Here is a 41,014-nt window from a genome sequence, read left to right as displayed (position 1 = left end):
GGCCTGAGCTGGCCCTGGGGGAAAGAAGCCCCCTCGCCCCCCAGCACCGGGGGCTGGGCCAGGCCCTTCTCCGGGGGGCGGAGGGGATTGCTAGCTCTGCCGGGGCTTCTTCCCTTTCCGTGCTGAGCGGGGTGGGGGCAAAGGAATATTACCGGGCGCTGGGCTACTCGCCTGGGGGGCCTTACCTGGTGAAGGAGCTGCCGTGCCCCGGAAGGCCTCCCCGCGGGGCACCTTGATATTGAAGTCCTCCTTGGATGCGAAGACGGAGAGCAGCTTCTCCCCCCTCCCACCGCACTGGGGACATATGGCAGGCTCCCCCGCCTGGCTGAAGGGCCTTATCAGCTCAAAGATATTCCCGCAACTGCTACACAGGTATTCGTAGATGGGCATGATGGAACCCCTCCTTTGATTGTGTCTCTTAACCAATTATAGCACGGCCAAAAGTCGCCAGACTACCGGGTAATCGTCTATAATTCATCCGGGGTTATACGCTCGGCTCAAGATGGCAAGATGGTAGAATAGGGGTATGTGAGAAACCCTTAGAAAAGGAGAAGAGGTATGCCAGATGCACAAGGTCATTTAAGTCCAGCCGAAATATCGTACATACTCCAGTGGGTAGCAAATCAACGTGCTGGCTCTCCCTACCCTTGCCCAGTGTCTGGTCACACGACTTGGCTAGTAGACGAATACGTCACTCAGGCCATCATTTTCCCCATACAAGCAAGTTTGGGCACACCGGTAGCACCGATTGCTTGGCCTGTTGTTCGGCTAATGTGCGCCGGTTGCGGTCATGTCCTGTCGTTCAGTGCATGGAGGATGGGGCTGTACCCAGCACCACCCACTCCGCCGTCGCCTGTGCCACGGAGGGAATAGGGCGATGGCCACGCACCCGGACAGGCTGGCAGGAATCCCTCAACAATTCTCAAGTCTCCCACATACACACACGGTGCGCCAGATGAAAGAGTTTGTGCTTACCGAGGCAGAACTTGACGACATCAGTTTACTAAACACTCTGGCATCTGGTTTTTTCGCAGCAGCGAGCGGAGCTTTCTTGTTTGCAGTCGGGTTATACACTAGTGCCATCATGCAGGGTACTTTGTCAGAGAAGGCAACTGCATTACTCCAATTTGGAGGAGTGACCGGATTGATACTGGCCGTGGCTTGCGTTGGTGTAGGTAGTTGGGCTTGGTGTAAAAGGCGGTCTAGACTAACTGAAATTAAGCGTCAGGCAGTGGCTATTGACCAAATGAGTGCGGTTAGCTCACAACCGCAACCCGACATATCTATCCAACCAATTTCTGATAACGAAGGTTCTCAGACCTGATGAGTTTTAGAAGCGTATCCCTGAACAGGTATGGATTCTCTCGGTTATTGAACCGCCACTCCAGTTCATCGAGGTAGGCGTCAAGATGCTTTTTGCTCACCTGATGGTAAGAGCCGACAATAGAGAATTCATGGAATGAGGCTTTTGGTCCTGGCTGATACCCATGCCCGCCGGCTGGAGGAGGTCTCGCCGGAGATAGTCCGTGCCGCGGATGAAGCCGACCTGGTGGTCCACTGCGGGGACTTCGTGGACCGGGAGGTGGTGGAGGCCCTCAAAAAGGCCTCCCCTCGGTTTGTCGGCGTCCACGGCAATCTGGACCCGGGGGATGTCCGCCAGGAACTGCCCGCCAGGGAAACCCTGGAGCTGGAGGGAAAAAGGATAGCCATCACCCACCCGGCCTACGGCGGGCCCCCCTGGGGCCTGGAGGAGAGGCTTTTCAGGGAGTTCCCCGGGGTGGACATCATCCTCTTCGGCCACACCCATGAGCCCCGGAACATCTACCGCGATGGGGTACTCTTTTTCAACCCCGGCCAGGGCTATGGCTCTTCGCGGGCACCGGGCTCCTACGGCCTCCTCACCCTGGAAGGGGGAAAGGTGGAGGCAGAGGTGGTCTTTCTGGGGAAGGAAAGGCCCTGAAGGTGGAAGCCAGGGAGCTGGACACCCTTCTCTCCGGTGTGGTCCGTCCCGGCCGGTATGCCGGTGGGGAGTGGAACGCCGTCGCCAGGGACTGGGACCGGGCCCGGGTCCGGGTGTGCCTGGTCTATCCCGACCTCTACGAAATCGGCATGTCTAACCTGGCCATCCCTATCCTATATGACATAATAAATACCTCCCCCCGCTGGCTCTGCGAAAGGGCCTATGCCCCATGGGGTGATATGGAGGGGGCCCTCCGGGAAAGGGGCATACCCCTCTTCAGCCTGGAGACGAAGAAGCCCCTCAGGGATTTTGACATCCTTGGCTTCTCCCTGGGATATGAGCTCACCTATACCAATCTCCTCAATATGCTGGACCTGGCCCGCATCCCGCTCCGTTCCGCGGAGAGGGAAGGCCGCTACCCCCTGGTCATCGCCGGGGGCAGCGCTGCCCTTAATCCCGAGCCCCTGGCCGACTTCATTGACCTCTTCATCCTGGGGGAGGCGGAGGAGGTCCTCTCCCACTTCCTGGAGGCCTACGAGGAGCTCAAGGGCCTGCCCCGGAGGGGGCTATTGAGGAAGCTGGCCGCCATACAGGGGGTCTATGTGCCCTCTCTCTACCGGGTGGAATACCATGCCGATGGCACCCTGAAGGGCATTGAGCCTCTGGCGGGGGAGGCCCGGCCCCGGGTGGAGAGGCGGCTGGTGGCCCCCCTCCCCCCTCCCCTCACCCGCCCGGTGGTGCCCAATATTGAGGTGGTCCATGACCGGGGGGCGGTGGAGGTCCAGAGGGGTTGCACCCGGGGCTGCCGCTTCTGCCAGGCCGGGGTCATCTACCGCCCCTTGAGGGAGCGCCCGCCGGGCGAGGTTGTCCAGGCGGTGGGGGGGCTCCTCCGTGACTGCGGCTATAGCGAGGTCTCGCTGGTCTCCCTGACCACCAGCGACTACAGCGGGATTGAAACGGTCGTCCGGGAGGTCGTGGACCGCTACGAGGACATCACGGTCTCCCTGCCCAGCCTCCGGATGGACGCCTTCTCCATCCGCCTTATGGAGGCCCTGCCCGGGGGAAAGAAGAGGGCCCTCACCTTCGCCCCCGAGGCCGGGAGTACCCGCCTGAGGCAGGCCATCAACAAGACTATAGGGGATGATGAGCTCTTCTCCGTCCTTTCCACCGCCCTGGAGAAGGGATGGAACTCCGTGAAGCTATACTTTATGGTGGGGCTGCCCACGGAGGCCCCCGAGGACATCCAGGCCATCCTGGACCTCTTGAAGAAGGCCTTCAAGCTGGGGAGGCTCCGGCTCCGGGTCGGCATCTCCCCCTTTGTCCCCAAGCCCCATACCCCCTTCCAGTGGGCACCCCAGCTCACTCTGGAGGAGATGGAAAAGAAGGCCGAGACGGTGAAGATGGGCCTGGGGAGGATGGGGGTGGCCCTCTCCTGGCAGGACCCCGGGATGAGTCTCCTGGAGGGCGTCCTCTCACGCGGGGACCGGAGGCTGGGGAAGGCACTGGAGCTGGCCTGGAAGAGCGGCCAGCGCTTTGATGCCTGGAACGAGGCCTTCAACCTCCGGGGCTGGCTTGAGGCCTTCCATGGGGCCTCCCTGGACCCCGCCTTCTACGCCCACCGGGAGCGGGGGAGGGACGAGGTTTTCCCCTGGGACACGGTGGATATCGGGGTCAGCCGGGCCTTCCTCTGGCGGGAATACCAGCGGGCCTTCCGCTCCAGGGAGACCCCCGACTGCCGCTCTGGTCCCTGTTCCACCTGCGGCCTCCAGGACCGCTACCCCCCCTGCCAGGAGAAGTTCCAGAGGCTGACCGAGCCCGGCTAGCCTCTCCCTGCCAGTGCTGGCCCGGAAGATGGCCCATCCCCCGTTCCCCCCAGTTTTGCTACCCCTGATTCTCGCCCCCTTTCCGGCACCATCTATACAGTTTTCAGCATCTTAGCTTCAGCCAGAGTTGTCCAAGCTTTTGCTACCCCCGATTCTCACCCCCTTTCTTGCAGGGTGCACTACGAAGCATTCCCTGCCCGGCCACAGGCCTTTTCATCTGAGGCGGAAGAGCTTGGCGTTCCCTATGCGGCGTGACTCCTCCAGCGCACCCTCGGCTACCAGGACCTTGATGTAGGTTGAGGCTGTGGCCAGGCTGACCCCCGCGCGTCTGGCAGCATCAGACATGCTCAAATCGACCGGTGCTGATTCTTGAAATGCCCTGAGCACTCTGGCTTTGGTGGCGGCTTCAGGCGTAATCGCTGCCATTATGCTCCGTCCCAGTGGCCATGCGGCCAATAAAGGCTGAAGGCCCCGGTGGTAAGACCGATGCACCGCGCCCGCCAATTGCCTGGCCTCTTCTCTGCCTGGTCCATGGTCGCTCCCCCCCGCGTTGATGCGAGGGGGCCTGGCCAGTCTCTGCTGTTAGGGCGTTGGGAAAGAGGCTATGGGAGGACCCTGGAAGGGCCCATGGGGATGCTGCAGGGACTCAGCAGGGGGGATAACCGTGGAGTTCAGGCCCGCCCTCTTCACAAACACCATCCGCCGCCTCCTTGTTCAGGGGCCGAACTGCTCCCGTCCGGTGAAGACGCCACCACTCTATTAGTCCCCCTGCCGAAAGTCCATAGGTCCTTAGGACTAGTGTTTGTCGGCAACCCTAGGCAGCAATCTTGGCTACTTCGTATCAGCTCCAGCCACACGGTCATGACACGAGTTCCACTGAGGGCGCCTTAAGTTATCTGTGGAGCGGGTGATGGGATTCGAACCCACGACAGCCTGCTTGGGAAGCAGGCACTCTACCCCTGAGTTACACCCGCCCTCTGAGCAATTATCCCCTCCCCCTCGCCACCCGTCAAGAGGAAATCCTAGAACAGAAGTGCTATACTATTGATTGGCAGAACTAATGTATTGGCCGTGTTCTAAGCATATGCTAATATTCTTCCAATACTACTCTAGAGTTTAGTTAATCTAATGTTAAACAAGGTCTTGACAAAATATTAGATTTATGCTAGCATATTGCGTTGAAAGGGGGGTGGAGCCATGGCGATGAGGAGGACAAAGCTGATGAGAGGGGTGGAGGAGCGGTACAACCAGCCGCTGGAGAAGCTTTTGCCCCGGATGTACAACGAGATGGGGTTGCCCCGGATGGCAGAGGCGCTGGGGGTGAGCCGCAGCACCGTCTGGTACTGGATGCTCCGCTACGGGGTGGACCTGAAGAAGGTGGCCCTGGCCCCGGGGGAGACTCTGGAGACCAGGACGGAGAAGCGATGATGGACCCCGAGCTTTCCAAGTTGGAGACGTGGCTCCGCATGGGCTATCCCCTTAAGGAGAACATGGTGCTGGGGGACTGGGTCTTCCGCGCCTCGGTGGAACCGGCTGAGGTGGAGGGCTTCTCCGCTGAGGTGAGGGATGGGGATAAGGTGTGGTGGCTGTGGGGGGTGAAGGTGACCCAGACAGGGCTGAAATGATGGAGCGTGCCAAGACCAGGAAGGACATCGGCCAGGTCTTGGTGGAGGGGGCTTTCCTCAAGCCCCAGGAGCTGGCCAAGGCCCAGGAGAAAGCCCGGGGCCAGGGCCGCAAGCTGGTGGAGGTCCTCCTCCAGGACAACATCATCAGCGCTGAGACACTGGCTACTGTCCTCTCCTTTCAGTTCAATGTCCCCGTAGTAGACCTGCGCCAGTATGAGGTTGAGGCCGAGGCTGTTGCCCTTGTCCCCGAGGAGGTGGCCAGGGAGCATCGGGTACTGCCCCTTAAGGTGGAGGGGGATGTCCTCACCGTGGCCATGGAAGACCCCTCCGATGTGGCCACCGTGGATACCCTGGCGGCCCTCTCAAGGAAGCGCCTCCGGGTGGTCATCCCCCTCCACGGGGGCCTGGAGGATGCCATCCGCACCCACTACCGGCTGGCCCAGAAGATTGAGCAGGAGATAAGCCAGGCGGTTGGCGCCCAGCCCCAGGCCCCGGCGGGCACCCGGGTGGCGGCGTCAGACCCGGGCCTGGTGGGGGAGGCCATTGCCCAGGCCCCCATCGTGCGGGCTGTGGACATGATATTGACCCAGGCGGTGAAGGACCGGGCCTCGGATGTGCATATCGAGCCCGAGGAGGACGGCATCCGGGTGCGCTACCGCATTGATGGTATCCTCCATCAGGTTGCCACCCTCCCAATGGGGATCCATTCTGCCCTCATCTCCCGGATAAAGGTCATGGCCAACATGAACATCGCTGAAAGGCGCCGTCCCCAGGACGGCCAGTTCTCCGCCGCCATCGCTGAGCGGCCCATTGACTTCCGGGTGGCCACGGCGGAGACGGCCCACGGGGAGATGGCGGTTCTCCGGGTGCTGGACAAGTCCCTGGGCCTCCTCCAGCTCTCCCAGGTCGGCATGGCGACTGGCGTGCAGGAGGGCCACCGGCGCATCCTGGACTCCCCTTTCGGCATGGTGCTGGTCAGCGGGCCCACGGGCTCAGGTAAGACCACCACCCTCTATGCCTCCATCGGGGAGCTAAATCCCCAGGAACGCAATGTCATGACGATTGAGGACCCCATTGAATACCATTTCAAACGTATCAACCAGATACAGGTGAACCGGCAGGCGGAGATAACCTTTGCCGCCGGCCTCAGGGCCATCATGCGCCTTGACCCCGATGTCATACTGGTGGGGGAGATAAGGGACAAGGAGACAGCCACTGTGGCCGTCCAGGCGGCCCTCACCGGCCACCTGGTGCTTACCTCCATCCACGCCAACGATGCCGTGGCGGCCATCATCCGCCTTATTGACCTGGGGGTGGAGCCCTTCCTCGTCACCTCGGCGGTCATCGGTTCCCTCTCCCAGCGGCTGGTGAGGAAGGTCTGTCCCTACTGTCGCAACATGGAGAAGGTGAGCCCCGCCGATGCGGCGGCCTACCAGCAGGAGATGCAGGAGGTGAGGACGGACTTCTACATGGGCCGGGGCTGCAACTTCTGCTCCCGGACGGGCTACCTGGGAAGGACGGGGGTCTTTGAGATGCTGCCCCTCACCGACCCCATCCGCCAGCTGGTGAACCGGCAGGCCCCGGCAATGGAGATAAAGGCTCAGGCGGTAAAGGAGGGGATGGTCACCCTGCGCCGGGATGGGATGCTCAAGGCCAGGGATGGCGTCACGACACCCAGCGAGGTCCTCCGCCACGTCTTCCTCATCGGATAGCCCGGACCCTCTCGGCCTTTTCCTTGGCTATGAGATATAAGTATCTGGCATCCACGCCCCAGGGGGAGATGAGGGCGGGGGAGCTGGAGGCGGAGACGGAAAAGGAGGCGGAGGAGGCCCTGTGGCAAGCGGGCCTCACCATACTACGCCTCAGCAGACTCAAGAAAGACGGCGGGGGCCTGCATCTGGAGTCCCTGTCCCCCACACTCTTTGGGGTGAGGAGGGGGGAGATTATCCACTTCACCCGGAGCCTGGCCAACCTCCTCGGCGCGGGCATAAGCGAGGTCCCCTCCCTGAAGATGCTCCAGGCCCAGACCTCTGGTCCCTTCGGCCGGGTGCTTAACCGGGTCATTGAGGATATTAGCCGGGGGGATTCCTTCTCCCAGGCCCTGGCCCGCCATCCCCAGGTATTCTCTACCCTCTACCTCCGTCTTATCCACGTGGGGGAGGAGATAGGTAGTCTCCCTCTGGTGCTGAGGCAACTGGAGGTCCACCTGGAAAGGGAGAGGGAGACTGCCATCAGGGTGAGGGGGGCCCTGGGCTATCCCGCCTTCATCGCCGTCCTGGCCGTGGGGGTGGTGGTCATCCTGGTTACCTTTGTTCTCCCTTCCATGAGGGCCCTGCTGCGGGAGTGGGGGGGCAGCCTGCCCCTCTCCACCCGGGCCCTCGTGGCGATAGCAGGCTTTCTCCGGGAGCGGGGGGGGCTGGTGATGGTGGCCCTGGCCCTGGGGGTGGTGGGGGGGACCTGGTATATCCGCAGCCCGCGGGGGAGGGCCCGCTGGGACCGTTTCCTACTCCGGGTCCCCCAGGTGCGCCGGGCCATTATCTTCTCCCAGGTAGCCCGCTTCTGCCGCACCCTTTCCCTCCTTCTCAAGGCGGGGGTCACGCTCACCGAGGGCCTGAACCTTCTGGTCCAGACCACGGAGAATGCCCCCTTCAGGGAGGTCCTGACAGGGGTGAGGGCGGATGTGGTGCAGGGGAAGCTCCTTTCCCAGGCCCTGGCCTCCCGGCCCCTCTTCCCGCCTCTGGTGGGCCAGCTGGTGAGCATCGGGGAGCACACCGGCCAGCTGGAGGCTAACCTGGATACCGTTGTCACAAGCTATGACGAGGAGGCAGGGCGGGCCATCGCCCGCCTGGTGGGGATGCTGGAGCCGGCCCTTATCATCCTGGTGGGGGGGGTGGTGGCCTTTATTGCCGTCTCTATCCTCAGCCCCCTCTACGGCCTTGTCCGCCAGATAAGATGAAAGCTGGGCCTTTGCTGGATATGAATCTTCTCCCGCCGGACTACCGCCCGCGGCCCCTCTTTTCCTGGGCGGGGCTGGTGGTGGCTCTGGCCGCCCTCCTCCTCCTGGCCCTCCTTTTCCCTCTCCTTGACGCCCGGGCCCGGAGTGCGGAAGCCCTTGCTTCCCGGCAGGCCAGGCTGGAGATCTTGGTGGGGGAGGAGAAGGGGCTCCTGGTCAATGAGCCCACCGCCTCGGAACTCCGCTCCCGGCTGGAAACGGAGGGGAAGAAGCTCAAGGAGCTGGAGGAGGACTACAAGACCCTCCAGCAAGAAAGGGTGGACTGGCCCCTGGTGCTTGAGGCCCTCGTCGCCAGGCTACCCTCCGGGATGGCCTTCCTTTCCTTCGTCCAGAAGGACCCTGACCTGGAGGCCACGGGCACGGCCACAGACGCCCAGCAGGTAGTTTTCCATGTGCGGCAGCTGTCGCTGGGGGGGCTCTTCTCCAACATCAGGTTCAACTATCGGGAGACCGACAAGGGGGTGGAGTTCACCCTGCTTCTCAAGCCCCGGGGAGGAGCGCAGTGAAAGCCCTGAAGAGGCTTTCCTGGCTGGAGAAGCTTTTCCTCCTGGCGGCGGTCCTTTTTCTTCTCTCCGACCTCTCCCTGGCCGTTTTCTGGAACCGGGCCCAGGCGCAGGAGAAGGCGGTGGAAGTGGCCATCGCCGAAAAGGCCCGCCTGGTGGAGAGGCTGCGGGTGGACATGGACGTGGTTGAGCTCAACCGGCGGCTGGGGGAGGTCCGGGCCGCTCTGGAGAAGGTCCCCTTCCCCGAAGAAGACCCTGGCCCCAGGCTGGAGGAGCTGATTCTGACCGCCGACCAGCTGACAGTGCGCGAAATTGCGCTGGGGGAGCAGGGGAAGGAGAAGGTGGGCGGCCGGGAGTACAGGGCTCTCATCTCCCATGCCGCCTTTAGCGGCCCCTTTTCCTCCCTGGTCTCCTATATGAAAGGGTTGGCGGCCGGGGCCTTTCCTACCCTCTTCCTGGACAACATCAGCCTCAGCCAGGGCGAAACGGGCTGGGAGGCCGAGTTTGACATCGTTCTCCTGCTCCAGGGGGAAGGGCCATGACGGCCCAGGAGAAGAGGCTGAAGGGGGCCCCTCGCCTTTTTCAGCGGCGCCTTCTGGCGGTGAGCCTGGAGGGGAACAGCCTGAGGCTCCTCAGCTTCTGGGGTGGCTCCCCTGAGTACTGGGGTTCCATACCTTTTGCCCCCCGTTTCCTGCGCAATGGATACGTGGCGGACGCCGAGGGGCTGAGGGAGATGGTGATATCCACCCTCCGCTCCCGTTCCCTTCTCCCCGCCCGCCTTTTCTGTTCCTTCCCAGGCCTGGCGGCCCTCACCCGCACCCTGAGCCTGCCTGCTTTTCGGGGGTTGGACGTGGAGGGGGTAGTGGTCAGGGAGACCCGCCGGCAGATGGCGGTCTCTCCGGAAAGCCATTACCTTTTCTGGCGGGTACTCCCCGGAAGGGGAGTCCGGCGGGTCTTTGTGGCGGCCTGTCCGCGGGAGCCCCTCCACGCCCTCCTGGCGGTGTTTGACAGGGGGGGGCTGAAGCTGGAGAGGCTGGACCTGAAGGCACTGGCCCTGGCCCGCTGTACGAGGCGCCGGGAGGCCATCCTGGCCCACGTGGAGAGCAACTCGGTGGAGATGGCGGTGGTCAGGGAGGGCTTTCCTGCCCTGACGAGGAGTGTTTTCCTGGGGGATGAGCCCCTTCCCTCGGAGCAAGTCTCGGCCAGGGTGATGGAGGAGGTGGGTAGGAGCATCAGCTTTTACACCGAGACCTACGGGGAGCCCCTTGCCGAGGATGTGCCCCTTTACCTCACGGGGGGGCTGGCGGGGCTACCGGGCCTGGCCGATGACCTGGCGGCGGCCACTGGCCACTCTCTGGCTCCCCTGGAGGCCCCTCTGCCTCTGCCCCCGGACCCCGAGTTCTCCCTGGCCCTGTTCATGGTGAACATCGGCCTTCTTCTCCGCCCCCTGGGCAAGGGATAATGCTGGCTCTCTTCCTGGGCCTGGTGGGCCTGGTGGTGGGCAGCTTCCTCAATGTGGTCATTGACCGCCTGCCCCGGGGGGAGTCCCTTCTCTTCCCCTCTTCCCGCTGCGAGGCCTGCGGGCGGGGGCTTTCCACGCGGGACCTGCTGCCGGTCCTGAGCTACGTTCTGCTTCGGGGGAAATGCCGGTTCTGCGGTGTGCCAATTTCCTGGCGTCTCCCTCTGGTGGAACTGCTGACGGGGGGGCTTTTCGCTTTCCTGGGGTGGAGGCTGGGGCCCGGCCTGGAGCTTTTCTCCTCCCTGGTATATGTGGCCCTCTTTGTCCCTATCTTCTTCATAGACCTGAGGGAGGGCATTATCCCCGATGTGATAGTCTTCCCGGGGATGGCCCTGGCCCTGGGCCTGGCCCTGCTTGAGGGCCGCGCCATTCCTGCCCTGGTGGGGGGTGGGGTGGGGTTTGGCCTCTTCCTGGCCATATATTTCCTGGCCCGGGGGGGGATGGGACTTGGGGATGTGAAACTGGCTGGCCTCCTGGGCCTGATTAACGGCTGGCCCCTGGTCCTTGTGGCTATTCTAGTGGCCGTTGTCAGCGGGGGGCTGCTGGCCTCCGTTCTCCTGGCCCTCAGGCTCAAAGGGAGAAAGGCCGCCATACCCTTCGGCCCCTTCCTGGTGGGGGGCTCCTTCGTGACCCTGCTCTGGGGCCAGGGCCTCCTTGACCTCTACCTGCGCCTTCTGGGGTGAGCCCGCCTTTTATCTTTACCATATCTTTACCATCTTGACTATATCTTTACTATGTTGACCATATCTTTACTATAGAGTTTCTCCCTGCTAATATGGGATTGGGATGCTGGCCAAGGTTCTCACCTGTGCTGTGGCGGGGCTGGAGGGGGTGCTGGTGGAGGCGGAGGTGGATATATCACCTGGCCTCCCCTCCTTCACCATCGTGGGCCTGCCGGATACCCCGGTCCAGGAGGCCAGGGAGAGGGTGCGGGCGGCTATCAGGAACTCCGGATGCATCTTCCCCAACCGGCGTATTACCATCAACCTGGCCCCCGCCGACCTCCGCAAGGAAGGCCCCGCCTATGACCTGCCTATGGCCCTGGGGGTCCTCCTGGCCTCGGAACAGCTAGAGGCCGATGTCTCCCAAGCCGTCTTTCTGGGGGAGCTTTCTCTGGACGGGGGCCTGAGGCATACCCCGGGCATCCTCCCCATGGTGGCCCTGGCCCTGGAGAAGGGCTTCAAGGCTGCCTATGTCCCCGCCGTCGATGCCGCCGAAGCCACCCTGGTGGAGGGGCTGGAGATAGTGCCGGTGGAAAGCCTTTCTGCCCTGGTGGCCCATCTGAGGGGGGAGAAACCTATCCCCCCCGCCCCACCGGCAGAGGAAGGGATGGTGCCCACCCCGGCGGCGGAGCTGGCCCATATCAAGGGGCAGGAGCACGCCAAGAGGGCCCTGGAGGTGGCGGCGGCGGGGGGGCACAACCTGGTCATGATGGGGCCACCCGGCTCAGGCAAGACCTTTCTGGCCCGAGCCCTCCCCTCCATCCTCCCATCTATGACAAAAGGGGAGGCCCTGGAGGTGACCAGGATATACAGCGTCAGCGGCCTCCTGCCTCCGGGCTCCCCCCTCCTGCGGCAGAGGCCCTTCCGCTCCCCCCACCACACCGTCTCCGAGGCCGGCCTGGTGGGCGGGGGGCGCTGGCCCCACCCGGGGGAGATAAGCCTGGCCCACCGGGGGGTCCTCTTCCTGGACGAGCTGCCCGAGTTCGGGCATTTATTGGAGGCCCTGCGACAGCCCCTGGAGGATAAAACAGTAACCGTAAGCCGGGTCCAGGGGACCTTCACCTTCCCCGCCAACTTCATGCTGGTGGCGGCCATGAACCCCTGCCCCTGCGGCTACTTCGGCGACCCCAAAAAGCCCTGCACCTGCCCCCCCTCCCTTGTCTCCCGGTACCAGAGGCGCATCTCTGGCCCCCTCCTGGACAGGATTGATATCTTCGTCCAGGTGCCGAGGGTGGAATACGAGAAGCTCATCGATGACCGGGCGGGGGAGATGTCGGAAAGGGTAAGAGAGCGGGTGAAAGCGGCCCGGGAGATAGAGAAGGGGCGCTTCCAGGGGAACAGCATCCTGACCAACGCCGAGATGCGCCCCGCCGAGGTCAGGCAGTTCTGCCCCCTGGAGCCCGGGGCCCAGGCCCTCCTCATCTCGGCCATGAAGCAGCTATCATTGTCCGCACGGGCCTTCCACCGGGTCCTGAAGCTGGCCCGTACCATCGCCGACCTCTGCGGCTCCGAGACCATCGGCCCCTCTCACCTGGCCGAAGCCCTCCAGTACCGCCCCCGCACCCCCGCCTGCTGAGCGGTCCAGGCCTTGCCTGAATTCCAGGGCAATGGTATATTGGGGAACAGGCTTTTGATGGACGCGGTTAAAGCTATTCACCTCTGGAAACCGGACTGAAGGGGGGCTGATGTCGTTTGCGCGGGCGTTGCGCTGCCGGGAGTGCCACCGGGAGTATCCCCTCCAGCCCCTCTATGTCTGCGAGTTTTGCTTCGGCTCCCTGGAGGTAGCCTATGACTACGAGGCCCTGGCCCGGGCCACCAGCCGGGAAAAGATAGCCCAGGGCCCCCTCTCCATGTGGCGCTACCGCGACTTTCTTCCCCTGGAGGGGGAGGTGGTGGACATGAATGCCGGGTTCACCCCCCTCCTCAAGGCGGATAACCTGGGAGCGGCCCTGGGCCTGAAAGGGCTCTACATCAAGAACGACTGCGTTAACCCGACATACTCATTTAAGGACCGGGTGGTCTCCCTGGCGGTAAGCAAGGCCAGGGAGTTCGGCTTTGACACGGTGGCCTGTGCCTCTACGGGGAACCTGGCTAACGCCGTGGCGGCCCATGCGGCCAAGGCCAGGATGAAGGCCTTCATCTTCATCCCCACCGACCTGGAGAAGGGGAAAATAGTGGGCACGGCAATATACCGGCCTACCCTGGTGGCGGTGGAGGGCAACTATGATGAGGTGAACCGCCTCTGCGGGGAGCTGGCAGAGCGCTACCCCTGGGCCTTTGTAAATATCAATATCCGCCCCTACTATTCCGAGGGCTCCAAGACCCTGGCATATGAGGTGGCGGAACAGTTGGGGTGGCGGGCCCCCGACCACTGCATCGTCCCGGCCGCATCCGGCTCCCTCTATACCAAGGTGTGGAAGGGGCTCCATGAGCTTTCCTCTCTTGGCCTCATCGGGGAGGTGAGGACCCGGATGCACCTGGCCCAGCCCCTGGGGTGCGCCCCCATTGTCCAGGCCTTTGAGAGGGGGGATAAGCGGGTCAAGCCTGTCAGGCCTCAGACCCTGGCCAAGTCCCTGGCTATGGGCAACCCCGCCGACGGGGTATATGCCCTGCGGGTTCTGCGGGAATCGGGGGGAGGGGTGGCCGCTACCCCCGATGAGGAGATTGTGGAGGGGATGAAGCTCCTGGCGGAGACCGAGGGCATCTTCGCCGAGACGGCGGGGGGTGTTGTGATTGCCGGGCTCAGGAGCCTGGTCCAAGCCGGGGCCATCGCCCCCGGGGAGACGGCCGTAGCCTATATCACCGGGGCCGGACCCAAGACAGTAGAGGCGGTGGAGGATAAGATCGTCCAGGCCATCATCATCAAGCCCACGCTGGCTTCCTTTGAGGAGTCCCTGGGGGCCAAGCTGAGAGAGGAAACCACTCACGGGTGAAGGGAGGAATAGATATGGCTAGACGCAGGGTGATGTTCACCTTCCCTACGGAGCTGGTAACCGAGCCCATCATCTACAATCTGGGGATGCAGTTCAAGGTAATCACCAATATCCGCCGGGCGGATGTAACCGAGGACCGGGGCTGGGTTATCCTGGAGCTGGAGGGGAAGGAGGCGGACATTGAAAAGGGCCTGGCATGGGTCACCTCCAAAGGGGTGAAGGTGGACCGGGTGACGGGCGATGTGGTGGAGGGCTAGATGGCAGTAAAGGTGCGCATCCCGTCCCCTCTAAGACGGTTCACCGCCAACCAGCCGGTGGTGGAGGTGGAGGCCAAGGACCTGGCCCACTGCCTGGAGGAGCTGGAGAAGCGCCACCCCGGGATAAAGGAAAGGCTCCTGGATGCCAAGGGGGAAGTCCAGCACTTTGTCAATGTCTATGTCAACGGTGAGGATGTCCGCTTCCTCCAGGACCTGAAGACCCCCCTCAAGCCGGGGGACGAGGTGAGCATTATCCCCGCCATCGCCGGGGGGTAAAGAGGTATTACAGCCTCTCTTTTAGCCAGCGCTGTTTCTGGGCCAGCCGGGCATCCTCGGGGGCGGGGCGGTAGCGGGCCAGGAACTCCTGCCGGAAGAGGGCGAAGTTCTCCTCCAGGATGGCCGTCCGCATATCAGCCATCAGCCTCATGTAGAAGGTCAGGTTATGCAGGGTTGCCAGGCGCAGGGCCAGCAGCTCCTGGGCCCGGAAGAGGTGGTGGAGGTAGGCGGCGGAGAAATTTCGGCAGGTATAGCAGGGGCAGCCCTCCTCTACGGGTCCCTCCTTCTCTCTGAATTCAGCCTTCTCAATGGCTATCCTCCCCGTTGAGGTATAGAGGCCGCCGTTTCTGGCCACCCGGGTGGGGAGGGCGGAATCAAACAGGTCCACTCCCCTTGCCACACCCTCCACCAGGTCCTCGGGGGAACCCATCCCCATCAGGTAGCGGGGCTTGTTGGGGGGCAGGTTTTCGGTACAGATATCCAGCATGGCCCAGGTAATCTCCTTGGGCTCCCCCAGGCTCAGCCCGCCGATGGCGTAGCCGGAGAAGTCCAGGGAGGCCAGGTGGCGGGCCGATTCCCGCCTCAGGTCGGGGAAACCTCCCCCCTGGACGATGCCGAAGAGGGCCCCCTGCCGGTGGACCGCCAGGCACCTTCCGGCCCAGAGGTGGGTGCGTCGGGTGGCCTCATCCACCTTCTCCCGGCCCACGCCGTGGGCTGGGGGCTCATCCAGGGCCATAGCTATATCCGCCCCCAGGGCCTCCTGGACGGAGACAGCCTTCTCGGGGGAAAGGGAATGCTCGCTGCCGTCTATATGGGAGCGGAAAAAAGCCCCCTCATCGGAGACCTTTCTTAACCGGGCCAGGCTGAAGACCTGGTAGCCGCCGCTATCGGTGATGAGGGGGCCGTCCCAGCCCATAAAGCGGTGGAGGCCCCCCATCTTCCGGATGACCTCCACCCCCGGACGCAGCATGAGGTGGTAGGCATTGCCCAGGAGGATGTGGGTCCCCAGCTCTCGCAGTTCATCAGGGGTGAGGGTCTTTACCGTGCCCTGGCTCCCCACGGGGGCAAAGATGGGGGTGGGGGCCGGGCCGTGGGGGGTGACTAGCTTCCCGGCCCGGGCCCGGGTGGTAGGGCAGACCTTCTCAATACGGAATTCAAACAAGGGAGGGTTGCTGGCTCTCTCCCTTCTTAAGGGTGACCACGGTGATATTGCGGTTGGTAAAGATACACAGGTCGGCGGCGATTTCCATGGCGGTGCTGGCTACCTCGTGGGCCGAAAGGGCAGTGTGGCGCAACAGGGCCGTGGCGGCGGCCTGGGCGTAGCCGCCGCCGGAGCCGATGCCTACCACATCCTCGTCGGGCTCGATTATATCGCCCTGGCCGGAGAGGACCAGGATCTGCTCCCCGTCAGCCGCCACCATCCAGGCATCAAGCCGTCTCAAGGCACGGTCGGTGCGCCACTCCTTGGCCAGCTCCACCGCAGCCCTCTTGAGCTGGCCGCTGTGCTTTTCCAGCTGGCCTTCAAAGCGGTCAAAGAGGGTCAGGGCATCGGCGGCGGAACCGGCGAAGCCCGCCATAACCCGTTCTCTGAAGAGGGTGCGGACCTTCTTGGCTGTATGCTTCATGACCATATCCTCCACAGTCACCTGTCCGTCGCCGGCGAGGGCAACCTCACCCCCCCTCTTCACTGCCAGAATGGTCGTGGACCTCGTCTTCATCTGCATCTCCTTCAATCTATAGCGCCGAGTCGAGCCCCAGGGTGAGGAAAAGGAGGCCCAGGTAGGGGAAAGCGGCCAGCTTGTAAAGCCGCCAGGCCCCCCTTCCCTGTGGGAGGGCCAGCATCCCGTAGGAGGCCAGGACCAGGAGCCAGCCCAGCCCGGTGGCCACGATGAAATATCCCCTGCCGAAACCGCCCACCAGATAGATAGCCTGGGAAAGACCATATATCAGGATGGCGAGGGCCAGGAGCACCCCCCTGGCCTGCCTTTCTCCCCAGGTGAGGGGGAAAGTCCCCACCCCCGCCCCCAGGTAGTCCTCTTTGCACGCCAGCATGAGGCTCCACACATGGAGGGGCACCCAGGCCAGGATGAGGAGGACCAGGAGCCCCAGGAGGGGGGTAAAGCTGGGGTTTACCCCCAGCCAGCCCACCAGGACCGGGGCAGAACCGGAGATGCCCCCCAGGAGGTGGGTGAAGGCCCGCTTTCTCCCCACCAGGGCGCTGGCAGTGCCCAGGAGGCCGGCCGCCATGGCCCAGGGGTGGAGATACCAGGCCAGGGCCAGGGCCAGGGCCACCAGCCCCCCGCAGAGGGGCAGGACCTTCTCCGGTGGATAGATGGCCAGGGAGGGCAAGGCCCGGCCGCGGGTCCTCTCCATCCTGGCGTCCACCTCCCGGTCAAGGTAGTTGGTGAGGCCGTTGACCCCGGCGCTGCCCAGGCCCACTGTCAGGGCCACCAGCAAAAGCCGGTCCCAGGAAGGGCTCCCTGCCATCAGCCCCGCTATAGCCCCGATGAAGGTGAGGAGGGCCGTCTCCCGGGGCTTGAGCACCTCCAGGTACCGCGACCAGACAAGGGCCGGCGGCCAGGATAGCGTTCTCGCCCTCATTTTGTCAGCTCCTGGAGGACAGCCTGGACCTCCTCCTGGGGTACCCGGTGGGGGGTGATGGCCCGGCCGATGTCCTCCAGCAGGACCCAGCGCACCTCCGCCTCCCTGACCTTTTTGTCCAGTTCCATGGCCTGAATAATCCTGTCCGCGGATAGCCGGGGGCAGGCGGTAGGCAGGCCGAAGGCCTGGAGGAGGCTCTCCTGTCTTTTCACCACCTCTTCCCCCACCAGGCCCAGGTGCTGGGAGAGGCGGACCGCCCCCGTCATGCCTATGGCCACGGCCTCGCCGTGGAGGAAGCGGGTGTATCCCGTGGCCGCCTCCAGGGCATGGCCTATGGTGTGGCCGTAGTTAAGGAGGGTGCGGAGGCCCGTCGTCTCCCGCTCATCCCGGGTCACCACCCTGGCCTTTATCCGGGCGCTCCAGGCCACCGCCTGGGAGAGGGAGGGTGGCTCCAGGGAAAGGAGGGCAGGGGCCCTGGCCTCCATGAAGGCGAAGAGCCGCTTGTCCAGGATGAGGCCGTGCTTTATCACCTCGGCAAAGCCGGAGACGAGCTCCCTTTTTGGCAGGGTGAGGAGGCAGGAGGGGTCGGTCAGGACGAAGTGGGGCTGGTGGAAGGCGCCGATGAGGTTCTTGGCCTGGAGGTGGTTCACGCCCACCTTGCCGCCGATGCTGGCGTCCACCATAGCCACCAGGCTGGTGGGGGCCTGGACCAGGGGGAGACCCCGGAGGTAGGTGGCGGCCACGAAGCCGGCCAGGTCCCCCACCACCCCGCCACCCAGGGCCACCACCGCCCAGCCCCGCTCCGCCCTATAGTCCACCAGGAAATCGTATATTCGGCGGGCGGTCTCCAGGCCCTTGCTCTCCTCTCCAGCGGGGAAGGTGTAGGGGAAAGTGCGGAAGCCGGCTGCCTCCAGGGAGGCTATCACCCTCTCCCCGTGATGGGAAAAGGCGACCACATCGCTGATGACCACCGCCCTTTCCCCCAGCCCCCTTTCCCGCATCAATTCTCCCAGCCCTTCCAGCCCACCCCAGCGCACATAGATGGGGCAGGTCCGGGTGGGGGTCCTCACCAGGGCGGAAGGGGTGGTCCAGGCCCTGTAGGCCCGGACCACCCTCCTGGCCACCCCCTCCAGGGTTAGGCGGTCGGTGGGCAGGGTATGGTGGGCGAAGGCGTAAAAGGGCTCCCTTCTGGCCTTAAGCTCATTTATCCGGGCCAGGGGGTCGGGGCCCTGGAGGAGGGGACGGCTGTTGGGGTCCTGGGAGAGTCTTTCCAGAATGGTCCTGGGCCTGGCCTCAAGGAGGACTACAAAGCCCCGCTGTCTCACCCTCTCCCGGTTCTTGGGGTCCAGGATGGCCCCCCCGCCGGCGGCGATGACCTTCTTTTCTCCCTCCAGGGCCTTCATGAGCACTTGGCGCTCATACTGCCGGAAGCGGGCCTCCCCCTCCTCGGCGAAGATGGTGGGGATGGGCTTTCCGGCCAGCTTCTCCACCTGGGCATCGGTGTCCAGGGCCTCCCAGCCCAGGGCCTGGGCCACCAGGGGGGCCGCCCGGCTCTTGCCGGTGGCGGAAAAGCCGATGAGGATGATATTGCCCGTCAATTCAGGCCCTGCCCAGTTCCCCCGGGAGGGAGGAGATGTAGGCGTTGAAGTTGCGCCGGGTCTCCTCCAGGCTATCGCCCCCGAACTTCTCCAGGAAGGCCTGGGCCAGGACCAGGGCCAGGACCGCCTCCCCCACCACCCCGGCGGCGGGGACAACGCAGACATCGCTGCGCTCAAAGTGGGCGAGGGCCTCCTCACCGGTCTGGAGGTCCACCGAGGGCAGGGGGTGGGCCAGGGTGGAGATGGGCTTCAGCCCCGCCCGCACCACGATGTCCTCGCCGTTGGATATCCCACCCTCAATTCCCCCCGCCCGGTTCGTCCTGCGGCGGAGGGAACCCGGGAGAATGACATCGTGGAACTGGGAGCCCCTCATCCCCGCCCCCCCAAAGCCCAGGCCTATATCCACCCCCTTGACCGAGGGGATGCTCATCGTGGCCCCGGCAATTTGGGCATCCAGGCGGCGGTCCCATTGGACATAGCTGCCCAACCCCACCGGGACCCCCGAGGCCACCATCTCGAAGACGCCCCCCACCGTGTCCCCCTGGGCCAGGGCCTCCTCTATGGCCTGGAGCATGGCCTTCTCTGCCTCGGGGTCGCCGCAGCGGAGGGGAGAGGCCTCCACCCTCCGCCAGGAAAGCTTCTTGGCGGTGATACCGGCGACGGCTCTGGTGTGGCTCCTGATATTCATGCCGAACTCCCCCAGCAACCTCCGGGCGATAGCCCCCAGGGCCACCCTTGACGCCGTTTCCCGGGCCGAGGCCCTCTCCAGCACCGGTCTTGTGTCCTTGAAGCCATATTTGAGATAGCCGGGGAGGTCGGCGTGGCCGGGGCGGGGGTGGGTGAGGGGCTCCACAGGCTTCGCCGGGGCTTCTACACCCATAACCTCCTGCCAGGCCTGCCACTCCCGGTTGGGGATAAGCAGGGATATGGGGCTGCCCAGGGTGAGGCCGTGCCTTACCCCGGAGAGTATGTCCACCGGGTCCTTTTCTATGGCCATGCGGGCACCCCTGCCGAAACCCTTCTTCCGCCGGGCCAGGTCCCTCTGGATGTCCTCCCGGCCCAGGGGCAGGCCGGCCACCATCCCCTCCATTATGGACACCAGCCCCCGGCCGTGGGACTCCCCTGCGGTTAAAAACCTCAGCATCTTAAACCTTTCCTTGAGATGATTTTAGCGCCTTTTCTGCCGTGTGGAACATCACGTCAACGGGTGCCTCCCTCCCCGTCCACAGTCCAAACGAGGCCGCCCCCTGATAGACCAGCATGGCCAGCCCCCCCAGGGCCCTGGCCCCCGCCTTCTTGGCTTCCTTCAGGAAGGGGGTCTCGGGGGGATTATATACCAGGTCATAGGCCAGCACACCCCGGGGGATAAGTTGGGCAGGGAGGGGAGACTGGGGGTTTTCCCCTGTGGTGCCCAGGGGGGTGGCCTGGACGATGAGCTGGCAGGGGGGGAGGCCGGAGAGCCTTTCTTCCCAGGGGAGGGCCTGGACCCCCTGGCCGGGGGCCAGGACTTCTTCCAGGTCCCCAGCCAGCTTTCGTGCCCTCTCCAGGCCCCGGTTGTAGATGGTGAGGGAGCGGATGCCGGCACGGAGGAGGGAGAAGGCCAGGGCCCGGGCCGCCCCACCCGCCCCCAGGAGGACCACATCCTGGCCCCGGGGCTCCAGGTCGCCCTTCTCTCGGAGTGCCTTGAGAAATGCAGGCCCGTCGGTGTTGTAGCCCACCAGGGCGTCCTTGTCTTTGGCTATCGTGTTCACTGCTCCTATCTCCCGGACCTGTCCCTCCAGGCGGTCAAGGGAGGGCAGGGCCTTCTCCTTATAGGGGATGGTAATATTCGCTCCCAGGTTCTCCGGGCGGCGGAGCCTCTCCAGGGCCCCGGCAAGCCCCTCTGGTGCTACCTCCCAGGCCAGGTATTTTGTATCCAGGTGGTAGTGGTCCAGGGCCGCCTGCTGGAAGAGAGGGGAGATGGAGTGCCCCAGGGGGTAGCCGATGAGGGCGATATATGTGGTCATGGCCTCTGGAATCGCCTCTGGTCAAGGTAGCCCTGGAGAATGATAGTAGCAGCGGCGGCATCCAGCCTTGCCTTTGAGGGCCGGCGGTGGCCGGCTTCCAGAAGGAGCCTCTCTGCCTCGGCGGTGGAGAGCTTCTCGTCCCAGACCTCCACGGGCACGGGGGCCTTTGCCTTCAGGGCCTCCACGAAGGCCAGGATGGTCCTGGCCTGGGGGCCGAGGGAACCATTCAGCGAACGGGGCAGGCCCACCACCACCCGCTCCACCCCTTCCGCTTTTATCATGTCCAGGATGGCCTCTATGTCCTTTTCCTCCCCCTTCCTCACCAGGGCACCACGGGGGTGTGCCATAAGGCCATCGGCATCGCTCATTGCCAGGCCGATGCCCTTCTCCCCCACATCCAGGGCCAGGGACCTCATGCGCCTTTCTGGAGGAGCTTCCGGGGGAGCTGGAGGGCCTGGTCTATTTTGTTCTTGTCCTTTCCCCCGGCCTGGGCCATCTCCGGCCTGCCGCCCCCTCCACCCCCCGCCACCTGGGCCACGGCCTTGACTATCTCCCCGGCGTGGAGGCCCCCAGCCACCAGGTCGGGGGTGACCATGGCCAGAAAGCTGGGCCGCTCGTCAATCACCGCGCCCAGCACCACCACCCCGCTCTTGATTTTGTCCCTGAGGATGTCCCCCATCTCCCTCAGGGCCTCCTGCCGGCTGGCCTTGACCCTGGCCGAGAGCAGGCATATCCCGTTCACTGTCTCCACGCGGGACAGCAGTTCCTGGGCCGTATGCCGCTGAAGCTCCCTTTCCAGGGCCAGGGCCTTCTTCCGCTCCTTTTCCAGGTCCTGCTTGAGGCCGTCAATCTTCTTCAGGAGCTCCTCGGTGGTGCCGCCAACCGAGGTGCCTGCCTGCCCCAGGATAGCGAGGCACTCCTTTACATAATGCTCGGCACCGCGCCCGGTGAGGGCCTCGATGCGCCTGAGCCCGGCGCCGATGCTGGCCTCGGTGGTGATGAGGAAGGGGCCTATCTCGCCGGTGGCCCGGAGGTGGGTCCCCCCGCAGAGCTCCATGCTCAGGGTGGGTTGGCCTATCTCCAGGACCCGGACCTCCTCCCCGTATTTCTCCTCAAAGAGGGCGATGGCCCCCTGCTCCAGGGCCTCTTTATAGGGCCTGGTGCGGGAGACCACGGGGAGGTTGGCGCGGATGTAGCTGTTGACCAGGGCCTCCACCTTTCGTAGTTCCTCAGGGGAAGGGGCCTCCAGGTGGGTGAAGTCAAAGCGGAGCCTTTCCGGGGCCACCAGGGAGCCTTTCTGCCGCACATGGGCCCCCAGGACCTTTCTCAAAGCGGCCTGGAGGAGGTGGGTGGCGGTGTGGTTGCGGGCGATGTCCAGCCGCCTCTCGGCGTCCACCCGGGCTTCCACCCTGTCCATGAGGGATAGAAAGCCATCTGTTACTTTCGTCCTGTGAAAGATGATATCCCCCCGCCAAAAGGTATCCGTAACAGTAGCCCTGCCGTGAGGACCAATAATCTCCCCTGTGTCCCCCACTTGGCCCCCTTTCTCCCCGTAGAAGGGGGTTTCCGCAAGCACTACCTCCACTTCCTCCCCTACTCCAGCCCTTTCTACTAACTTGCCGCCGGGCAGGATGAACTGGCCGTCCCGCGCAAGCGCCCCCACCAGCGTGAGGTGGCTAAGTTCCTCATGCCCTACGAAGGAGGGTCGGGCAAATACCGCAGCTGCTGTTACCGTAAAGATGATACTCCCCGTTATTCCATCTATCGTAACTGCGACGACAGTAGGGCCAGGAGGCAGGCCAGGAACCGTGATGGTTGTGGAGAAGTTCCCGCTTCCGTCTGTAGCCGGGGTCGGCGAGGGCAAAATTGGGAGGTTCCCAATGGTCAGAGACGACACCGCCGTGTAGGGGGGGAAGCCCGTGCCGCTGATCGTCACAATGGAGCCCGAGGGGCCGCTTGTCGGAGACAGTGTGAGAGCAGGCATCCCCTCCTTCCTTTCCAGGCCTGCACTTTGCGCGGCCCTTGCCCGCTCCCGCTGCCTCTCCATCTCCCGCTCAAAGCCCTCTGTGTCCACTTCCAGGCCCCGCTCCCTTGCCAGCTCCCGGGTAAGCTCCAAATCCAAGCCATAGGTGTCGTGAAGTTGGAAGGCGACTTCCCCCGGGATAACCCCGCTATCCCTCACCTTCTCTATTACCTCGTTTAAGAGGACCAACGCCGCCTCCAGGGTGCGTGAGAAGCGCTCCTCCTCCTGTCCCACTACCTTGCGGATAGGGAACTCATTCAGCTCAGGGTAAACGGGTCCCATGAGGCCGATGACCTGACCGACCATCTCCATAAGGAAGGGTTTTTTGATGTCCAGCCTGCGGCCGAAGAGGGCGGCCCGGTGCAGGAGCCTTCTTACGACGTTGCCTCTCCCCTTGTCGGAAGGCATCACCCCGTCGGCCAGGAGGAAAGCGAGGCCCCGGGCGTGCTCTACCACTATGCGGGTAGCGCGGTCGCGATGTTCGTGCATGAGACCGAACGCAATCCTCTCCTTGGGGGACATCACGCTGTGCCGCCTGGAAGCTAGTTCCTCTGCGGTTACATATGGATGCGACTGGTACTCATGCGTGGCCATCAACGACATATGCTCAATCAGTGGCCAGAACAGGTCTGTCTCATAGACCGAGGGCTTTCCGGCCACGGCGGCCGCCAGGCGCTCCAGGCCGGCGCCGGTATCTATGTGCTTCTTGGCCAGGGGGGTGCGCCCCTTCTGGCGGTCCTGGTTGAACTGGACAAAGACCAGGTTCCAGATTTCCAGGAAGCGGGGGCAGTCAGGTTGTTTGCAGTTGGGCTGGCAGTCGGGCCGCCCGCAGCCGTATTCTTCGCCGAAGTCGTAGTGGATTTCGCTGCAGGGGCCGCAGGGGCCCTCCCCCCCCACCGGCCCCCAGAAATTGTCCTCCTCCCCGAAGCGGCGGATACGCCCCTCCGGTACCCCCACCCCTTTCCAGAGGGCATACGCCTCCTCATCGTCCGAGTATATGGTGGCCCACAGGCGCTCCGGGGCCAGGCCCAGCGTTTGGGTGACATACTCCCAGGCCCAGGCGATGGCCTCCTTCTTGAAGTAATCGCCGATGCTGAAGTTGCCCAGCATCTCAAAGAAGGTGAGGTGCCGGTTGTCCCCCACCGCCTCCAGGTCGGACATGCGGAAGCACTTCTGGCATGTGGCCAGGCGGGGGGCAGGGGGGGATTCTGTCCCCAGGAAATATGGCTTGAACTGGACCATCCCTGCGCTGGTGAAAAGGAGGGTGGGGTCATCACGGGGCACCAGGGAAGAGCCGGGCAGGACAAGATGTCCCTTGCCCTTAAAGAAATCAAGGAAAGAGCTGCGGATTTCCTCGCTTTTCACTTTGTCCGATTTTATTCCAGATAGCGAGGGCTGTCAACGAGACCAGATAGGTATTTGAACTATAGGAGGCCCTGTTCTCTCGGCCCTTCCCAGCGTTGCCCGGGGCCTGGAGGCCAGGGCTATGGCGGTGGAGGAGCCGGCCGCTTCCCCCGCCCGATAGCCTCCAGGAGCTGGATACGCTCATTGAGCACCTTGAGGTTAAGCTGGGCAGTGGCCTTTATCTCCTGTTCCCGTCGTTCCGCCAGTTCCAGCGCCCGGCGCCGTTCAGCTATCATGAATATGCCCAAGAGGGCAATAAAGCCTGTAAGGAGCAGGCGAAACATCTCTGGCAGCTCTTTGGGAAACATCATGAAGAAGTAGGGCCCGTGGTCAGCCAGGAACAGAACCAACCCAGCTATCCCCAGGGTGGGAGCCAACTTGTATGGCAACCTGTAGGCAAGATACAGGACCAGCCCCAAAGCCAGCAGGTCGTGGACTTCGTGCCAGAAGGGGAAGAAGGACGAGGTGACCAGGGGGGCAAAGAAGGGGATGACCTCCACCAGGTCGCCAGCGGCCAGCACCAGCACAGCCAGGGCAAGGGCAAAGGCATGAAAAGGATGCGCCAGGACCAGCCTCCCGCTCTCCTTCAGCGAATCGCTCAGGTCTACCCTCATCATTGCCTCTTGTGCTAGGCTAAAGAAAAATGGGCCGGCTGTCAAACACTTTTCAGCCCTCTGATGCGCTCAAAAGGTGTCAATGTTTGAATCACAAAGAGGAGGTGATATAATCTTCGGGCATGCTGAAGAGCCATAGCTGCGGTGAGATTTCCTCCCGGCACATCGGCCAGGAGGTCATCCTGGCCGGCTGGGTCCACCGCCGTCGGGACCACGGCGGGCTCATCTTCCTGGACCTGAGGGACAGGGAGGGGCTGGTGCAGGTGGTGGTGAACCCCCAGGTAGCCCCCCAGGGCTATGAGGAGGCCCGGGAGGTGAGGGGGGAGTATGTCCTCCAGGTAAAGGGGAGGGTGGAGCGCCGCCCCCCCGGCACGGAAAACCCCCGCATCCCCTCCGGCCAGGTGGAGGTTATCGCCGGGGAAGTCAGGGTCCTCAACACCTCAAAGGCCTCCCCATTCCCCATCACTGAGGATAAGGGGGTGGACGAGCTGGTCCGCCTGAAGTACCGCTACCTGGACATAAGGCGGCCTCCGATGCGGGACAACCTCATCCTCCGCCATCAGGTGGTGGCCTTTATGAGGGAGTTCCTCAATGCCCGTGGCTTTGTGGACGTGGAGACCCCCATTCTCACCAAGAGCACGCCGGAGGGGTCGCGGGACTATCTGGTCCCCAGCCGCATTCATCCCGGCAAGTTCTATGCCCTCCCGCAGTCCCCTCAGCAGATGAAGCAGCTCCTGATGGTGGCGGGGATGGAGAAATACTACCAGATTGCCCGCTGCTTCCGTGACGAGGACGCCAGGGCGGACCGCCAGCCGGAGTTCACCCAGTTGGACCTGGAGATGAGCTTCGTGGAGGAGGAGGACATCCTCGTCCTGGTGGAGGAACTCCTGACCTCTCTCGTGGAGAAGATAAGGCCGGAGATGAAGGTCATCAAGCCCTTCCCCCGGCTCACCTACCAGGAGGCCATGGACAGGTTTGGCGCCGATAAGCCCGACCTGCGGTTCGGCCTGGAGCTTGGCGACATCTCAGATATAGCCGCCGACACCGCTTTTGACCTCTTCCGCCGGGCCCTGGGGGAGGGGGGCAGGGTGCGGGGCCTGGCTTCCCCCGGCTGCGCTGGCTATTCCAAGAAGGAGATGGAGGAGCTGGTGAAGATTGCCCAGGGCTGTGGGGCTAAAGGCCTCACCACCATTCCCCTCAACCCCGACCTCACCTCCGACCCCGCCCGCTCCCTGGCCGCCCGCTACCTGGAACCCCACCAGGTGGCAGCCATGGCCCGGAGGCTTGGGGGGAAGGGGGGAGACCTCCTCCTTATTGCCGCCGGCAACCCCTTCACCGTGAACCGGGTCCTGAGCGAGCTGCGGAAGGAGATGGGGAAAAGGCTGGCCCCGGCCGGCCCACGGAACCTGGCCTTTGTGTTTATCACCGGCTACCCCCTCCTGGAGTGGAACGAGGAGGAGAAGCGCTGGCAGCCCGCCCACCACCCCTTCACCGCCCCCTACGAGGAGGACATCCCCATCCTGGAGACAGCCCCCGAGAAGGTCCGGGCCCGCCACTACGACCTGGTGTGCAATGGCTGGGAGCTTTCCTCCGGCAGCATCCGCATCCACAACCGCCAGCTCCAGGAGAGGGTCTTCCGCGTCCTGGGATATAAGGATGAGGAGATAGAGGAACGCTTTGGCCATCTCCTGGAGGCGCTGGAGTTTGGGGCCCCGCCCCACGGGGGCATCGCCCCCGGCATCGACCGCCTGGTCATGCTCCTGGCGGGGGAGGAGAACATCCGGGAGGTTATCGCCTTTCCCAAGACCAAGAGTGCTGAGGACCCCCTGTTCAACGCCCCTTCTCCTGTCTCACCGGAACAGCTCCAGGAGCTCCACCTTAGAATTGAGGAGGGAAAGGGATGAAGTCGTTTCTTGATGTCATTCTGAGGAGTCCCGCTGAATCGGGACGACGAAGAATCTCAGAGATTCTTCGCTTTGCTCAGAATGACAAGAAGCGTGATATAATCCTCTTTCAGCGATGAAGGTCTCAACAGAGCCCATGCCCGATAGCCAGCTCCTGCTCCAGGTGGAGACGGAGGCCCAGGAGATGGAGAAGCCCCTGGAGGCGGCCTACCGCCGCCTGGCCCGGCGTGTTTCTTTCCCCGGCTTCCGCCCGGGCAAGGCCCCCCGCTCGCTGGTGGAACGCCGGCTGGGGAGGGAGGCCCTGGTGGATGAGGCCCTGGGGGAGACGGTGGCCTGGGCCTATGAGCAGGCCCTGAAAGAAAAGGACATCCAGCCTGTGGCCAACCCCCAGATTGAAGTCCTCAAAAAGGACCCCCTGTCCTTCAAGGCGGTTGTCTCCCTCCCCCCAAAGGTGGAGCTGGGGGACTACCTGGCCCTCAGCCTCCCTCTGGAGGTGCCCCCGGTGGGGGAGGATGAGGTGGAAAAGGCCCTGGAGGGGTTGCGGGAGCAGAAGTCGCCCTGGGTGCCGGTTGAGAGGCCGGTAGCCCTGGGGGACCTGGTGGCGGTGGGGGTGGTGGGCAAGCTGGCGGCCAAGGTCGTGGTCAACGAGAAGGCCCTGGAGATGACGGTGGACCCGGCCGGTAATTTCCCCCTGCCTGGTTTTGCCGAAAACCTCCTGGGGGCGGGGAAGGGGGAGGAGAGGGAGTTTTCCCTCCCCATCTCCGCCGACCATCCCAATCCCAGGCTCCGCGGGCGGGAGGTCCTGTTCCGGGTGAAGGTCCTGGAGGTGAAGGAAAGACAGCTCCTTCCCCTGGAGGAGCTGGTCAAGGAGGCCGGCTTCCCTGACCTGGCCTCTCTGAAAGGGAGCCTGTCCTCGGGCCTTAAGGCCGGGGCGGAGGCCCAGGCCAGGGAGAAGCTGGAGGAGAAGGCCACCGAGGCCCTGGTGGCGGGGGCCCAGGTGGAGTACCCCCCCGCCCTGGTGGAGCAACAGGTGGACCGGCTTCTCCAGCGGCAGGGGGTCAGGGAGGCCCCGGAAAAGGCCCGGGAGGAGTTAAGACCCGTCGCCGCCCGCCAGGTGGTGAGGAGCCTGGTGCTGAGTAGGCTCTCCGAGGTGGAGAAGATAGAGGTCTCGGAGGAGGAGGTGGAGGCCGAGGCAGAGAGGGCCGCCGAGGGGAGGGCGGAGCTGAAACGCCTTTTTGCCTCCCTCGGCCCCCGGCAGGCGTTGAAGGAGGCCCTGGCCATGAGGAAAACCCGGGAGAGGCTGGTAGCTATTGCTACCGGGGAAAAGGAGGCGAAATGAAGGAATATCCACAGAACATCATCCCCATGGTCTCTGAATCAGGTGCCCGTGGGGAGAGATACTATGACATCTACTCCCTGCTTCTAAAGGAGCGGATTGTTTTTCTGGGCCTGCCCATCAACGACCAGATAGCTAATCTGATTGTTGCCCAGCTCCTCTATCTGGACAGGGAGGACCCGGATAAGGATATCAGCATGTATATCCACTGCCCCGGGGGCATCATCAGCTCCGGGCTGGCCATCTACGACACCATGCAACTTGTCCGGCCCCATGTTTCTACTATCTGTGTGGGCCTGGCGGCCAGCATGGGGACGGTGCTCCTGGCGGCGGGGGCCAAGGGGAAGCGCTATGCCCTGCCCAACTCCACCGTCCATATGCACCAGGCTTTTGGCGGGGTCCAGGGGCAGGCGGCGGATATCGCCATCGCCGCCAAGGAGATCCTCCGCATCCAGGACAGGATAAGGGATATCCTGACCAAGCATACCGGCCAGCCCCTGGAGAAGATAGCCCGCGATACCGACCGGGACTTTTACCTCAGCGCTGAGCAGGCCGTGGAATATGGCCTTGTGGACGAGATACTGCAAAGGCCCCCTAAAGGGTAAGGGCTAGACCGTCCTGCAGTTCTTCTCCCAGTCCTCCCGGGAGAGAGCCATCAGGAGGAAGGGCTGACCCTGACGTGGGGCCCTTGCAGGGTTGAAACCACACTTTTTAAAGGCCCGCTGGGCCCGATAGTTCCACCCCAGGGTATGCAGGCGGACCTTGTTCACCGAGGTGCTGTTGAAGAGGAGGTCCAGGAGCAGGTCCATGGCCTCGGTGCCATAGCCCTGGTCCCAATATCTTCTGTCACCGATGAGGATACCCACCTCCGCCTCCCCCTTTTCCCTGTTCAGGTCATAGTACATGCAGTTGCCGATATGGACCCCCTCCAGGGTCTCAATGGCGAAACGCTCCCTACGGGGGAGGGGGCTCTTCAGCTCCAAGGCATAGGCTTCCACGTAATCCTTGAAAGCGATGGAAGGAGGCAGGCTTCCGTCCAGGCGGGCCAGCTCCCGGTCCCGGTTCCAGGTGTAGTCCTGGAGGGCGTCCCCCAGGCTCTTAGGTCGAAGGTGGACCCTTTTCCCCTTCAGCACCTTCCTCCTCAAAGAGAGCCAGGGCCTTTTCAACTATATCCACCTCGTTCTTGTAGGTGAGGGTCCCAAGGGCCTGAGGAGCGGGGAACCACTGGACGATATCATACTCGGGGTCATGGTCCTCTATTGAGCCGCCCCTGGGGGCCATGAGGAAGAAGTGGACTGTCTTGTTATACTTGACCCCGCGCTTCACAAACCAGTAGCGGATGGAGCCAATCTTTCTTCCCGCCTCCACCTGGAGGCCGGTCTCCTCTGTCACCTCCCGGCGGGCGGTCTCCTCCAGGTTCTCCCCCGGGTTGGGGGTGCCCTTGGGCAGTCCCCAGAGGAGGGGTGTTTTCATCTGGCCGCAGAGGAGGACCTCTACCCCCTGCAGGGAGCGACGCAGCACTACCCCCCCTGAGGATACGGGATATTCAACAGGCAGGTTGTTACCCCTCAAAGGGGTCTTCCAGGGCCTCCAACTCCGTGGTGGCTTCCTGGATGGCCTGGCGGAGCCTGGAGTCTGCCTGTTGCAGGCACTGCCGCAGGGCCAGCCTGGCCTCCGGGCCGCCTATTCTTCCCAGGGCCCGGACAGCCGCCTCCCGGACCTGGACATCTTCATCGTAGCAGAGGGGGACCAGATGGGGGATAGCTGCCTCATCTCCTAGCTCGCCCAGGGCCCCCGCCGCCTCATAGCGTATTTCGACCACCGGGCTCCGCAGTTCCGGGAGCAAGATGGAGAGCCACTGGCTATCACAGTTCCGGCCCATGGCATAGAGGGCGCTGACTTTCAAGGGGAGCAGGGGGCTGAGATAGGCTTCGGTGATGGCCTTCTTTACCTCGGGTTGGCTGAGGGGGGCCACCGCCTCCACCGCCCGGCGTCTGACGGCAAGGGGCTGGTCCTGGTCCCGGATGAGGGCGATGAGGGCCTCCATGATCCGGAGCCCATACTTGGGCCTTATCTTCTGGAGCTCGGCGAGAAGGGCAAAATGGCCTAATGCGGAGATAGCGGCTGCCCTCACCTCTTCACTCGTGTCCCTTTGCGCTAGCTCCAGGAGGGGCTCAATGAACTGGGGGTCCTCACACTCGGCCAGGCCTTCCACGGCCTTATTTCTTACCTCGGCGTCTGGGTCGCCGAGGATGACGCGGAAGATGGTGTCGAAGTTGAGCTCCGAGTTGTCCTCGGCCAGGGATACCAGGTGGCTGACAAGCTGGTGGCGGCGGTGGGTGGCCGTCTTCTCCCAGGCCCGGGCGAAGGCCTCCAGCTCCTGGGAAGGGAGGTCGGAAAGGTGTACCAGATGGCTGGCCAGGATGTTCTTGTTCTCGTCCCCAAGTTCGGTGAGGAGCTTCTCCAGGGTCATCATTCTTCAGCCTCCGGTGGACACCGAGAGGTGGGGGAGAAGTATAGGTGGGGAATAGAGGCCCCCATCCACCCAGCGGGCCCCCCTTCCCACCTCTACTCCCTCTTTGAGACAGGAATACATATTTCCTGATACCATAGTATCCTTCACCCTGCCCACCACCTCCCCCCCCTCTATTTTATACCCTAAAAGGACATTTCCGCTAAAGTCCCCCCCCAGGACATTCCCCTGGTCTGCTCCCATAAGCTGTTCCACCAGGAGCCCTTCCCTCAGGCCTCTTATCATCTCCTCCATGGTCCTGGTCCCTTCCCCTATTATGAGGGAAGAGGGGGAGGGGGAGGGAAGGGCCCCCAGGCTTCTTGTGGCGGAGCCGGTGCTCTCTGCGCCTGCCTGGCCGGCGGTCTGGAGGTCGTAGAGGAACCCGGCCACAACCCCCTTCTCCACTAGGGGGACCCGCCGGGAGGGGACCCCCTCGTCGTCCCAGGGGCGGCTGCGGGGCTGGAAGGGGAGGGTGGCATCGTCCCAGAGGTCAAAACCCGGGGAGAAAGCCCTTTCCCCCCGCCTTTGGGCCAGGGGGGAGGCCCCCTGAAGGACCACCCGGCCATTGAAGGCCAGGCTAAGGGGCAGGGAGAAGGCGCTTGAGACACCCCGGGGGGAGAGGATGACGGGCAGGGGGCCCCGGGGGCTTGGGGCCAGCTCCCGGGCCCAGTCCAGCTGTGTTATCACCTCCCGGGCCAGGGCTGAGATGTCCTTGACGGGGTGGCAGGAGGACCAGCTATCCCCCACAAAGAGCATGTCTGTCCCCCTCACCAGGACCCCTTCCACCTCCAGGCCGGAGTAGCTCTTCTGGTAGCTGGCCTCTGCCCCCCAAGAGTTGAGGAGGCGGATGTGAAGGCTTCCTCTGACCACCCGGGCACTATACTGGAGCCCCGGGGTGTGGTTCAGGAGCCTCCCGATAACTTCCTCCCCCACTCCGACCATGGCCTCCAGCCCCATCCTTTCCCCATCGAGGTCATAGACCTGGAGGGAGGATGAGGCGATGCTTTGGGGGAAATGGAAGTGGGTGGGGGGGCCAAAGGGGGAGGCCTCCAGGGCCCGGGCCACCAGGTCTCCCTTCCCTCCCATGGTCAGGGCATGGCCGGTATGGCCATCCTTGACCACCCTCAATGCCAGGAGATGGCTGGAGCGGGTCTGGAGGTGCTTGAGGCGGTTGGTCTCAAAGGCCGCTGTGGTCTCTTCCAGGGTGGCCTCATAGACCTCGGCCTCCTGGGCCTCCCTTTTTGCCCGGGAGAGGAGGGACTCTATCATCTTCCCCCCACCAGGCACTTCCGGATGCGGATGTGGGGGCTGCCGTTGCTGACGGGGAGGGGAGACTGGTCCCCCTTGCCGCAGCCTCCCCCCTGGTTCATGTCCAGGTCCCGGGCAATCCCGTCAATCAGGGCCAGGGTGGCAAAGACATTCCCCGTGAGCACCACCGGGCGGATGGGCTCGGCTATCTTCCCCTTTCTTATCATGAAGGCCTCACCGGCGGAGAAGGTGAACATTTCCATGCTGGTGGTCCCGCCGTGCCAGTTCCGGGCATATATCCCTTCTTCTATGCCTTCCAGGAGGTCATCCAGGTTGGCCGTATCCGGCTCTATGAAGGTGTTGGACATACGGACAATAGGGGGGAAGCGGTAGGAGGCGCTCCGTGCATTGCCGGAAAGGCCTTCCCCCATCCTTCCCGCCGTCTCCCGGGAGTGGAGCCGGCCCACCAGGATGCCCTCCCGGATGAGGTAGTTCTTGCGGGCGGGGACCCCTTCGTCATCATACTTGTAGCTCCCCCTTAGCCCGGGGATGGTGGCATCGTCCACGATGTTCAGGATGCCCTCCCCGAAGCGCTTGCCCAGGACCATTATCTCCTGGAGCCCGGGGTTTTCATAGACAAAGTCCGATTCCGAGAGGTGGCCGAATGCCTCGTGGACGAAGACCCCCGCCAGGACGGGGTCCAGGACCACGGTGTATTCGCCCCCCTTTACCCGGGGGGCGGAGAGGAGCTCCACCGCCCGTTGCGATATCTCTTTCACCTGGTGGTGGAGGTGGGCTATTTGGGGGAAGTCCCCCCGGCTCCCCACGGAAAGGCTGGCCTGTTGCACCTCACCCCCATCCCGGGCCACCGCCAGCATCTGGAGGCCCACATCGGAGCGGGCCTGCTCCACATAGCTCCCCTGGGAACTGGCAAAGACAGTCCGCTTCCAGCCGTCGCTATAGGCGACGATGGAGGTGGTGATACCGGGGGTGGACAGGATGATTTCTTTGTACTGGTCCAGGAGCTCCTTCTTTTGGGCCAGGGGGATAGTCAGGGGATTGGGGTTGGGCTTATCCTGGAGGCTTTCCACCACCGTGGGGGTGGGGGCCAGGCGGGACTCCTCCCTACCGGCCAAGCGGGCCTGCCTCACTGCCAGGTCCACCTTCTCCCGGAGCTGTTGCGGCTGGGGGAGGTCGTTGAAGGAGACAAGGCCCCAACCTCCCTTTGCCAGGGCCCGGACATTTCCCCCCAGGCTGGAGGAGATGCCTGCCTCTTCCACCTCCTGCCCCCGGTAGCGGATGTTGCTGGCCTCGGCCTCCTCCAGGCGGATTTCGGCGTAGTCGGCCTTCACGCCTTTCAGGGCATGCTCCAGAAGCTCACGAGACGCGGTCATCTAAAGCAAGTTTACCTATGGGCAATCGCCCTGTCAACAAAGAGAAGGCATGTGATAGAATGGGGAGCGATGGAACACTATCTGGTGGTGGTCCGCCACGGCCGCACCGAGTGGAACCGGGTGGAGCGCTTCCGGGGCCGGGCAAATATCGGGCTGGATGGGGTGGGGGTGGAGCAGGCCCGGGCCGCCTCAAGAAGCCTGCCCCGCTACCAGCCCAGGGCTATCTATGCCAGCCCACTGGAAAGGACGGCCAGGACGGCGGGAATCATCAGTCAGGAACTGGGCCTCGAGGCAGTGCCCCTTCCTCAGCTCATAGATATGGACTTCGGCGACTGGACGGGCCTCACCCTGGACGAGGGGGCCCGGAAGGACGGCGGGCTCTTCAAGCTCTGGCAGGAGGCCCCGCACCGGGCGAGGTTCCCGGGTGGGGAGGGGCTGGCGGAGGTGAGGGAGAGGGTGGAGGCGGCGGTCGCCCTGGTCCGCGAGAAGCACCCCGAGGAAACGGTGGTCCTGGTCTCCCATAAAGTGGTCTGCAAGGTGCTGGTGCTGGCGCTCCTGGGGTTGGAGAACTCCCGCTTCTGGCAGGTGGAGCAGGACCTGGCGGCCATAAGCGTCTTTGACTTTCGCCTGGGCCGGCCCTCGGCCCTCCTCATCAACGATACCTGCCACCTGAAGGGCCTGTGAACATATCCGAGCTCATGGCCCGACTGGCGAGGGAATACGGCTCTCTCCCCCCTCCCAGCCGCTTTGACCCGCTGACCGAGCTGGTCCTTACGGTCCTTTCCCAGAATACCTCTGACAGGAACTCGCATCCTGCCTTTGAGGCCCTGAAAAGGCGTTTTGCCTCCTGGGAGGAGATGGCCGGGGCCTCTGAGGTAGAGATTGCCCGGCCCATAAGGCAGGGGGGCCTGGCCCGGATAAAGGCGAGCAGGCTAAAGGCCATTTTGCAGGAGATAGAGAGAAGGAGGGGGAGGCCGGACCTGGAGTTCCTCAGGGCCCTGCCCACGGCGGAGGCCCGGGCTTGGCTCCGCTCCCTGCCGGGGGTGGGCCCCAAGACGGCGGCGGTGGTGCTCCTCTTCTCCTTGGGGAAGCCCGCCCTGCCCGTGGATACCCATGTCCACCGGGTAGCCGTCCGGCTGGGCCTTCTCCCCCCCGGCACCGGCCGGGAGAAGGCCCACGAGCTCCTGGAGGCCATTGTCCCCCCGGCTGGTTTCTATCCCTTTCACCTCTACCTCCTGGAGCACGGGAGAAGGATATGCCGGGCAAGAAAACCCCGCTGTCCCCTCTGCCCGGTGAATAGCATCTGTCCCAGCTATGGTGTATTCTATCCCGTAGTCAAAAGAGAGCAGGTTATGGAAAGGGTCTGACGATGGAACCACGGGTAGGCATCATCAATGTTACCGGCTACGCCGGGATGGAGCTGGCGCGCCTCCTCTCCCGCCATCCCCGTGTGAGGCTCACCTCCGTCACCGGCCGGGGCCTGGCAGGGCAGACCCTTGCCCAGGCCCTCCCTCACCTTCTTGCCCTTGACCTGCCCATCACCCAGGAACCAGGGGAGGTGGACTTCCTTTTCTCCGCCCTTCCCCATAAGGCCAGCGCCGAGGCCCTTCTGCCTTACATAAGAAAGGGAATCAAGGTGGTGGACATCAGCGCCGATTTCCGCCTGAAGGATGCCGGGGAGTATGAGAGGTGGTATGAGACGAAACACCCTGCCCCCGGGCTCCTCCCCGAGGCGGTCTACGGCCTGCCGGAGCTCCACCGGGGGGATATAAAAAAGGCCCGGGTTGTGGCCAACCCGGGGTGCTATCCCACCGCCGCCATCCTGGCCCTGGCCCCCGCCCTCAAGGAGGGCCTCATCAGCACCACGGTTATCATTGATGCCAAGTCGGGGGTCTCCGGGGCGGGGCGGGCACTCAGCCTCAACATCCATTTCGCCGAGGCCAACGAGGATGTCTCGGCCTATGCCCTGGAGGGCCACCGCCACCTGGCGGAGATGGCCCAGGAGCTCAACCCCCTCTCCCCGGAGCCCCTGCGGATTACCTTTGTGCCTCACCTGGTCCCCATGACCCGGGGCATCCTCGCTACCTGCTATGCCTCTCTGATACCCGGCAAGCTCCCCGCCGATGAAAAAGGGGAGAAGGACCTCTTGGAGCTCTACCGCCGGTTCTACCGGGGGGAGCCATTTGTGCGGGTGGTGGACTCCTCTCCCCACACCAAGCACACCCTGGGGAGCAACCTCTGTCTTGTCCACCCCACCCTGGACCCCAGGACGGGCCGGCTCATTGTCCTCTCGGCGATAGACAACCTGGTAAAGGGGGCGGCGGGGCAGGCCGTCCAGAACATGAACCTGATGCTGGGCCTCCCCGAAACCCTCGGCCTGGAAGCCCCAGCGCTATTCCCATGACAGACGGCGTCATTCTGAGGAGTCCCGATTCATCGGGACGACGAGGAATCTCCGAGATTCTTCGCGTCGCTCAGAATGACAGAAAGGGGTTGCCATACTACCAGAAAGGGATAGACAAGCAACTCCTAATCCGTCAACGGATAGGGAACAAGAGCCCTTGCTGAGGTTCCTCAAAAGTGGCAAATGGCTCTCATCAGGAGGCAGGTTGCAGGCTGACCTGCTGACCAAGACCACCATTTTCAAGACTAAACCAGAACATGCTATCTACATTAACTCCACGAAGGCGTATCCTCACAGCGTACCTACCAGGAGGCATCCTTCTTGCCATATCACGCCACCCTGAAGGAGCTCGCTGCGGTGTGTCATTATTGAGGCCATAACAGTCAGCCTCAGCTTGGTACTTTAGCACGATGTCTAGGCGACGAGGCATCGCGTTTGGAGCAATATCTACTTGATTCGTCTCAACAACTCTAGGACCTACTTGTGCTCTTTCGGGTGTTTCTGACCATCTCCCGACCATTGCTGGGAATATCAAGTTGGAGCGCGAGGTGTCGAAGAACTCGATGTGAGCAACAACCTTCTCCGCCATGGCGCCCCTAGTTGACATCGGCGGGTCGTTAGCGAAAACTGCGTGAGTGAAATCAGGGGTGCCGATTACTTGCCCAGTAGCCCTGTTCACCAATGGTGCCCTTTCGTTTTCACACCCACAAACGCGCATCACGGGTTTCCTACTCTCCAATTGGCGGAGTCGAAAAGACAACTGGCCAAGGACTATCAGAGACGATATGCCAAATAGCGCAAAGGACAATTGAAACCAAGATAGACCCAAAACAGACCTGGTCTGTATAGCGTCATATATGAACCCCAAGCCACCAACCAACAAGGAGGCAGCAAACATTATGCGCCACCACCAAAAGAAGATAGAAAGCAATATTGACATGGCAATATTCTACTACTTTGCTTTACTCTTGGGTCAAGTATGCGAGCCGTTATTAGATGACCAGCAAGAGCATCCGCAAATAAAGAGAGGATACCCAACTTCCTATGAGGCATCAACCGTGACCGAACAGACATCCCCAATCTGAAACTTGACAAATGACCTAAAAATGTGGTATACTATTTAATTGAAGGGTGGGAGGCCGGATGGCCGAGCGCTCTTCTCTCTTTTTTTGTTGCCCCATGCCAGGGGGGCTGGTATACTCTCTCCGGCCCCCATCGTCTAGTGGCCTAGGACGTCGGCCTTTCAAGCCGGAAATCAGGGGTTCGAGTCGAGCGTCGCGCCTGTGGCCGAAGTCACCTCTTCAACAACTGTTATGCTGACTACGGCGTGAGGAACGCCCGGGACATGAAGAACTTGGTTCAGGCGCTGCAACAGCGCCTGCCATCGGAAGCCGGGCCTGTCAGGGAATAGGCTGCCGTGCCAGTGTACAAGCGCCCCTCTTTGCTGATGTGAAGTGGAGAGGGAGCCAGAGCTGGTGAAAACAATATCCCTATCTGCATCCCTATCCGCCAGAGGCTAGACTTGGCGAGGGCGGGCTCACGGCGCCGTATCAGGCTTTGGCCACCATTACTTCCGTAGCCTTGATTACCGCGGTTACCTCGTCGCCGACCTTCAGTCCCAGGTGTTCGGCTGAGGCACGACTGATAAGGGAGACTACCTCAATATTTCCCACTGCCACTACCACCTCGGCCATGACTCCATCCAGCTTCACCGACTTGATTGCACCTCTGAACTGATTCCGTGCGCTTAACATTTCTGAACCCCCCTGTAGAGCAGTATGCCACCTTAGAGGATTATACCACTGTACTTATGTGTACGTCGTCGGACCCTCTGGAACAAGTCGGTGGTTTTGGGAATGAACCTTCGGGCATTGTCCAGCGTCAGGCGGTGCCCACGTCTGCCGCCCCAAAACGGGTGTATCTCAGAGCAACCTCTGGCCATATTCTTGGGTGGCCCTGCCGGTCCCGACTGCCTGCGGATTTCACCGGTTGACTGTCTAACTATGTACCGCTATTTCCCACCTCAACTACGCTTCCGCTTCGGCTTGGCCTCCGCATCTGTAGAGGCTTGTGCCTTGGGCTCCGTCTTGGTCCCCTGTTTGACTCCTTCAGATTCAGGCGTCGCTTTGGATGACCATACGTATAGTCCCCACAAGACGATACCTATGCCCACAACCACCCCAAGTACACCAGCTGCAGGGAAGGTGGTCATGACGACTTGCGAGCCCTGTAACTCCTCGGACACTACGAACCCAAGTTGATAGCCCAGCCAGGCTGTGGAACTCCCCAATGCCATCATGAGCATTCCGAAGAACTGTCTCCGTCCGCCCCTAGCCCACTTGGCAAGCAGGTTCGCCAGCACAGCGGGAATGATAGCGAACAGGAGAAACAATATTGTCCCCATGGCACCTCCGCTTGCCCTACTACTCTACCCCAACGGTAGTGGCTCAAACAAGCGGCTCTGCTGCAAATCTCTATCCCTATCTGCCAGAGGCTAGACCTGGCGAGGGCGAGCTCCCCCCGCCGGGAGGGGGCTTAGGCTGGGCCGGGCTGAGATGAAGCTGAACGACTACTGCGAGGGAGAAAAGACCGGAGCAGGAAAAGCGGAGGCCATGACTAGCCAGATTCAAGCCCACAAGAATGCCGCCCTCTTCTACCTGGGCAGGGAGGAAGAGCTGGAGGCCATTGCTCGGAAGCTGAGTGCTGAGAACCAGAGGCTGCGTGGCCAAAACAAGGCACTAGCCCAGGAGAATGCCTCCCTGAGAAGAGAGAAGGAGGGGTGGCAGAAAGCCATCGTGGAGTATCGCCGCCAGGTAGAGACCCTTCGGTCGACCGTCCGCCGCTGGGAGGTGTTGGTGGACAAGGAGGTCAAAGATATGAGCGCTGACGAAGTAGCGGCCCTGACCCACAGGCTCCACGAGGTCCACCTAGAGAAGCTACAGAAAGAGATAGGGGCTCGTGTGGAGCGATACATTGGCTGAGTGGACCGCGCCCACGGGAAGCTACACCGAGGCCATCGGAACCGTCCTAGCAGGCCTGGCAAAGGACGTGAACCCCAGGATGTGTACCTGGTGCGCCTATCCGGCGCTACTGCAGAAGCTAGCCCTGCGGCAGCGGACGTCGAAGTCTATAGACAGGCTAGTTGCGGAAGAGCGGCTCCTGACCCACCCCAGCCGCCACTGGGTATTGGGGGTCCCCCGCTTCAGGGTGGCACTGAAGACTGTTCCTCACCTGTCCGTTGACATAGAGATCTACGTGGTGGCGTCTTGGCAAGAAGGGGTGGGGTGCTGGTGGTCGCTAGCCGAAAATGCAGACTACTTTGACTTCCCTCTGGCACTCCTGGACTCCCTGCCCAAGGCATTAAAGAACGGGGAGTTGGAGGCAGGGGGGCCCATCTGGTGGAGAAGGGGGAGGGGGAGACGGTCTACGACTTCATGGGGAGGGAGTGGAGGGTGCCCGATGCTTTCCTAGGCTTCCTCTGGGCGCTGGCCGAGAAGAAGGTGGGCCTGCAGAGGCTCCTCGACCCAAGCGCGCTCCAGGTTCTGGAGAAGGCGAAGGTCCTATCCCAGGCAGCAGGCCAAGTTCTTCCCATTCTCGCACAGGCCGGTGGGGGCAATGGGGGGGATGCTCGCGACGTAGTGCTGGCCCTGGCCAGCTTGGGCATCCCGAGGAAGCAGGCAGAGCAGGCCCTGGCCCAGGCACAGTTCTCCCAGAGTGCCAGCCTTGAGGAGAAAATCAAGGTTGTCCTCCAAGGCTTAGGCAAGTAGAGGTCGCCTGATAGATGGATTGATGGTTTGATGGACTAATAGGCGGAAATCGATTGAAGAGGTCTGCATCAGGTCTGAGTCTCCCTTGCCCCTGCGGGGCCGGAGCCCCCTGTCCAGGAGACAGGCAAGGGCTACTACGCCCACTGCGCGGGCTGCGGTAGGATGACCTTCTTCAGGAGCCCCGTTCTCCTGGAGAGGGTTAGGCTCGGGGGCCCCCTCTGTCCCCACCACCCAGTCCCAAAGGCCTGCAAGGGTGGCGAGACCACATGGTGCCCACTATGCAGGGTGAGGACCTTCTCCTACGGCCCCGTGCCATCTTGCGGAGAGGGATGAAGCTGAATAAGCTGGTCTCCTTCGCCATCATGGCCGGCAGGAAGCCACTAGGTGCCCCCTGCGGCGTTGACGTAGTCTTGGAGAAAGGTGTCGCTAGCTTTTACCAGGCACATGGCCGTCTCCCTATCCTGGTCCTGGTGCCACGGGAACTGAGGCCCGGGGAGGTCCTGTCCTGGTCCGCCTATCCGGTACTGACTGATCGTCTCGAGACGAGATGGCTGAACACCTTGTCCGGCCTCGGGGTTGTCAAGAATCAGGCTGAGGAAGGGGGTCTCAAGCGTGCCAAAAACCCCTGTGGCCCCAAGAGTGGTGTGAGACGCCACGTCTGCAGGGAAGGCCGTCTTTCAGCCACGACGCCAGGTGTTGACCAGGAGATATGCCGACTATCCCAGGAAGGGCTAGGCATCCGGGCGATTGCTGGGGTTCTGAGGGGGCGGGGTGTAGAGGTCAGCCCGAGGACCATCTCCCGGAGGCTGGCCGTCCATCAAGGGAAGCTGCCCCGGTGAAGGCGGCCATCTACGCCAGGGTGTCGACCGATGACCAGGAGCCAGCGAACCAGGTTCTTGAGCTGCGGCGGTGGGCTGAGGGGCAGGGCTATGCGGTTGTGGCGGAATATGTGGACTTCGCCTCTCGTGCCCGGCGGCGGGAGCGCCTCGACGACCTCTTTGAAGATGCTGGAAGGCACAAGTTTGGCATCGTGGCGATATGGAGCCTCGACCGGCTCACCAGGGAGGGGCCGCTCCCCACCCTGCTTTACATCCATCGTCTGAATGCTCTGGGGGTCAAGGTTTACTCCCACCAGGAGCCGTACCTAGACCCCCGACTGCCCTTCTAGGAGTCCATCATCTCCCTGCTGGCCGACATAGCCCGGCGGGAGAGGGAAAGACGCAGTGAACGGACCCGGGTTGGCCTGCGGAGGGCGGTGGCCCAGGGCAAGCGTCTGGGCCGGCCAAAGGGGAGCCGGGACCGCCAAAAAAGGGGTGGTGCGACGGCATATCCGGCGTTCACTATCTGGAGGGCTCACTTGAATAAGGAACCTTTTTCCCATATGGGGATGCCGCAAGAGCACGAGCCGACTGGCGGCCCAGCGTCGACTGCCCGGGCACGTGCCAGGCGCTTGAGGCTGAGGCTGGCGGCTCTCAAGAGGCACGCCGCGGCCCGGGGCGAGGACGGAAAGTCTGCACTAGCCGTGGCGGCAGGCAAAGCCAGTGGGGCTTCGCGGGAGGCCGACACGGCGTG

45 protein-coding genes and 1 tRNA gene are annotated in these 41,014 nt (G+C 63.0%); 25 read left to right on the top strand and 21 right to left on the bottom strand.

Going from position 1 to position 41,014, the window contains the following annotated elements; genetic code table 11:
- Positions 1 to 90: 90 nt before the first annotated feature.
- The gene (locus tag KJ624_02460) at positions 91 to 390 is read right to left on the bottom strand and encodes a zinc ribbon domain-containing protein (GenBank protein ID MBU2008708.1); all 300 of its coding nucleotides are present in this window, start codon (positions 388 to 390) and stop codon (positions 91 to 93) included.
- A gap of 565 nt (positions 391 to 955) precedes the next feature.
- Between KJ624_02460 and KJ624_02455 the strand changes: the two genes are divergently transcribed.
- Entirely contained in the window at positions 956 to 1,324 is a 369-nt protein-coding gene (locus KJ624_02455; GenBank protein ID MBU2008707.1) for a hypothetical protein, read from the top strand.
- Here KJ624_02455 and KJ624_02450 read toward each other — a convergent pair.
- Complete coding sequence (locus tag KJ624_02450; GenBank protein ID MBU2008706.1) at positions 1,284 to 1,424, bottom strand: hypothetical protein; 141 nt, start codon at positions 1,422 to 1,424, stop codon at positions 1,284 to 1,286. The two genes, KJ624_02455 and KJ624_02450, sit on opposite strands and share 41 nt — an antisense overlap.
- Before the next feature lie 35 nt (positions 1,425 to 1,459).
- Here KJ624_02450 and KJ624_02445 point away from each other — a divergent pair, with 35 nt between their 5' ends.
- Together KJ624_02445 and KJ624_02440 are read left to right on the top strand one after the other, a co-directional pair.
- Complete coding sequence (locus tag KJ624_02445; GenBank protein ID MBU2008705.1) at positions 1,460 to 1,960, top strand: metallophosphatase family protein; 501 nt, start codon at positions 1,460 to 1,462, stop codon at positions 1,958 to 1,960.
- Positions 1,961 to 1,977: 17 nt separating this feature from the next.
- A complete protein-coding gene (locus tag KJ624_02440) occupies positions 1,978 to 3,783 on the top strand; it encodes a TIGR03960 family B12-binding radical SAM protein (GenBank protein MBU2008704.1) in 1,806 nt (601 codons plus the stop codon).
- 213 nt (positions 3,784 to 3,996) lie between these two features.
- Here KJ624_02440 and KJ624_02435 read toward each other — a convergent pair whose 3' ends face one another.
- Together KJ624_02435 and KJ624_02430 are read right to left on the bottom strand one after the other, a co-directional pair.
- Entirely contained in the window at positions 3,997 to 4,209 is a 213-nt protein-coding gene (locus tag KJ624_02435; protein MBU2008703.1) for a MarR family transcriptional regulator, read from the bottom strand.
- A gap of 473 nt (positions 4,210 to 4,682) precedes the next feature.
- Positions 4,683 to 4,757 (bottom strand) — tRNA-Gly (locus KJ624_02430).
- 247 nt (positions 4,758 to 5,004) lie between these two features.
- Between KJ624_02430 and KJ624_02425 the strand changes: the two genes are divergently transcribed.
- The 12 genes from KJ624_02425 (at position 5,005) to KJ624_02370 (ending at position 14,631) form a co-directional block, all read left to right on the top strand.
- Positions 5,005 to 5,211 (top strand): helix-turn-helix domain-containing protein, encoded by a 207-nt coding sequence (locus KJ624_02425; protein MBU2008702.1) that lies wholly within the window; start codon positions 5,005 to 5,007, stop codon positions 5,209 to 5,211.
- Positions 5,208 to 5,408, top strand: a complete 201-nt coding sequence (locus KJ624_02420) for a hypothetical protein (protein MBU2008701.1) — start codon at positions 5,208 to 5,210, stop codon at positions 5,406 to 5,408. The genes KJ624_02425 and KJ624_02420 overlap by 4 nt, the downstream gene beginning before the upstream one ends.
- Positions 5,405 to 7,120, top strand: a complete 1,716-nt coding sequence (gene tadA, locus KJ624_02415; protein MBU2008700.1) for a Flp pilus assembly complex ATPase component TadA — start codon at positions 5,405 to 5,407, stop codon at positions 7,118 to 7,120. The genes KJ624_02420 and tadA overlap by 4 nt, the downstream gene beginning before the upstream one ends.
- Positions 7,121 to 7,188: 68 nt before the next feature.
- On the top strand, positions 7,189 to 8,364 hold the full coding sequence (locus KJ624_02410; GenBank protein ID MBU2008699.1) for a type II secretion system F family protein: 1,176 nt from the start codon (positions 7,189 to 7,191) through the stop codon (positions 8,362 to 8,364).
- 11 nt (positions 8,365 to 8,375) lie between these two features.
- Positions 8,376 to 8,927 carry a PilN domain-containing protein gene (locus KJ624_02405; GenBank protein ID MBU2008698.1) on the top strand — a complete coding sequence of 184 codons (552 nt, stop codon included), beginning with the start codon at positions 8,376 to 8,378 and terminating at the stop codon, positions 8,925 to 8,927.
- Entirely contained in the window at positions 8,924 to 9,466 is a 543-nt protein-coding gene (locus tag KJ624_02400) for a hypothetical protein (protein MBU2008697.1), read from the top strand. Before KJ624_02405 ends, KJ624_02400 begins: the two co-directional genes overlap by 4 nt.
- A complete protein-coding gene (locus KJ624_02395) occupies positions 9,463 to 10,386 on the top strand; it encodes a hypothetical protein (protein MBU2008696.1) in 924 nt (307 codons plus the stop codon). Before KJ624_02400 ends, KJ624_02395 begins: the two co-directional genes overlap by 4 nt.
- Positions 10,386 to 11,126 carry a prepilin peptidase gene (locus KJ624_02390; GenBank protein ID MBU2008695.1) on the top strand — a complete coding sequence of 247 codons (741 nt, stop codon included), beginning with the start codon at positions 10,386 to 10,388 and terminating at the stop codon, positions 11,124 to 11,126. Before KJ624_02395 ends, KJ624_02390 begins: the two co-directional genes overlap by 1 nt.
- A 103-nt stretch (positions 11,127 to 11,229) precedes the next feature.
- A complete protein-coding gene (locus tag KJ624_02385; GenBank protein ID MBU2008694.1) occupies positions 11,230 to 12,741 on the top strand; it encodes a YifB family Mg chelatase-like AAA ATPase in 1,512 nt (503 codons plus the stop codon).
- 109 nt (positions 12,742 to 12,850) lie between these two features.
- The gene (locus KJ624_02380; protein MBU2008693.1) at positions 12,851 to 14,098 is read left to right on the top strand and encodes a threonine synthase; all 1,248 of its coding nucleotides are present in this window, start codon (positions 12,851 to 12,853) and stop codon (positions 14,096 to 14,098) included.
- Between the two features lie 14 nt (positions 14,099 to 14,112).
- Entirely contained in the window at positions 14,113 to 14,355 is a 243-nt protein-coding gene (locus KJ624_02375) for an NIL domain-containing protein (protein MBU2008692.1), read from the top strand.
- A complete protein-coding gene (locus tag KJ624_02370; protein ID MBU2008691.1) occupies positions 14,356 to 14,631 on the top strand; it encodes a MoaD/ThiS family protein in 276 nt (91 codons plus the stop codon). It abuts the gene before it with no gap.
- 7 nt (positions 14,632 to 14,638) lie between these two features.
- On the opposite strand, the gene tgt is transcribed toward KJ624_02370, so the two are convergent.
- The 9 genes from tgt to KJ624_02325 form a co-directional block, all read right to left on the bottom strand.
- The gene (gene tgt, locus KJ624_02365; GenBank protein ID MBU2008690.1) at positions 14,639 to 15,793 is read right to left on the bottom strand and encodes a tRNA guanosine(34) transglycosylase Tgt; all 1,155 of its coding nucleotides are present in this window, start codon (positions 15,791 to 15,793) and stop codon (positions 14,639 to 14,641) included.
- Positions 15,786 to 16,355 (bottom strand): ATP-dependent protease subunit HslV, encoded by a 570-nt coding sequence (hslV, locus tag KJ624_02360; GenBank protein ID MBU2008689.1) that lies wholly within the window; start codon positions 16,353 to 16,355, stop codon positions 15,786 to 15,788. Before hslV ends, tgt begins: the two co-directional genes overlap by 8 nt.
- A 10-nt stretch (positions 16,356 to 16,365) precedes the next feature.
- Positions 16,366 to 17,232, bottom strand: a complete 867-nt coding sequence (locus KJ624_02355) for a UbiA family prenyltransferase (GenBank protein ID MBU2008688.1) — start codon at positions 17,230 to 17,232, stop codon at positions 16,366 to 16,368.
- Positions 17,229 to 18,830, bottom strand: a complete 1,602-nt coding sequence (gene aroB / locus KJ624_02350; GenBank protein MBU2008687.1) for a 3-dehydroquinate synthase — start codon at positions 18,828 to 18,830, stop codon at positions 17,229 to 17,231. The genes KJ624_02355 and aroB overlap by 4 nt, the downstream gene beginning before the upstream one ends.
- Position 18,831: 1 nt before the next feature.
- Complete coding sequence (gene aroC, locus KJ624_02345; GenBank protein MBU2008686.1) at positions 18,832 to 19,971, bottom strand: chorismate synthase; 1,140 nt, start codon at positions 19,969 to 19,971, stop codon at positions 18,832 to 18,834.
- A gap of 4 nt (positions 19,972 to 19,975) precedes the next feature.
- A complete protein-coding gene (aroE, locus tag KJ624_02340; protein MBU2008685.1) occupies positions 19,976 to 20,836 on the bottom strand; it encodes a shikimate dehydrogenase in 861 nt (286 codons plus the stop codon).
- The gene (gene ruvX / locus KJ624_02335; GenBank protein MBU2008684.1) at positions 20,833 to 21,252 is read right to left on the bottom strand and encodes a Holliday junction resolvase RuvX; all 420 of its coding nucleotides are present in this window, start codon (positions 21,250 to 21,252) and stop codon (positions 20,833 to 20,835) included. Before ruvX ends, aroE begins: the two co-directional genes overlap by 4 nt.
- Positions 21,249 to 24,224, bottom strand: a complete 2,976-nt coding sequence (gene alaS, locus KJ624_02330) for an alanine--tRNA ligase (protein ID MBU2008683.1) — start codon at positions 24,222 to 24,224, stop codon at positions 21,249 to 21,251. The genes ruvX and alaS overlap by 4 nt, the downstream gene beginning before the upstream one ends.
- Positions 24,225 to 24,343: 119 nt before the next feature.
- Complete coding sequence (locus tag KJ624_02325) at positions 24,344 to 24,877, bottom strand: hypothetical protein (GenBank protein ID MBU2008682.1); 534 nt, start codon at positions 24,875 to 24,877, stop codon at positions 24,344 to 24,346.
- Positions 24,878 to 24,999: 122 nt separating this feature from the next.
- Here KJ624_02325 and aspS point away from each other — a divergent pair, with 122 nt between their 5' ends.
- The 3 genes from aspS to KJ624_02310 all read left to right on the top strand — a co-directional run bounded on the left by aspS (position 25,000) and on the right by KJ624_02310 (position 28,722).
- Entirely contained in the window at positions 25,000 to 26,781 is a 1,782-nt protein-coding gene (gene aspS / locus KJ624_02320) for an aspartate--tRNA ligase (protein MBU2008681.1), read from the top strand.
- A gap of 115 nt (positions 26,782 to 26,896) precedes the next feature.
- Positions 26,897 to 28,120, top strand: a complete 1,224-nt coding sequence (gene tig, locus KJ624_02315) for a trigger factor (protein ID MBU2008680.1) — start codon at positions 26,897 to 26,899, stop codon at positions 28,118 to 28,120.
- Complete coding sequence (locus KJ624_02310; protein ID MBU2008679.1) at positions 28,117 to 28,722, top strand: ATP-dependent Clp protease proteolytic subunit; 606 nt, start codon at positions 28,117 to 28,119, stop codon at positions 28,720 to 28,722. Before tig ends, KJ624_02310 begins: the two co-directional genes overlap by 4 nt.
- A 3-nt stretch (positions 28,723 to 28,725) precedes the next feature.
- Here the strand turns inward: KJ624_02310 and KJ624_02305 are convergent, their stop codons facing one another.
- Genes KJ624_02305 through KJ624_02285 form a run of 5 tightly spaced genes read right to left on the bottom strand, consistent with a single transcriptional unit; the run spans position 28,726 to position 33,271 of the window.
- Positions 28,726 to 29,250: a GNAT family N-acetyltransferase gene (locus KJ624_02305; GenBank protein ID MBU2008678.1), complete on the bottom strand. Its 525-nt coding sequence runs from the start codon at positions 29,248 to 29,250 to the stop codon at positions 28,726 to 28,728.
- Positions 29,216 to 29,638, bottom strand: a complete 423-nt coding sequence (locus KJ624_02300; GenBank protein ID MBU2008677.1) for an NUDIX hydrolase — start codon at positions 29,636 to 29,638, stop codon at positions 29,216 to 29,218. Before KJ624_02300 ends, KJ624_02305 begins: the two co-directional genes overlap by 35 nt.
- Positions 29,639 to 29,678: 40 nt before the next feature.
- Entirely contained in the window at positions 29,679 to 30,593 is a 915-nt protein-coding gene (locus KJ624_02295; protein ID MBU2008676.1) for a HEAT repeat domain-containing protein, read from the bottom strand.
- A gap of 3 nt (positions 30,594 to 30,596) precedes the next feature.
- On the bottom strand, positions 30,597 to 31,898 hold the full coding sequence (locus KJ624_02290; protein ID MBU2008675.1) for a TldD/PmbA family protein: 1,302 nt from the start codon (positions 31,896 to 31,898) through the stop codon (positions 30,597 to 30,599).
- Positions 31,895 to 33,271 (bottom strand): TldD/PmbA family protein, encoded by a 1,377-nt coding sequence (locus KJ624_02285; GenBank protein MBU2008674.1) that lies wholly within the window; start codon positions 33,269 to 33,271, stop codon positions 31,895 to 31,897. Before KJ624_02285 ends, KJ624_02290 begins: the two co-directional genes overlap by 4 nt.
- Before the next feature lie 69 nt (positions 33,272 to 33,340).
- Here KJ624_02285 and KJ624_02280 point away from each other — a divergent pair, with 69 nt between their 5' ends.
- From KJ624_02280 to argC, 3 genes are read left to right on the top strand one after another with little or no spacing between them, the layout of a single operon-like run.
- Positions 33,341 to 33,955, top strand: coding sequence for a histidine phosphatase family protein (locus KJ624_02280; GenBank protein MBU2008673.1), 615 nt, complete (start codon positions 33,341 to 33,343; stop codon positions 33,953 to 33,955).
- A gap of 14 nt (positions 33,956 to 33,969) precedes the next feature.
- Entirely contained in the window at positions 33,970 to 34,638 is a 669-nt protein-coding gene (locus KJ624_02275) for an endonuclease III (protein ID MBU2008672.1), read from the top strand.
- Positions 34,639 to 34,640: 2 nt separating this feature from the next.
- On the top strand, positions 34,641 to 35,675 hold the full coding sequence (gene argC, locus KJ624_02270) for an N-acetyl-gamma-glutamyl-phosphate reductase (GenBank protein MBU2008671.1): 1,035 nt from the start codon (positions 34,641 to 34,643) through the stop codon (positions 35,673 to 35,675).
- 193 nt (positions 35,676 to 35,868) lie between these two features.
- Here the strand turns inward: argC and KJ624_02265 are convergent, their stop codons facing one another.
- From KJ624_02265 to KJ624_02255, 3 genes are all read right to left on the bottom strand, one after another.
- The gene (locus KJ624_02265) at positions 35,869 to 36,264 is read right to left on the bottom strand and encodes a hypothetical protein (protein MBU2008670.1); all 396 of its coding nucleotides are present in this window, start codon (positions 36,262 to 36,264) and stop codon (positions 35,869 to 35,871) included.
- Positions 36,265 to 37,225: 961 nt separating this feature from the next.
- The gene (locus KJ624_02260; protein ID MBU2008669.1) at positions 37,226 to 37,429 is read right to left on the bottom strand and encodes a TOBE domain-containing protein; all 204 of its coding nucleotides are present in this window, start codon (positions 37,427 to 37,429) and stop codon (positions 37,226 to 37,228) included.
- Positions 37,430 to 37,698: 269 nt separating this feature from the next.
- Positions 37,699 to 38,067, bottom strand: a complete 369-nt coding sequence (locus tag KJ624_02255; GenBank protein ID MBU2008668.1) for a hypothetical protein — start codon at positions 38,065 to 38,067, stop codon at positions 37,699 to 37,701.
- Positions 38,068 to 38,230: 163 nt separating this feature from the next.
- Here KJ624_02255 and KJ624_02250 point away from each other — a divergent pair, with 163 nt between their 5' ends.
- From KJ624_02250 to KJ624_02235, 4 genes are all read left to right on the top strand, one after another.
- Positions 38,231 to 38,656 carry a hypothetical protein gene (locus KJ624_02250; protein MBU2008667.1) on the top strand — a complete coding sequence of 142 codons (426 nt, stop codon included), beginning with the start codon at positions 38,231 to 38,233 and terminating at the stop codon, positions 38,654 to 38,656.
- A gap of 417 nt (positions 38,657 to 39,073) precedes the next feature.
- Positions 39,074 to 39,442 (top strand): hypothetical protein, encoded by a 369-nt coding sequence (locus tag KJ624_02245; GenBank protein MBU2008666.1) that lies wholly within the window; start codon positions 39,074 to 39,076, stop codon positions 39,440 to 39,442.
- A 329-nt stretch (positions 39,443 to 39,771) separates the two neighbouring features.
- The gene (locus KJ624_02240; GenBank protein ID MBU2008665.1) at positions 39,772 to 40,281 is read left to right on the top strand and encodes a hypothetical protein; all 510 of its coding nucleotides are present in this window, start codon (positions 39,772 to 39,774) and stop codon (positions 40,279 to 40,281) included.
- Positions 40,278 to 40,610, top strand: a complete 333-nt coding sequence (locus tag KJ624_02235; GenBank protein MBU2008664.1) for a recombinase family protein — start codon at positions 40,278 to 40,280, stop codon at positions 40,608 to 40,610. The genes KJ624_02240 and KJ624_02235 overlap by 4 nt, the downstream gene beginning before the upstream one ends.
- The last annotated feature ends 404 nt before the right edge of the window (positions 40,611 to 41,014 follow it).

This window comes from Chloroflexota bacterium (assembly GCA_018825785.1).
Taxonomy (GTDB): domain Bacteria; phylum Chloroflexota; class Dehalococcoidia; order JACVQG01; family JAHKAY01; genus JAHKAY01.
The sequence above is the reverse complement of the archived record's forward strand: the minus strand, read 5'-3'. Positions and strand labels throughout refer to the sequence as shown.

Bases quoted from the DNA above. Each gene is read 5' to 3' on its own strand.
- KJ624_02460 (MBU2008708.1), bottom strand. From the start codon at position 390: ATGCCCATCTACGAATACCTGTGTAGCAGTTGCGGGAATATCTTTGAG.
- KJ624_02455 (MBU2008707.1), top strand. From the start codon at position 956: ATGAAAGAGTTTGTGCTTACCGAGGCAGAACTTGACGACATCAGTTTA.
- KJ624_02445 (MBU2008705.1), top strand. From the start codon at position 1,460: ATGAGGCTTTTGGTCCTGGCTGATACCCATGCCCGCCGGCTGGAGGAG.
- KJ624_02435 (MBU2008703.1), bottom strand. From the start codon at position 4,209: ATGGCAGCGATTACGCCTGAAGCCGCCACCAAAGCCAGAGTGCTCAGG.
- KJ624_02425 (MBU2008702.1), top strand. From the start codon at position 5,005: ATGAGAGGGGTGGAGGAGCGGTACAACCAGCCGCTGGAGAAGCTTTTG.
- KJ624_02420 (MBU2008701.1), top strand. From the start codon at position 5,208: ATGATGGACCCCGAGCTTTCCAAGTTGGAGACGTGGCTCCGCATGGGC.
- tadA (MBU2008700.1), top strand. From the start codon at position 5,405: ATGATGGAGCGTGCCAAGACCAGGAAGGACATCGGCCAGGTCTTGGTG.
- KJ624_02410 (MBU2008699.1), top strand. From the start codon at position 7,189: ATGAGGGCGGGGGAGCTGGAGGCGGAGACGGAAAAGGAGGCGGAGGAG.
- KJ624_02395 (MBU2008696.1), top strand. From the start codon at position 9,463: ATGACGGCCCAGGAGAAGAGGCTGAAGGGGGCCCCTCGCCTTTTTCAG.
- KJ624_02390 (MBU2008695.1), top strand. From the start codon at position 10,386: ATGCTGGCTCTCTTCCTGGGCCTGGTGGGCCTGGTGGTGGGCAGCTTC.
- KJ624_02385 (MBU2008694.1), top strand. From the start codon at position 11,230: ATGCTGGCCAAGGTTCTCACCTGTGCTGTGGCGGGGCTGGAGGGGGTG.
- KJ624_02380 (MBU2008693.1), top strand. From the start codon at position 12,851: ATGTCGTTTGCGCGGGCGTTGCGCTGCCGGGAGTGCCACCGGGAGTAT.
- KJ624_02375 (MBU2008692.1), top strand. From the start codon at position 14,113: ATGGCTAGACGCAGGGTGATGTTCACCTTCCCTACGGAGCTGGTAACC.
- KJ624_02370 (MBU2008691.1), top strand. From the start codon at position 14,356: ATGGCAGTAAAGGTGCGCATCCCGTCCCCTCTAAGACGGTTCACCGCC.
- hslV (MBU2008689.1), bottom strand. From the start codon at position 16,355: ATGCAGATGAAGACGAGGTCCACGACCATTCTGGCAGTGAAGAGGGGG.
- KJ624_02355 (MBU2008688.1), bottom strand. From the start codon at position 17,232: ATGAGGGCGAGAACGCTATCCTGGCCGCCGGCCCTTGTCTGGTCGCGG.
- aroE (MBU2008685.1), bottom strand. From the start codon at position 20,836: ATGACCACATATATCGCCCTCATCGGCTACCCCCTGGGGCACTCCATC.
- ruvX (MBU2008684.1), bottom strand. From the start codon at position 21,252: ATGAGGTCCCTGGCCCTGGATGTGGGGGAGAAGGGCATCGGCCTGGCA.
- KJ624_02325 (MBU2008682.1), bottom strand. From the start codon at position 24,877: ATGAGGGTAGACCTGAGCGATTCGCTGAAGGAGAGCGGGAGGCTGGTC.
- aspS (MBU2008681.1), top strand. From the start codon at position 25,000: ATGCTGAAGAGCCATAGCTGCGGTGAGATTTCCTCCCGGCACATCGGC.
- tig (MBU2008680.1), top strand. From the start codon at position 26,897: ATGAAGGTCTCAACAGAGCCCATGCCCGATAGCCAGCTCCTGCTCCAG.
- KJ624_02310 (MBU2008679.1), top strand. From the start codon at position 28,117: ATGAAGGAATATCCACAGAACATCATCCCCATGGTCTCTGAATCAGGT.
- KJ624_02295 (MBU2008676.1), bottom strand. From the start codon at position 30,593: ATGATGACCCTGGAGAAGCTCCTCACCGAACTTGGGGACGAGAACAAG.
- KJ624_02290 (MBU2008675.1), bottom strand. From the start codon at position 31,898: ATGATAGAGTCCCTCCTCTCCCGGGCAAAAAGGGAGGCCCAGGAGGCC.
- KJ624_02285 (MBU2008674.1), bottom strand. From the start codon at position 33,271: ATGACCGCGTCTCGTGAGCTTCTGGAGCATGCCCTGAAAGGCGTGAAG.
- KJ624_02280 (MBU2008673.1), top strand. From the start codon at position 33,341: ATGGAACACTATCTGGTGGTGGTCCGCCACGGCCGCACCGAGTGGAAC.
- KJ624_02275 (MBU2008672.1), top strand. From the start codon at position 33,970: ATGGCCCGACTGGCGAGGGAATACGGCTCTCTCCCCCCTCCCAGCCGC.
- argC (MBU2008671.1), top strand. From the start codon at position 34,641: ATGGAACCACGGGTAGGCATCATCAATGTTACCGGCTACGCCGGGATG.
- KJ624_02265 (MBU2008670.1), bottom strand. From the start codon at position 36,264: ATGGCGGAGAAGGTTGTTGCTCACATCGAGTTCTTCGACACCTCGCGC.
- KJ624_02260 (MBU2008669.1), bottom strand. From the start codon at position 37,429: ATGTTAAGCGCACGGAATCAGTTCAGAGGTGCAATCAAGTCGGTGAAG.
- KJ624_02250 (MBU2008667.1), top strand. From the start codon at position 38,231: ATGAAGCTGAACGACTACTGCGAGGGAGAAAAGACCGGAGCAGGAAAA.
- KJ624_02240 (MBU2008665.1), top strand. From the start codon at position 39,772: ATGAAGCTGAATAAGCTGGTCTCCTTCGCCATCATGGCCGGCAGGAAG.